34 protein-coding genes and 1 tRNA gene are annotated in these 50,079 nt (G+C 69.8%); 25 read left to right on the forward strand and 10 right to left on the reverse strand.

Annotation, left to right across the window (positions count from 1 at the left end; translation table 11 throughout):
* A partial coding sequence (locus QZX79_RS04060; protein ID WP_294565042.1) for a hypothetical protein occupies window positions 1-272 on the reverse strand: 272 nt, incomplete at its 3' end.
* Window positions 273-321: 49 nt separating this feature from the next.
* Between QZX79_RS04060 and QZX79_RS04065 the strand changes: the two genes are divergently transcribed.
* The 4 genes from QZX79_RS04065 to QZX79_RS04080 all read left to right on the forward strand — a co-directional run bounded on the left by QZX79_RS04065 (window position 322) and on the right by QZX79_RS04080 (window position 8,185).
* The gene (locus QZX79_RS04065; RefSeq protein ID WP_294565045.1) at window positions 322-2,931 is read left to right on the forward strand and encodes a LuxR C-terminal-related transcriptional regulator; all 2,610 of its coding nucleotides are present in this window, start codon (window positions 322-324) and stop codon (window positions 2,929-2,931) included.
* 449 nt (window positions 2,932-3,380) lie between these two features.
* Window positions 3,381-4,766: an IniB N-terminal domain-containing protein gene (locus QZX79_RS04070; RefSeq protein ID WP_294565048.1), complete on the forward strand. Its 1,386-nt coding sequence runs from the start codon at window positions 3,381-3,383 to the stop codon at window positions 4,764-4,766.
* Between the two features lie 111 nt (window positions 4,767-4,877).
* A complete protein-coding gene (locus tag QZX79_RS04075; protein WP_294565051.1) occupies window positions 4,878-6,704 on the forward strand; it encodes a dynamin family protein in 1,827 nt (608 codons plus the stop codon).
* Window positions 6,701-8,185, forward strand: a complete 1,485-nt coding sequence (locus QZX79_RS04080; RefSeq protein ID WP_294565054.1) for a dynamin family protein — start codon at window positions 6,701-6,703, stop codon at window positions 8,183-8,185. The genes QZX79_RS04075 and QZX79_RS04080 overlap by 4 nt, the downstream gene beginning before the upstream one ends.
* Window positions 8,186-8,238: 53 nt before the next feature.
* Here QZX79_RS04080 and QZX79_RS04085 read toward each other — a convergent pair whose 3' ends face one another.
* Window positions 8,239-8,835 carry a hypothetical protein gene (locus QZX79_RS04085; protein WP_294565057.1) on the reverse strand — a complete coding sequence of 199 codons (597 nt, stop codon included), beginning with the start codon at window positions 8,833-8,835 and terminating at the stop codon, window positions 8,239-8,241.
* A 121-nt stretch (window positions 8,836-8,956) separates the two neighbouring features.
* Here QZX79_RS04085 and QZX79_RS04090 point away from each other — a divergent pair, with 121 nt between their 5' ends.
* Window positions 8,957-9,094: a hypothetical protein gene (locus tag QZX79_RS04090; protein ID WP_294565062.1), complete on the forward strand. Its 138-nt coding sequence runs from the start codon at window positions 8,957-8,959 to the stop codon at window positions 9,092-9,094.
* 137 nt (window positions 9,095-9,231) lie between these two features.
* Here the strand turns inward: QZX79_RS04090 and QZX79_RS04095 are convergent, their stop codons facing one another.
* Window positions 9,232-9,873, reverse strand: coding sequence for a TetR/AcrR family transcriptional regulator (locus tag QZX79_RS04095; protein ID WP_294565065.1), 642 nt, complete (start codon window positions 9,871-9,873; stop codon window positions 9,232-9,234).
* 99 nt (window positions 9,874-9,972) lie between these two features.
* Here QZX79_RS04095 and QZX79_RS04100 point away from each other — a divergent pair.
* The 14 genes from QZX79_RS04100 to QZX79_RS04165 all read left to right on the forward strand — a co-directional run bounded on the left by QZX79_RS04100 (window position 9,973) and on the right by QZX79_RS04165 (window position 31,818).
* Window positions 9,973-10,044: transfer RNA gene (locus tag QZX79_RS04100), tRNA-Gln, on the forward strand.
* Between the two features lie 75 nt (window positions 10,045-10,119).
* The gene (gene glmU, locus QZX79_RS04105) at window positions 10,120-11,688 is read left to right on the forward strand and encodes a bifunctional UDP-N-acetylglucosamine diphosphorylase/glucosamine-1-phosphate N-acetyltransferase GlmU (protein WP_294565068.1); all 1,569 of its coding nucleotides are present in this window, start codon (window positions 10,120-10,122) and stop codon (window positions 11,686-11,688) included.
* The gene (locus QZX79_RS04110) at window positions 11,685-12,665 is read left to right on the forward strand and encodes a ribose-phosphate diphosphokinase (protein WP_294565071.1); all 981 of its coding nucleotides are present in this window, start codon (window positions 11,685-11,687) and stop codon (window positions 12,663-12,665) included. Before glmU ends, QZX79_RS04110 begins: the two co-directional genes overlap by 4 nt.
* Window positions 12,666-12,991: 326 nt before the next feature.
* Window positions 12,992-15,631, forward strand: a complete 2,640-nt coding sequence (locus QZX79_RS04115) for a LuxR family transcriptional regulator (protein WP_294565073.1) — start codon at window positions 12,992-12,994, stop codon at window positions 15,629-15,631.
* Complete coding sequence (locus QZX79_RS04120) at window positions 15,628-18,288, forward strand: LuxR family transcriptional regulator (RefSeq protein WP_294565076.1); 2,661 nt, start codon at window positions 15,628-15,630, stop codon at window positions 18,286-18,288. The genes QZX79_RS04115 and QZX79_RS04120 overlap by 4 nt, the downstream gene beginning before the upstream one ends.
* 405 nt (window positions 18,289-18,693) lie before the next feature.
* Window positions 18,694-19,620: a glycosyltransferase gene (locus tag QZX79_RS04125; protein ID WP_294565078.1), complete on the forward strand. Its 927-nt coding sequence runs from the start codon at window positions 18,694-18,696 to the stop codon at window positions 19,618-19,620.
* A gap of 267 nt (window positions 19,621-19,887) precedes the next feature.
* The gene (locus QZX79_RS04130; protein ID WP_294565081.1) at window positions 19,888-20,496 is read left to right on the forward strand and encodes a 50S ribosomal protein L25/general stress protein Ctc; all 609 of its coding nucleotides are present in this window, start codon (window positions 19,888-19,890) and stop codon (window positions 20,494-20,496) included.
* Between the two features lie 14 nt (window positions 20,497-20,510).
* Complete coding sequence (pth, locus tag QZX79_RS04135; RefSeq protein ID WP_294565084.1) at window positions 20,511-21,098, forward strand: aminoacyl-tRNA hydrolase; 588 nt, start codon at window positions 20,511-20,513, stop codon at window positions 21,096-21,098.
* A gap of 236 nt (window positions 21,099-21,334) precedes the next feature.
* On the forward strand, window positions 21,335-23,959 hold the full coding sequence (locus QZX79_RS04140; RefSeq protein WP_294565086.1) for a LuxR family transcriptional regulator: 2,625 nt from the start codon (window positions 21,335-21,337) through the stop codon (window positions 23,957-23,959).
* 17 nt (window positions 23,960-23,976) lie between these two features.
* Window positions 23,977-26,646 (forward strand): LuxR family transcriptional regulator, encoded by a 2,670-nt coding sequence (locus QZX79_RS04145; protein ID WP_294565088.1) that lies wholly within the window; start codon window positions 23,977-23,979, stop codon window positions 26,644-26,646.
* Window positions 26,647-27,224: 578 nt separating this feature from the next.
* Complete coding sequence (locus tag QZX79_RS04150) at window positions 27,225-28,664, forward strand: sugar transferase (protein WP_294565090.1); 1,440 nt, start codon at window positions 27,225-27,227, stop codon at window positions 28,662-28,664.
* Window positions 28,665-28,784: 120 nt separating this feature from the next.
* Entirely contained in the window at window positions 28,785-29,618 is an 834-nt protein-coding gene (locus QZX79_RS04155; protein ID WP_294565094.1) for a 3'(2'),5'-bisphosphate nucleotidase CysQ, read from the forward strand.
* A 29-nt stretch (window positions 29,619-29,647) separates the two neighbouring features.
* On the forward strand, window positions 29,648-30,568 hold the full coding sequence (cysD, locus tag QZX79_RS04160; RefSeq protein ID WP_294565098.1) for a sulfate adenylyltransferase subunit CysD: 921 nt from the start codon (window positions 29,648-29,650) through the stop codon (window positions 30,566-30,568).
* A complete protein-coding gene (locus QZX79_RS04165; RefSeq protein WP_294565100.1) occupies window positions 30,568-31,818 on the forward strand; it encodes a sulfate adenylyltransferase subunit 1 in 1,251 nt (416 codons plus the stop codon). The genes cysD and QZX79_RS04165 overlap by 1 nt, the downstream gene beginning before the upstream one ends.
* 35 nt (window positions 31,819-31,853) lie before the next feature.
* Here the strand turns inward: QZX79_RS04165 and cysC are convergent, their stop codons facing one another.
* From cysC to QZX79_RS04180, 3 genes are read right to left on the reverse strand one after another with little or no spacing between them, the layout of a single operon-like run.
* Window positions 31,854-33,209, reverse strand: coding sequence for an adenylyl-sulfate kinase (cysC, locus tag QZX79_RS04170; RefSeq protein ID WP_294565102.1), 1,356 nt, complete (start codon window positions 33,207-33,209; stop codon window positions 31,854-31,856).
* Between the two features lie 51 nt (window positions 33,210-33,260).
* Window positions 33,261-34,151, reverse strand: a complete 891-nt coding sequence (locus QZX79_RS04175) for a sulfotransferase domain-containing protein (RefSeq protein WP_294565104.1) — start codon at window positions 34,149-34,151, stop codon at window positions 33,261-33,263.
* On the reverse strand, window positions 34,152-35,702 hold the full coding sequence (locus tag QZX79_RS04180) for a polysaccharide biosynthesis C-terminal domain-containing protein (protein WP_294565107.1): 1,551 nt from the start codon (window positions 35,700-35,702) through the stop codon (window positions 34,152-34,154).
* Window positions 35,703-35,901: 199 nt separating this feature from the next.
* Between QZX79_RS04180 and QZX79_RS04185 the strand changes: the two genes are divergently transcribed.
* Window positions 35,902-36,696, forward strand: a complete 795-nt coding sequence (locus QZX79_RS04185; RefSeq protein WP_294565110.1) for a hypothetical protein — start codon at window positions 35,902-35,904, stop codon at window positions 36,694-36,696.
* A 151-nt stretch (window positions 36,697-36,847) separates the two neighbouring features.
* Here QZX79_RS04185 and QZX79_RS04190 read toward each other — a convergent pair whose 3' ends face one another.
* Both QZX79_RS04190 and QZX79_RS04195 read right to left on the reverse strand, forming a co-directional pair.
* Window positions 36,848-39,988: a PKD domain-containing protein gene (locus tag QZX79_RS04190; RefSeq protein ID WP_294565114.1), complete on the reverse strand. Its 3,141-nt coding sequence runs from the start codon at window positions 39,986-39,988 to the stop codon at window positions 36,848-36,850.
* A gap of 174 nt (window positions 39,989-40,162) precedes the next feature.
* The gene (locus QZX79_RS04195; protein WP_294565118.1) at window positions 40,163-41,491 is read right to left on the reverse strand and encodes an O-antigen ligase; all 1,329 of its coding nucleotides are present in this window, start codon (window positions 41,489-41,491) and stop codon (window positions 40,163-40,165) included.
* 217 nt (window positions 41,492-41,708) lie between these two features.
* Here QZX79_RS04195 and QZX79_RS04200 point away from each other — a divergent pair, with 217 nt between their 5' ends.
* Both QZX79_RS04200 and QZX79_RS04205 read left to right on the forward strand, forming a co-directional pair.
* Window positions 41,709-42,665 carry a glycosyltransferase family A protein gene (locus QZX79_RS04200; protein WP_294565121.1) on the forward strand — a complete coding sequence of 319 codons (957 nt, stop codon included), beginning with the start codon at window positions 41,709-41,711 and terminating at the stop codon, window positions 42,663-42,665.
* 39 nt (window positions 42,666-42,704) lie between these two features.
* Entirely contained in the window at window positions 42,705-44,168 is a 1,464-nt protein-coding gene (locus QZX79_RS04205) for a hypothetical protein (protein ID WP_294565124.1), read from the forward strand.
* A 164-nt stretch (window positions 44,169-44,332) separates the two neighbouring features.
* Here QZX79_RS04205 and QZX79_RS04210 read toward each other — a convergent pair whose 3' ends face one another.
* Entirely contained in the window at window positions 44,333-45,619 is a 1,287-nt protein-coding gene (locus QZX79_RS04210) for a hypothetical protein (RefSeq protein ID WP_294565126.1), read from the reverse strand.
* A gap of 289 nt (window positions 45,620-45,908) precedes the next feature.
* Here QZX79_RS04210 and QZX79_RS04215 point away from each other — a divergent pair, with 289 nt between their 5' ends.
* From QZX79_RS04215 to sufU, 3 genes are all read left to right on the forward strand, one after another.
* On the forward strand, window positions 45,909-46,658 hold the full coding sequence (locus QZX79_RS04215) for a hypothetical protein (protein WP_294565128.1): 750 nt from the start codon (window positions 45,909-45,911) through the stop codon (window positions 46,656-46,658).
* A 108-nt stretch (window positions 46,659-46,766) separates the two neighbouring features.
* Window positions 46,767-48,083, forward strand: a complete 1,317-nt coding sequence (locus tag QZX79_RS04220; protein WP_294565130.1) for a SufS family cysteine desulfurase — start codon at window positions 46,767-46,769, stop codon at window positions 48,081-48,083.
* A gap of 1 nt (window position 48,084) precedes the next feature.
* Window positions 48,085-48,537, forward strand: coding sequence for a Fe-S cluster assembly sulfur transfer protein SufU (gene sufU, locus QZX79_RS04225; protein ID WP_294565132.1), 453 nt, complete (start codon window positions 48,085-48,087; stop codon window positions 48,535-48,537).
* Between the two features lie 30 nt (window positions 48,538-48,567).
* Here sufU and QZX79_RS04230 read toward each other — a convergent pair.
* Window positions 48,568-50,079: cell wall metabolism sensor histidine kinase WalK (locus QZX79_RS04230; RefSeq protein ID WP_294565134.1), on the reverse strand; the 1,512-nt coding region annotated here is incomplete at its 5' end.

Below are 50,079 nucleotides of genomic sequence, written 5' to 3' on the forward strand. Positions count from 1 at the left end.
CCTGAGCCGCCGCCGGTGACCCAGCCGCCGCCCCCGACGACTGAGCCGGCGCCGCCGCCGGTGACCCAGCCGCCGCCCCCGACGACTGAGCCGGCGCCGCCGCCGGTGACCCAGCCGCCGGTGACCCAGCCGCCTCCGACGACCGAGCCGACGCCGCCGCCGGTGACCCAGCCGCCTCCGGCCCCGACAACCGAGCCGGCGCCGCCGCCGAGCGGTCCGTTGCCCACGCAGTCCGCCCCGGTGGATCCCAGCCCGGAACCCAGCGCGGCCATCGAGACCGCCCCGGCCCCACCGCCGACAGCGCCGGAAGGCTGACCGGAGGTGCAGGGAGGAAGTCTGGGGGTCTCACTGCCGTGTCCGCTGCGGAGAACGGTTGCCGCGTCCCTCCTCGAGGCTGCGGACCGGTCCGCGGCCGATCCGCAGCGGCGTCTCGTTGCGGGGATCTCCGGCGCCGGCGGATCAGGCAAGAGCGCCCTTCTCGACCTTGCCGAGGACCGCTACCGGGAAGCGGGAATCGGCGTCGTGCGCGGCCCTGCCGCCCTCGAGGCTGGAGTCGGTGAAGCCGAATTGGACGGTGCCCGCCGGGCGGTCCTCGTCGACGACGCCCACCTCCTCGACGACGCCGCGCTTGCCCGGATCCACTCGATTCTTGAGGACCGCTCCGACGATGTAATCGTTTCCTACCGGGGCTGGCCCCGGAGCCCGGCACTGGAGCGCCTCGCCGCCGTCCTCGAACAGCGCCATCCGCCGGTGGTGCTGGGTCCGCTGGGCACTGACGATCTCGCCCGCTATCTCGGTGCCGCCCTGGGCGAGCCGGTGCCGGCGGTGACCCTCGAGCTGGTGGCGAACCTCACGGGCGGAATGCCGTGGCTCGTACAGCGGGTCACCGCGGGCCTGCAGCAGGAGCCCGGCGGAACAGGCTCCGCCCCAGAGGTTCCCCTCGGTGTCATGGACCAGCTCGGCTACGAACTCGACGGCGTCGACACCGCGCTGCGCGAGCTGCTGCTGGCGATGGCCGTCGGATTCGTCCCGCCGCGGCAGGTCCCGCCGGGGCTGGCGGCGGCCGGTACCCCGGTCGATGCCCTGCTCGCCCGGGGCCGGGCCGCTGGGATGCTGCTTCCCGACGGACGGCTCGCCCCCCTGATCCGCCGCGCCCTGCTCGCGGCCACTCCCGGCTACCGCATCCGGGAACTGCAGCACTCCCTCGTGGACCTGTTGACGGACGGGGAACTGCGGTCCGGGGAGGTTGCCCGCGGACTGGCCCGCGACGGGCTGCAGCACCCCCGGGTGGCGGCTGCGCTGTTGGCCGCGGCCGACGCGGAGCTGCCCGACGCACCGGAGGCCGCGGCGGCGCTGTACGAGGAGGCGGGCGCCGCCGGCGCCGACGGGCTCTCCACCGCGGCCCGCCGGGCCCAGGCTGCCGCAGCCATGGGGGACCTCGACGGCGCGTGCAGGATCCTTGACCATCTGCTCGCCCAGAAGGAGGCGCCGGACATCGCCCGTGCCGCCGACGTCGCCGCGTCCGTGTGGGCCCAGCGCGGCATGCTCGCCCGCGGTGCCGATGTGTACCGATGGCTGGGGGAGGAGCGGGCCGGGAGTTCCGCCGCCCTGGCCGCCGTCACGATGATCGGCAGCGGCGACCGGGACGCAGCGGAAACGATGCTCGGGGGAACCGCGCAGGACGGCTCTCCGACGGTGCGTGCCGTCTCGGTCGCCCTGATGGGGAGGGGCGTTCACACCTCGCTGGGGCCCGCTCCGGCGCAGGCCCTGCCCGGACTCATCCGCGCCTCCGACATGATGACCGCCTCGGGCCAGGCGCTTCCCCTGCCCGACCTGCCGGCCGCACTCGCCGCCCTGGCGGCACTCAGCAGCGGTGAGCTCAAGCTCGCCGAATCGGTCCTCGACGCGGCGCTCGCCGGCGGGCAGGGCGGACCGGCGGCCCGCCCACGGCTGCTGCTGCTGCGGGCATGGACCGCACTGCAGCGGGACCTGCCCGGCGAGGCCCGGTCCTTCGCCGCCGAGGCGGTTCCCGGCCCCGGCACGCTCGTCCCCCGGGACGAGTTCTTCCTCACCGCACTCGAGGTGGCCCTGGCACGGCGGACCGGCGATGTCCCGGCCCTGGTGCACGCCTGGCAGCGGGCCCGCGAGGGCATCCTGCGCGTCTCGATCGACCTCTACCTCCTCCTGCCCCTCGGCGAACTCCTTGTCGCCGGCGCCCGCCTGCGCGACGCGGGCCGGCTTGAAATCCCGCTCGCCGAGGCCTGGGCGCTGCTGGAGCGGCTGGGCAACCCGCCGCTGTGGTCGGTGCCGCTGCACTGGGCAGCGGTCCAGGCGGCGCTCCTTTCGGACCGGCCGCAGGACCTTGCCCCGCACGCGGCGGCCCTGGTGCGCAGCGCCGGCCGCTACCCCCTGGCCGCGGTGCTCGCCACCGGGGGCCGGGTATGGATCTCAGTGCTCGCCGGCCGCTTCGAGGTTCCCGCCGTTGAGAACGCAGCGCGCGGGCTGGCAGCCGCCGGCTACACCTGGGACGGGTCGCGGCTGGCGGGCCAGGCCGCGTCCCGGGCCGACGACCGGAAAGACATGGCCCGCCTGATGGCCTGTGCCCGGGACCTGCACCCGGCCCCCGACACCGCGGCCACGCCGTCAGCCCGGCCCGCGGCCGGTACCACCGGTCCGGCGGCGCCGCGGCCGGGTGCGGCCGCGGGATCGGATGGGTCGGGGCTGAGCGCCCGCGAGCGCGAGGTCGCCCGGCTCGTGCTTGAGGGCAGGACCTACCGGGAGATCGGCCAGGCGATCTTCATCTCTCCGCGCACCGCCGAGCACCACATCGCACGCATCCGGCGCCGCCTCGGTGTCACCACCCGCGCCGACCTGCTCGACCAGCTGCGCGTCGCCCTGGCCAAGGCCGAGAAGGGACCGGGCGGGGCCTAGGGGCCCCGGCGGGCGCAGGGGCAAAAACGCGCCCGATTGCGACACCGGCGCCGGATCTAGCGGGCGCGGGAGCGGCTGCGGCGGGCGTAGGGGCGAAAACGCGCCCGATTGCGACGCCGGGGCCGGATATAGCGGGCGCGCCGGTCGTTTTCTGGTGCGCCGGTCGTTTCCTGGTGAGGTCGTCGTTTCCTGGTCGCCGGCCGCGCCGAGGTACGGCCTCCCGGCCCGTGCCCGCCCCGTGGTCGCCCGACCCCCGCTTCCGGTGCGCGGGATGTCCGATTACCCCGTACCCCTACCGTCGGGCGGTGCTCAAACCCCTATTGGAGGAGTCCCCGGAAGGGGAGGAATCCCCGATGGCGGCGGACTGCGCCGGTCCTAGATTGAACTCAGGCGATCCAAGCATCGGCGCTCTCAGAACAACCGATCATCACCAAGCAGGGGAACCCAAAATGCCAACTCTCGCAACGACTCTTCTCGAATTCCTGATGAACCTGTTCAAGGACCCCGAGGCCGCGGCGGCCTTCAAGGCTGACCCCGAGGGGGCCCTCGCCGACGCCGGGCTCGGAGGTGTCTGCATGGAAGATGTCGATGCGGTCCTGCCGGTCATCCTCGACTACGCCCCCGTCGCGGTGAACTCGTCCTTCGACCGCGAGTACAACACCGGCGGCAATGACTCCACCATCGAGGCGCCGATGAGCGGCAACGCCGGCTCGGTCAGCGTCGGCCCGATCACCGGTGCCGGCCACAGCCACGGCGATGACGACGATCACGGCCATGACCACGGCCATGACCACGGCCACGGCGGCGGCCGGGGCCACGATCACGATGACAACGACGATGACGACCATGGTCACGACGACTACAACGATCACGGCCACGCGGTCCAGACCCTGACCCACGTGATGAACAACTACTCCTACACGTCGACCATCGACGACCGGGACACCATCACCGACCAGTCGGTCAACCAGAACATCTGGGCCGACGGCGATGTCACCCAGTTCTTCGACAACGACGCCATTGTCGCCTCGGGCGATGACGCCATCGCGGCCGAAGGCGACGTCGAGGTCGACAACTCCGTCGACGAATCCACCGACAACTCCACCACGGTCCACGCCGGCGATGATTCGCACATCGGTATCGGCAACACGGACGTCGACGTCGAGATCGAAGACTCCTTCAATGAGGACAACGACGTCACCGAGGATTCCCACAACACCGAGGATTCCTACAACAAGGACAACTCGATCAACGACTCCTACAACAAGGACGAGTCGATCAACGACTCCTACAACGAGGACGAGTCGATCAACGACTCCTACAACGAGGACAACGACGAGGACAACGACATCAACGCCTCGTACAACACGGACGTCGACGTCGAGTTCGAGGACTCGTTCAACGAGACCACGGACCAGTCGACGACCACGGTACGGGATTCGAACAACGACAATTCGACGACCGTCGAGATCGACGACTCCTTCAACGAGGTCGACAAGTCCGTCCCCGACCACTCGATCAACACGGACCTGGACGTCGAGATCGAGGACTCCTTCAACGAGGTCGACGTCACGGATTCCTACAACGAGACCACGACGACCACCGAGACGACGACGACCACGGAGACCGAGGTCGTCATCGACGAATCCTTCAACACCGACAACTCCGTCGCCGTCGAGGCGGAGTTCGACGAGTCCTTCAACGACACCTCCACCGAGGTTGTCGTGGACGACATCACCACCGAGTTCACCTCGATCGACGAGTCGGTCGTCCTGACCGACACCGAGGTCACCGCCGACGAGGGCGGCGAGGTGGACCTGGAGGCCGATTCCTAGCAGCCTCCCGCAAGTTTGTCTCAAGAAGAACGGCCCGGCCCGGCAGGAAGCGTGCTTCCCGCCGGGCCGCTCTGTAGTCTCGAGTCATCGTCTTTCCCGGGAGGTGCACCTGTGGCCGAGCTGGTTCAACTTGTGGAGCGCGGCATCGACCTGGTGCAGGCCGGAGACCGGGCGGACCTGCGCCGCCGCCTCGACGCGACCCGCGGCCGCCTCCTCGACGCGAACATCCGGGTAATCGTCGTTGGAGAGTTTAAGCAGGGCAAGAGCCAGCTCATCAACGCCCTGGTCAACGCGCCCGTGTGCCCGGTGGATGACGACATCGCCACCTCGGTGCCCACCGTGGTGCGCTACGGCGAGCAGCCTTCGGCCGTCCTCGTGGTGCCCCGGGACGCCGACCCGGCGGCCGACGGCGGGCCCGCGCTGGAGCGGCAGCCGGTCGACCTGGCCGATATCGCCTCCTACGTCTCGGAAAAGGGCAACCCCGGCAACGAGCGCCGGCTCGTGGCGGCCGAGGTGGCCCTTCCCCGCAAGGTCCTGACCGGCGGGCTCTCCCTCGTCGATTCGCCCGGGGTCGGCGGCCTCGATTCGGCCCACTCTCTGACGACGCTCACCGCGCTGCCGACGGCCGATGCGATGCTGCTGGTCTCCGACGCCTCCCAGGAATACACCGAACCGGAAATCCGCTTCCTGCGCCAGGCCCTGCGGGTCTCCCCGAATATCGGCTGCGTCCTGACCAAGACCGACCTCTACCCGCAGTGGCGGCGGGTCGCCGAACTCGACCGCGCCCACCTGGACCGGGTGCGCCCCGGGATCCCGCTGATTCCGGTGTCCTCCGACCTGCGCCTGCACGCGGCCCGCCTCAAGGACAACGAATTGAATACGGAGTCGGGCTTCCCGGCGCTGGTGGCCTACCTGCGCTCGGACATCCTCGGCTCCGCCGAAAGGCTCCAACGCCGCTCCGTCGCCCAGGACCTGCTCTCGATCACCGAGCACCTGCGCCTGTCGCTGACGTCGGAACTCGGCGCGCTTGAGGACCCCGAACGGACCCCGCTGATGATCGCCGGGCTTGAGGCCGCCAAAGAGCGCGCCGATGAGCAGCGCCGCAGGTCGGCCCGCTGGCAGGTCACCCTCAACGACGGCATCAGCGACCTCATCGCCGATATGGAGTACGACCTGCGCGACCGGCTGCGCAGGATCCAGCGCGAAGCGGAGCAGGCGATCGACGAAGGGGACCCGGGGCCGACCTGGGACCAGTTCGCCCAGTGGCTCGAGCAGCGGGTCGCCTCGGCGGTCTCCGATACCTTCGTCTGGACCAGCGAACGCTCCGCCTGGCTGGCCGAGCAGGTCGCCGAGCATTTCCAGCAGGACGAGGTGCGGCTGCCGGTGCTTTCGGTCTCCGACACCCAGGACGTCCTGAGCCCCGTCGAGAAGGTGCCGACGCTCGACCCGGGCAGGGTGGGCCCCCTGCAGAAGGTCCTGATCGGCATGCGCGGATCCTACGGCGGCGTGCTGATGTTCGGGCTGCTCACGGGCATCGTCGGCATGTCCCTGATCAACCCCTTTTCGGTGGGAGCGGGGCTCCTGCTGGGACGCAAGGCCTACCGGGAAGACAAGGAGGCGCGGCTCAAGCGCCGGCAGGGCGAGGCGAAGGCGCTCGTGCGGCGGCAGATCGACGACGTCGTCTTCCAGGTCGGGAAGGAACTCAAGGACCGGCTGCGCCTGATCCAGCGCGCCACCCGCGACCACTTCTCCGAGATCGCCGAAGAGCACCACCGCTCGCTGGGTGATTCGGTGGCGGCGGCGCAGAAGGCCGCAGCTACCTACGCCCTCGAGCGGGAGCAGCGGATGCAGCAGATCCGAGCCGAGCTGAAGCGCGTCGACGCCCTGCACGCCGAGGCCCGCGCACTGGAAGGTGACCCCGCGGCGGCCCGGCCGTGACCGACGTGGGCGCCGCGGTGGCAGTGCTCGTCCGGGACGCCCAGGAGGTGTACGGGGCGGACCCTGCGGCGCTGGCCGTGCTCTCGGGCTATGACCGGCGGCTGCGCGAACCGCTCCGCGTCGCCGTCGCCGGGATGGTGAAGGCGGGCAAATCCACGCTTCTCAATGCGGTGATCGGCGAAGAGATCGCCCCCACGGACACCGGGGAATGCACCCGGGTCATCACCTGGTACCGCCATGGGGACACCCCCCGGGTGACCCTGCACCCGCTTGACGGTGCCCCGAGGGCGCTGCCCGTGCGCCGGGTGGAGGGCCGGCTGCAGCTCGACCTCGGCGGCACCCCCGCCGACGAGGTGGACCGGCTCGTGGTGGAATGGCCGGCCCGGGCCCTGCGCGACCTCACGCTGATCGACACCCCCGGGATCGCGTCGCTGTCGCGTGAAGTTTCCGCGCGCTCGGTGGGGTTCCTCACCCCGGGCGACGCGCCGTCGGAGGCCGACGCCCTGATCTACCTGATGCGCCACCTGCACGCGAGTGACCTCGGCTTCCTCGAGTCCTTCCAGGACACCGCGGCGGGCCAGTCAGGTACGGTCAACGCACTGGCGGTCCTCTCGCGGGCCGACGAGGTCGGAGCGGGGCGGATCGATGCGCTGCTGGCCGCCCGCGAGGTGGCCGCCCGCTACCGGAACGACGCCGGCCTGCGCCGCCTCGCCCTGGGCGTCGTCCCGGTCGCCGGCCTCCTCGCCCAGAGCGCGCGGACCCTGCGCCAGAACGAGTTCGCCGCCCTGGCGGCGCTGGCACGGCTGGAGCGCGGGGACCGCGAGCGCCTCCTCCTCTCGGCCGACCGGTTCGTTCGGGAGGACGCGCCCGGGGGCGTTCCCGCGGGGGAGCGCGCCGTTCTGCTTGAACGGTTCGGCCTGTTCGGGGTCCGGCTCGCGTGCGTACTGCTCGGCGGGGGCATCGGCGAGCCGACGGCCCTGGCCCGCGAACTGGCCCGGCGCAGCGGCCTGGACGACATCCTCCGTGCGCTCTCGGGCCAGTTCCAGGCCCGGGCGGCCCAGCTCAAGGCCCGAAACGTCCTGATCGGCGTCGACGCCCTCGTGCGTGCCCGGCCCCGGCCCGGCACCGCCGCCCTTGCCGCGTCGATCGAGCGGATCCTTGCCGGTGCCCATGAGTACCGGGAGCTTCGGCTCCTTGGGGTGCTCCACACCAGCGGAGTTGCCCTCGCGCCGGACCTTGCGGCGGACGCGGAACGGCTCATCGGCGGCAGCGGGGTGGCACCCGCGCGCCGGCTGGGACTGCGGCGGGACGCACCTGCGGATCAGGTGCGGACAGAGGCGGTGCTTCAGCTGCGCCGCTGGCGCGCCGTGGCCGAAAACCCGCTGACCGACAGGAGCGCCCTGGATCTGTGCCAGACGGTGATCCGCAGCTGCGAGGCGTTGCTTGCCGATACCGCCCAGGAGCCGGCAGCCCCCCTCTGAACCCCTGTGTCCCGGTCCGATGAGCAGGGCTCGCAGTCCGTCAATTACCGGTTTCAGCCGTGGCGGAACCACGCGTTGGCGCGGGGGAGCAGGCTTGCGGCCAGCGCCGCAGCGCCGAGCAGGGCCTGCGCCACCAGGAGCAGCACGAAGTAGGTCTCCGCGCCCGGAGGGGCAAGTATCGAGCCGCCTGCGGCCAGCACCGCGAGGTGCACGGGCAGGAGCGCCAGCAGTACCCACCGCGGCCAGCCGCGCCGGCGCAGCAGGACGGCGAGCAGGAGCGCTTCGATGCCGATGAGGACCAGGAGGGCGCCCAGCCCGCCCCACCACGCAACCGAGGCAACGGTGTCAAGGGTCATCGGGTCCCGTTCGGCCCCGATGCCGGCCGCCGCCTCGCGCAGCCGGTCAAGCTGGGACCGGCGGTTGAGGAACGCAAGCAGGGCCGCCACGATCCCGGCCGCGAAGCTCGCGAGCCAGAGGGACCGGGCGGCTCCCACCGGGCCCGGCGGCGGCACCGCGGCAACGATGGGTGCGGGGGCGCTCCCGGCAAGTTCCGGCCGCGGCGGAGCGGGGTGGAGCGCCGGCTCCCGCCGCCGTTCGTCCGGGTTCCCCGCCCTGCGCCCGGGGCCCTCCCCGGCAGGTTCGTTCGACATGGGGGTAACTTAGCACCGGTCCCCGGCGGCCGCAGGAGAAGCCTTCTCCGAGTACTCCACGAAGGGGAACGAGTAGTTACTACTGTGGTTGGTGGGAGAAGCCGGTCCTACCCTTGGTGCCATGAGCAGCAACAGTGGAAACGCAGTCCATGGCCGGCGCAGGAAGCAGGATACGCGGCCGGCAGCCGGCCGCCGGGTGGGCATCGGTACGGGCCTTGCCGTCATCGTGGTGATCGTCCTGCTGATCATCCTCTTCTGACACCCGCTCTTCTGATACCCCGCCCCGCGTGCCGGCGCGCAGGGCCGCCACCGGCCCGCGCCGGTCAATTCAGGAGCCCGGCCGGATCAGATAAGGCCGGATCTCCATATCCCGCCGGAGGCGCAGGGGCGGGGGCCTCAGGCGCTGCGCAGCTGCGGGTCGATCGACAGCCCGCTGAGGCCGTTCCACGCGAGGTTCACAAGGTGCGCCGCCACGGTCCGCTTGTCCGGCTGGCGCGCGTCGAGCCACCACTGGCCGGTCATCGCCACCATCCCGACAAGCATCTGGGCATAGATGGCACCGTCCTGGGGCAGATATCCGCGCTTCTCAAACTCGGCCGCCATGATGTGTTCAACGCGTGCGGCGATCCGGGACAGCAATGTGGAAAACGCGCCCTCGGGCTGGGACGGGGCGGCGTCGCGCATAAGGATACGGAAACCGTCGGTGCTGTTCTCGATGTAGTCGAGGAGCGCAAGCGCTGCGCGCTCAAGCAGCTCCCGGGACCCGGCATCGCCGGCGAGGGCGGTCGTGACGCTGCGCAGCAGGATGTGGAACTCGACGTCGACCACCTGGGTGTAGAGGCCTTCCTTGCTGCCGAAGTGCTCGTAGATCACCGGTTTGGACACCCCTGCCGCCGCGGCGATCTCCTCGATCGTGGTCCCGTCGAGACCCCGAAGTGCGAACAGCGCCCGGCCGACGTCGATGAGCTGGGCGCGCCGTTGGGCACCCGTCATGCGGGGTCGGACGGCCCCGTCTCCGGGTGCTGAAGGCTGGCTCATTCCTCCATCCTACGGACCGGGCCGGGTCGCCGATGGATTCCGTTCGTGGCAGACTTGATAACCGTGTGCACGTGCTGCCGTACGGCAGGGCGCGCATGGTCCGCCCTGGTGTAATGGCAGCACCCCAGCCTTTGGAGCTGCGGAGTATAGGTTCGAATCCTATGGGCGGAACGGTGGAAACGGCCCGGTACTATGACCGGGTGGCCACCCGCCGGTCACACCCCCAACAGGTAGGAGCGCTTCTTCGTGAGCCATCAGGACGCCGCTGCTGCGACGGCACCATTGGAATCCTCCCCACCGGCCGCAGTGATCGTCCTCGCTGCCGGAGCAGGCACCCGGATGAAGTCGAGGACCCCGAAGGTCCTGCACCCGCTGGGGGGTCTGTCCCTCGTGGGCCACGCCCTCGCCGCGGCCCGTGCACTCGGACCGGAGGCGCTGGCCGTGGTGGTCCGCCATGAACGCGACCTCGTCGCCGGCCACATCGCCGCCCTCGACCCCGGTGCGCTGCTCGTGGACCAGGACGAGATCCCGGGCACCGGCAGGGCCGTCCAGGTCGCCCTCGAGGCGCTCGACGCCCGCCACGGCGCCCCCCTCGAAGGCACCGTCGTCGTCACCTACGGTGACGTGCCGCTGCTCACTCCCGCGACGCTGGAACACCTCCTGGCCGAGCACCGGGCCGGAGCGAACGCGGTGACCGTCCTGACCGCGGTCCTCGACAACGCCGACGGCTACGGCAGGATCCTGCGGGGAGCCGACGGCACGGTCACGGCCATTGTGGAGCACAAGGACGCCACCGACGCCGAGCGGGAGATCCGCGAGATCAACTCCGGAATCTATGCCTTCGACGCCGGGCTCCTGCGCACCGCGCTGGGGCAGGTCGGTGCCGACAACGCCCAGGGCGAGATGTACCTGACCGACGTCCTCGGCCTCTGCCGCGCCGCGGGCGGCCGGGTCGCCGCCGTCGTCTCCGAGGACCGCTGGCAGGTCGAGGGGGTCAACGACCGCGTGCAGCTGGCCAGCCTCGGCGCCGAGCTGAACCGGCGGATCGTCACCGCGTGGATGCGGGCCGGGGTGAGCATCATCGACCCCGCAACGACCTGGATCGACGCCACGGCCGTGCTCAGCGAGGACACCACCGTCCTCCCGGGCACCCAGCTCCACGGGGCAACCCGGCTCGAACGCGGTGCGGTCGTCGGTCCTGACACCACCCTCACCGACGTTCTCGTCGGCGAGGACGCCTCCGTGGTGCGCACCCATGGAAGCGGCGCGCGGATCGGTGCCGGCGCCTCCGTCGGCCCCTTCACCTACCTGCGCCCGGGCACGGTGCTCGGTGAGGAAGGCAAGATCGGGGCCTTCTACGAGACCAAGAATGTCACCATCGGCCGCGGCTCGAAGCTGTCCCACCTGGGCTACGCCGGCGACGCCGAGATCGGCGAGTACACGAACATCGGCTGCGGAAACATCACGGCCAACTATGACGGCGTGAACAAGCACCGCACCGTCATCGGCTCCCATGTGCGCACCAGTTCGAACACCGTCTTCGTCGCGCCCGTCACCGTCGGTGACGGCGCCTACACGGGAGCCGGCGCGGTGATCCGCAAGGACGTCCCCGCCGGTGCCCTGGGCCTGAGCATCGCCCCGCAGCGCAACGCCGAAGGGTGGGTCGGTGCGAAGCGGCCCGGCACGGCCTCCGCCCGGGCCGCCGCGGCATCAGCCGATGGTCCTGCCTGGGACGCCCCGGCCACCGGTCCTTCCTCCGCCGGCACCACCCCCGGCACAGTGGCGACACCAACAGAAGAGAGCAGCCAGGCATGAGCGAAATCACGGCACACGGCGAGAAGAAGCTGGTCCTGGCCTCCGGGCGCGCCCACCCCGAACTCGCGGAGGAGATCGCCGCGGAGCTTGGCACCGAACTCCTGCCCGTCTCCGCCTACGACTTCGCCAACGGGGAGATCTACGTCCGGTCGGGCGAGAGCGTGCGCGGCACCGACGTCTTCGTGATCCAGGCGCACCCGGCCCCGCTGAACAACTGGCTGATGGAACAGCTGATCATGGTCGATTCGCTGAAGCGGGCCTCCGCCAAGCGCATCACGGTGGTGTCCCCGTTCTATCCCTATGCCCGCCAGGACAAGAAGGGCCGGGGCCGCGAGCCCATCTCGGCCCGCCTGGTCGCCGACCTCTACAAGACGGCCGGAGCCAACCGGCTGATGTCGGTCGACCTCCATACCTCACAGATCCAGGGCTTCTTCGACGGCCCGGTTGACCACCTGATGGCGATTCCGCTGCTCGCCGAATACATCCGCTCACGCGTCGATGCAGACAACGTCACCGTGGTCTCGCCGGACGCCGGGCGGGTGCGGGTGGCCGAGCAGTGGGCCGAACGGCTCGGCGGTGCACCGCTGGCGTTCGTCCACAAGAGCCGGGACCTCACGGTGCCCAACCAGGCCGTATCCAAGCAGGTCGTCGGCCAGATCGAGGGACGCACCTGCGTGCTCATCGACGACATGATCGACACCGGAGGAACGATCTCCGGAGCCGTACAGGTGCTGAAGAATGGCGGTGCGAAGGATGTCATCATCGCCGCCACGCACGCTGTCTTCTCCGAGCCGGCATCTCGCCGGCTCGCGGAGTCGGGCGCGCGGGAAGTGGTCGTCACCAACACCCTGCCGATTCCCGCCGAGAAACGCTTCCCGCAGCTGACGGTGCTTTCCATTGCGCCGCTGATCGCCCGTGCGATCCGGGAGGTGTTCGACGACGGATCCGTCACGAGCCTCTTCGACGGAATCGCCTGAGGCTGCTGCAGGACGGTAGAATCCCTTCAACCTAGGTGGGGCGGACCGGCTCAACCCCAGTAGGGTAAAGGGGCCGAAGGCCCCTATGCTAGGTAGTGAGCGTCGGCCAATTGAGTAGGCATGCACGCATCTGCCGCACGAAAACGGGTAGTTTCACGGGAACTTCCGTAGTCACCACTCGTGTTCGCGGGCCCACTCGTTTCTAGGCTGTGTACCAGGAGAACTCACAGCCCGGGGAAGAAGTTGGTCTCAATGCGGTCTCACAGAGTGATTTATTCGCGTCATGCCACACCGGTCCACGCACCGATCGTCCAGGGCGGCCCGAAATGACCCCGCTGCTGCCCGGCAGCTTCTTCATCGGGCGCACCGAACTGCTCGCCGGGATCCACACGGCCCTCCGCCGGGACGGATCCTCCGGAGCGGTCCTCGTCGGAGGGACGGGCGTCGGCAAGACGGCGCTCCTGCAGCAGGTCCTCCAGGCGGCGTCCGGGGTCCACATCGTCAACGTGCGGGGATCGGCCGCCTCCCGGCGCATTCCCTACCGTGCCCTGAGCTTCCTCCTCTCCGAGGTGGAACGGGAGGTGCTCGGCAACCCGGTGATGGTCCTCCAGGCGCTGAGCGCCGCCCTGCGGCGTCACGCCCGCGGCGAGTCGGTCATCATCGCGGTCGACAACGCCGAGCAGCTTGACGCCGCCTCCTCCGGCGTCATCAGCCAGCTCGTGCAGAACGGCGACGCCCGCATCCTGCTGGCCGTCAAGGATTTCGCCCTCGCAGACGGCGCCTTCATGGCGATGTGGTGCGACGGTTCGCTTCAGCGCTTCGACGTTCCGCCGCTCACCTTCGACGAATCGACCCGGTTCGTCGAGGCCGAACTGGGGGCGCCGGCATCCCAGGAGTGCCTGCAGGCGCTGTGGGAGTTCAGCGCCGGCAACCCGAGGGTCCTCCGCACGGCGCTGCGGGGGATGGCCCGGCGCAACCTCCTCGCCCGGAACAACGGCTCCTGGGTGCTGCTGCCCGGCCGGCTGGTCCTGGGCGAGGAACTTGCGGAAGCCGGATCGGCCCTGCCCGAGCTGAGCCGGGAACAGCGCAGGATCGTACGCCTGACCGCCCTGGCCGGCCACCTGCCCTGGCCGATGGCGCTCCAGCGGTTCAGCCCGGAAGACCTCGACACCGTGCAGGAGGCGCGCGTGATCACCGTCGACCACGGGCCGGCGCCGGCCGCGCGCTGCACCGCACCTGCCCTTGCCGACGCCGTCGCCGAAAGTGTTCCCGCGGAGGAGGCCGGGGCGCTCTACGCCGACTTCGCCTCCCAGCCGGGCTTCGGGGTGGTCCTCGAGGCCGAACCGACCCGGCATGCACAGTGGCTGCTCCGGGCCGGACTCCCGCTGCCTCCCGAGGTCGCCCTGGCCGGCGCCCGCTCGGCCAACCGCGCCGGCGACTTCGCGGCGGCCGCGGAGATCGCGGCAAGCGGCAAGGCCCGCTCGGTACCCGCCGCCCTGGTGCTCGAGTCGGTCATCGCCGACCTCGGACAGGGGGATTTCGAACGCGCAGCCTCGACCGCGGCAGCCCTGGCGGGCCGCCCGGAGCGCCCCGCCGGTGCCGATCTCTTCCGGCTGCGCCTGCTCCAGGCGCGCATCCTCCGTCATTCCGGCCAGCCCGGCAGCGCTGCCCTCCTCGACCGGGCCGCCGCCGAACTCGCCGGGGAGCAGCCCCTGCCGGAGGCCGCCGAACTGGGCAAGGAGGCGCTGCTGGCCCGCGCCGAGCAGGCCTCCTGGGACGGCCGGTTCCTGCGCAACGCGGCAGAGCTTCCGGCGGTCCTTGCTTCCGATGACGGACTCGACGCCGAGTTCCGGGCGCGCGTCGAGGGCTGGCTGTGCGAAGCCTGGGCGATGACCGCGCGGCAGCTCGAGGCAATGGAACTGGCCACAGACCTCGCCCGCCGGGTCGGGGGACCGGGCATCAGCAGGACCACCCGGACCTTCGCCGTCCAGCAGATCGGGGAGGTGTACCGGCTCGCCGGCTCGGGCGCCGAGGGCGAACGGATGCTGGCCGCCGCCGGACTGCCGAGGGGAGGTCCGGAGGCCGGGCGCGGATCATGGGGCGCCGTCGCCGAAGGTGTTGCCGAGGCACTCCAGGGCCGGGTCGGTCCCGCCCTCGAACTGCTCGCTCCCGCGCTCAACCAGCTGCGCGTCCGCGACCCGCAGGGCCTGCTGCCCCTGGCCGCGGCCGGAATCACCTACTGCCACGCCCAGGAGCGCAACCTCGAACAGGCAATCGCCCACCTTCCGGTCACCGAGGCGGGCCCAGCAAGCCCGTGGAAGGTCCGGCGCGCGTCCCGGCACCTTCAGCTGCTGGTGTCCTCGCTCCTTGAGGTCAAGGCCGACGCGGCCCGCGACCTCCACGCCCTCGGGGAGGTTGACCGCCGCGCCGGCGCCGGCGCGTGGGCGCTCCTGTCCCTGTCCCGGGCCGTGCGCCTCGGCGACAGGACGGCGCTCGATCCGTTGACCGCGGTGTCCGCCTCGCTCCAGGGCGCGTTCGCCCGGACCTGCGAGCTCTACGCCAAGGGGCTGGGCAACGGAGATGCGGAACTGCTGGTGCAGGCCGCCGAACTCGCCTCCGCGCAGGGGGACCGCCGCTTCGCCTCCGACGCCGCCCAGGCCGCGCTGCGCAGCGCCGCCGGAACGCGCGAGAAAAACACCCTCCGCCAACTGCAGCGCCGGGTCCGGGAGATCCTTCCCGAGGCCGCGGCCTGGAGCTCGGCAGGGTCGGGCCTCGAACGGCTCACCGCTCGGGAACGCGAGGTCACCCGGCTCGCGGCGGCGGGGGCGAGCAACAAGGCGATCGCCGCGCAGATGTTCGTCTCGGTGCGCACGGTCGAGGGCCACCTCTACCAGGTGTACTCGAAACTGAACGTCTCGACCCGGAGCGAGCTTGGAGAGCTCATCCCCACCGAAACCCGCTCATGAGGACCACCGCTTCGCTGGTGGACGGGGACCTCGTCGGCCGGAACCCGCTGATCGAAGCCCTCGAGCACGCAGTGACGCGCTCGGACCTGCACGGGGCGTTCGTTTTCGGTGAGGCGGGGATGGGCAAGACGGCGCTCGCCCGCCACCTCGTGGAGCGGACCCTGCACTCGGCGGCCTCCTTCCTGATCCACCCGGGCCCGGCGCTGAGCAACGCACCCTACGCGGCGCTCGCCCCGTTCCTGGGACGGGCGACGGCCCGCGATATCGAGTCCTCGCTCTCGGTGCTGCGGATCCTGATCTCGTTCTTCCGTGAGGAGTCGAAGGGCCGCCCGGTGCTCCTTGTCGTCGACGACGCCCACGAGGTCGACGACGACAGCAGCCACGTGCTCTCCCAGCTCGTCTCCTCCCGCACCGTGCGCCTCGTCGCCTTCTCGCGGCCGCAGGAACCGGTCTCCGAGGAACTCGTGTCCCTCTGCAGGGAAGGGCTGCTCGCCCGTTTCGAGGTGGGGCCCCTGGACGCGGCCGAGGTGGCGGAGGTGTGCACGAAAGTACTCGGCGGCGAGCTTGTACGCGGCACCGGGGAGCGACTCTGGGAGGAGTCGGGCGGAAATCCGCTGTTCCTGCGGACCCTGCTCGACCAGTCCCTCGCTGATGGAGCGCTCACCGAAACCGCGGGGGTATGGCAGCTGTCCGGGGAGGAGCTGAGGGTGCCGGCCTCCCTCGCCGATCTCGTGCGGGGCATCTGCCTGCGGCTGCCGCCGCAGGAACGGAAGGCCTTCGAAGCGCTCGCCCTCGCAGAACCCGTTCCCTTCTCGGCGATCTCCGGCATCACCGATGCCACAGCCGTGCCGAACCTGCTCGAGGCCGGGCTCATCATGAGCATGCCCGGCCATCCGGCCTTCGCGGTTCCCACCCACCGGCTCTACGGAAGGATCGTGCGCGGACTCGTCCCGGCAGGTCGGAGCGCCGTGCTCAGGGCCGAACTGGCCGCCGGCTCAACCCCGATCCCCACGGTGGGTCCCGGCAGGATCCGGCACCTCAACTGGGCCCTTGACTGCGGGGAAGCCGTGTCGGACGCGGAACTCATCGAGGGGGCCCGTCTCGCCCACCGTTACTTCGACCTGTCCTCCTCGGTCCGGTTCGCCTCGGCGGTGGCAGGTCCGGAACACGCCACCGCAGCCCGGGTGGAGCGGGCGCGGGTCGAAATCGCCCGGATGCACCTGCCCGAAGCCGAAGACCTGCTGCGCGGAACCCTCGAGGCGTCCGGGCAGCTCGAGGTGCTTGCCGCCGCCGCGGTTCTCACGGTGCGCCTGCGGCTGTTCCAGGGCAGGCCGCTGAAGGACATCCATACCCTGGCCGACCGGTGGAGCGCCGCGCTTCAGTCGAAGCACCACTTCCCGGCGGACCCGCCGGAGGTCATCCTGCTGCGCTGCTTCGCCTACAACCTCGAGGGGCGCTACGCCGATGCCGAGACGCGGCTGCGGGCGATCGGACCGGATGAGGCAGGCGGTGAGCTCAACTTCGCCCTCGCCCAGTCCCTGCTCGGTGAGGCCCTCGGGGCGACCGGCCGGGGAACCGAGGCCAAGGCGCTGACGGCGTCCGGCCTGGCCCTGGTGCGCACGAATCCCGGCCTCTTCAACGACTTCCACGCCTTCACCCTCACCCGCCACCTCCTGGTGCTGATCCACTCCGGGGAGTTCGCAGAGGCCGAGGCCGCCCTCCAGGACTATGCCCGCCGGCCGGCCCGCGACTACGACTTCACCGGAGGTGCGCTCGCCGCCCTCGATGCGCTGCTCGAGGTGCGCCGGGGCAGGTTCCGGCTGGGGATGGAAAAACTGGGCCCCGCGCTCGAAGCGCTCCGCCGGTCCGACAAGGAACTTCTGCTCCCGTACACCCTCGCCGTCGCCGCCCTCGCCTCCAGTGCGCTGGGCCGGGCGGACCGTGCCGAGGCGCTGACGACCGAATTCGCCGCCCAGGCCCACCGGGGCAGCCGCCCCCTCGCGCTGCTGGGACAGGCTTTCACCCACGCGGCCCTCCTGCCCTCCTCAAACCGCGAGCACCACCTCGACCGGCTGAAGGGCCTGGCCGCCACTGCGGCCGGGAAGGGTCTCTCCGCCGTCGAAAAGGACATCCTCGAGATCCTCGTGGCGCTGGGTGACGAGGAGTCCGCCGTCCGGCTGGAGGCGCTCACCGGCGCGATGGAAGGCCGTGAGGCGGCGGTGCTGAACGCGTACGCCGCCGCTGCGGTCTCCGGGGATCCGGAGCGGCTGGCAGCGGCGGGGGACAAGGCGGAGCTCTCCCAGAAGCACCTGGTGGCGGCCGACGCCGCCTACCGCGCCATGCGGCTGCTGTCGGGCGCGGGGGACCGCCGGACCCAGCGCGAACTGCTCCAGGTGGCCCGGCGCCGGCGCCAGCGCCTCGAAGGCTGCTCGCCCGCGCTCCTGGGCGACGCCGAGGAGCCGACGAAGCTGACCGCGCGGGAGCGGGAGATCGCCTCCCTCGCCCTCGACGGCGCGTCGAACCGTGCGATCGCCGCCGCGCTGACGGTCTCTCCGCGGACCGTCGAGGGCCATCTTTACCGCATCTACGCGAAGCTCGGAATCACCCGCCGCGAGGAGCTGACGGCGGAGTACGAATCGATCGTCCGGCCGGACTAGGACCTGCCGAGTAGGAGCCTCGGCGATGAGGTAGTGCCGTGCCCGGGAACAGGTAGCAGAACAGGGGAATTCGGGCGCGATTACTTGTGTTGCCGTCCTCCCGGGGGACATAGAGTTTTGACAAGTCGGAACCCAGAAAAGGAGCCGGCTTCACCGAACCGGGTCGGCGGTGTCGAAGTCTTCTTGAGACCAGGACTTCATCCCCAGCCGCCGCCGACCCTTAACCTCGGCAGGAAGACCTGCAGGTGGCCGGGCCGGAACATTGACGTTCCGGCCCGGCTTTCTTTGTGGCGTGGCGCCCCGTGGGCCGCGCGGCCCGAGCCGGCAGTGCCGCAATGCGGCCTCGAATGGCACAATGGGCTGAAATTGCCGGGCACGAGGCTGGGAGCGCCAATCGAATTCGACATGTTGCCGCGGGGCGCCAAGGTGCTGTGGGTGTCCTCCGCGGGCGGACACCTCTCGGAACTCCTGAAAATCGACGGCACCGTTCAGGCGTCGGAGGATTCGCTCTGGGTGACCTTCGAAACCCAGCAGACCGTCTCGATGCTGAGTGCGCGGCGGAGCCAGTTCGTCGGCTACGTCGCGCCCCGCGATGCGGCGGCCACCCTCAGGGCGGCACGCCGGATCCTGTCGATCCTGCGCCGTGAGTCCTTCGACGCCTGCATCAGCACCGGGGCGGCCGTGGCGGTGTCGGGGCTTCCCCTGGCGGCACTGTTCGGAATTCCCACCTACTACGTCGAGAGCCTCGCCCGGGTCTCCGCTCCATCCTTCACCGGCAGAATCCTCGAGCGTGCACCGCGGGTACGGACCTACGCCCAGTACGAGGGCTGGTCCTCACGCCGCTGGCCCTACGCCGGCACCATCTGGGATTCCTTCTCCTGCTCCTCCGGGACGGAGCCTGTCCGGGTGCGGAAAATCCTCGTCACCCTCGGGACGATCCGGCCCTACGCGTTCGACCGGGCAGTCGATGCGGTGCTGTCGATCCTCCAGCCCGGGGATGAGCTGACCTGGCAACTCGGCTCCACCCGGCGTTCCGGCCTTCCGGGCACCGTGCACCAGGAGATGGGCTTCGGCGAGCTGGGCCGGTGCGCCGCGGCCGCCGACGTCGTCATCACCCACGCCGGGGTGGGAACGATCCTTCAACTGATGAGCCTGGGCAAGATGCCCGTCCTTGCGGTGCGGGACCCGGCCCACCGGGAGCACGTCGACGGCCATCAGGACGAAATCGCGTCGGCCGCAGCGGCACGCGGGGTGGTGCGGGTGCTGGACCTGGCGCGCCCCCACCGCGGCGTCCTCGAAGCCGCTGCGTCCCGGCGGATCATCAGCACGTGAGGCGGCCCCCGGCGGTCCCGGCCTTCGCCCCGGGGAGGGTCAGGGGAGCCGCGGGGGTGCTGTAGGATGGTCTGCGATGCCTAGGCGAGGGAGCGGCCCGAGAAATCGGGCGGACTCCGTGATCGACGGTGGCTAGCGACTTTCAGCAGCTGGTGCTCCCACCAGCAGTGAGCGGTTTCTAGACGCGCTCCTCAATGCCCCGGCAACGTCCACGGGCTGGCCCGCCACCGGCGCACCAGCTAACCAGCGTTCCACGAGGAGAACACCATGTCAGAGCAGAAGCTCCCAGCAGAAGTACGCAACGAATTCGGCAAGGGCGCGGCCCGCCAGGCCCGCCGCGCCAACAAGATCCCCGCAGTCATCTACGGGCACGGTGGGGATCCGCTCCACGTCCTGCTCCCCGCGAAGGCCACCACCCTCGCCGTGCGCACCCCCAACGCCCTGCTGACCCTCGAGGTCGACGGCACCGAGCACCTGGCCCTCGCCAAGGACATCCAGCGCAATCCGCTGAAGCAGATCATTGAGCACATCGACCTGCTGACGGTCCGCCGCGGCGAGAAGGTCGAAGTCGACGTCACCATCCACATCGAGGGCGAGGCGGCCCCCGAGGTCGTCGTCAACCTCGAAAGCAACACGGTGCTCGTCGAGGCCGAGGCCACCCACCTGCCCGAAAGCCTTACCGTCAACATCGAGGGCCGCCAGGTCGGCGAGCACATCCACGCCTCCGACATCCAGCTGCCTGCGGGCACCCGGCTTCTGGTCGACGCCGACACGCTCATCGTCAACCTCGCCGCTCCGACGGTCCAGGACCTCGGTGAGGCCGAGGCCCCCGCTGAGGAAGCCGGTGCAGCCGAGCCCGCTGCCGACAACAGCTAATCCTGCCGGTCTTCATGCCAACTGACGCATGGCTCGTAGCCGGGCTCGGGAATCCCGGGCCCGGCTACAGCGGCAACCGCCACAATGTGGGTTCGATGGTCCTCGACCTCCTGGCAGCACGCCTCAATGGGCGGTTCCGGTCAACCCGGACGCAGGCGATGGCCCTCGAGGGACGGCTCGGCCCCGGCGGTCCGCGCGTGGTCCTGATGAAACCGCTGACCTATATGAACCTCTCCGGCGGACCCGTCTCCGCGCTGGCGAAGTTCTACGGAATCCCCGCCGAGCGCGTTCTTGCGGTGCACGATGAGATCGATATTCCCTTTAACACTGTCCGGCTCAAGGCAGGCGGAGGCGAAGGCGGGCACAACGGCCTCCGGGACATCAGCCGGGCCCTGGGCACGAAGGACTACCTCCGGGTCCGGGTCGGCGTCGGGCGTCCTCCCGGCCGGCAGGACACCGCCGACTTCGTCCTCAAGGACTTCGGTACCGCGGAGAAGAAGGAACTGCCCTTCCTCCTCGAGGATGCGGCCGACGCCGTCGAGGCCGTGATCCGGACCGGACTCGTTGCCGCCCAGCAGAAATTCCACGCTCCTGCCGGTTGAGAACCGTCCCCGCCGTCACGGCTCGGGGCCCCGCGGCGCGGGGCCGGCGGCGCGGGTGCGAACACTACAGCATTAAACCTTGGTCGCGCTTCAGTGGCTTTCCTCACACGGGGAGGTAGTGTGATGCTCCAAGACAATCGTTGTGGGGCGGACTCAATGGTGACTTGTGGTACCAGCCCCGGTTTCGAACCGGGGCTGCCGGTTGGGGCCGGGGGAAGTACGATGGGGCGCTGCATATGACGGGGCTGGACAGCAGTTGGCCCCTCGTGGGGCGTTCCGAGGAGATCGACTATGCCCGGAATGCCCTCCTGCAGGCCTCGGGTGGTGGAGTGGTCCTCGTCGGACAGGCCGGGGTGGGCAAGACACTCATCGCCCGCCGGGTCAGCAGTGACCTTGCCCGGGATTTCGAGGTGCTCTACCTGCGCGGCTCGGCGGCCATCGCGGACACCCCCTACGGAGTGCTCAGCATGGTCCTTGCCCAGCTTGACGAGGAAACCTCGGCCAACCCGCTTCTGCTCCTGAGCTCGCTCCAGAGCCGCTTCCATCCCGGCACCGGGGGCGCCCGCACGCTGATGGTGCTCGACAATATCGAGGACTTCGACGATTTCTCGGCGATGGTCATCGCCCACCTCGTCCGCGTGGGATCCGTCCGGGTCCTGGGCATCTGCGGGGACATGCAGCGCGCACCACTCGAGCTGTTCAACCTGTGGAAGGACGACGTCGTGCGCCGGCTCGACGTCGAACCCCTCGACCTGGAGAAGACAACCGAACTGCTCACGGCCGCGCTGGGCAACCCCGTCTCCCGCTCGGTGGCCCTCGGGCTGTGGCAGGCAAGCGGCGGAAACCCCCGGTACCTTCAGGCGATCACCCTCTCCGACGTCGAATCGGGGCACCTAGCCCTGAGCGACGGGGTCTGGGTTTCCGGCGGCGGGGATGGATCCCGGACGGGAAAGCCGATGACCGAGTGCGTCACCGGTCAGCTCGAGCGGATCTCCCCGGACCGGCGTCCGCTGCTTGAGACCGTCGCCGTCGTCGGCGCGGTTCCCCTGGACCTGCTGCTCAAGGTGTTCCCGCCGGAGCCGGTCAACGCCCTGCAGGAGCAGGGCATCCTCTGGGCGGAACAGGGCGGTCCTCCCCTCGTGCGCGTGTCCGACGAGGGGCTGGCCGAGTCGCTGCGCTCCCAGCTCGTTTCCGTGCCGGGACGCGCCGCGCTCTCAATGCTGAACGGACTGCGCACGGACAGCTCCATGCCGGGGCCGAGCCGTGCGTCCCTGATCCGGTGGAGCCTCGACAACGGGGTCCCGGTTGAGGCCCCGGCGCTGATCGAGGCCGCCCGGGAGGCCAATCTGCGGTCCGAGCCGTCGGCGGCGCTGGGCTTCCTCGCAGCGGTGCCCGACGCCGAGCGCGGCCCGGCGACCGTCCTCGAAGCGGCGCGCGCGCTGGCCCTGGAGCGCCGGGTCGACGACGCCCTGGCCACCATTGACCCCCTGCTCGGCGACGGGGCTGCGCCGGTCGGCCTGCGGCTGGAAGTGCAGCTGATGCTCACAAAGGCGGAGCTGACGATGCGCAGCCACCAGCGGCACGCCGAGACCGCTCCGCTGCTCGACGCGGCCGGCGCGCGGCTGTCCTCCGCCCCTGCCGAGGAGGTGCAGGACCTCCTCGAACAGCTTGAGGACTTCGCGGCGGAACGTGAACTGTTCGAGGGCCGCTCGGTCGGGCTCACAGAGTCCCTCCCTGGACGGATCGAGGCGCGTTCGGCGCACGGTCGGCCCACCTCCCGGCTCCAGGGACTGCTCGCCTCGGCCCTGGCCATGGCGGGCCGCCAGGAGGCCGCCGTGGAAAGCGCCCGTTCCCTTGTCGCGCGGCTCGTGGGGGCAGAGCGGGACCCGCTCGAGATCGAGCGCGGCGGAACGCACCTCTTCACCGCGCTGCTGGCGGCCGGGTACTGGAACGAGGCACTGGCGATGGCCGAGGCCCCGGAACGGGACGCCGATGCAAGCATCTACGACGGCTCGGCCTCGGAGTTCACCGAAGGTCTGCTTCACGCTTTCGCCGGCCGCAGCCAGGACGCGCTGGACCGGCTCGTTCCGGCCATCAGCCAGCTGCGGGCCAGTGATCGGCACGGGCTGCTGCCCCTCGCGGAGGCCGCCGGTGCCTACGCCCTCGCGCTCCGGGGGGACTCGGCCGGGGCCCGGGAGCACCTGAACGCCGTCGACCTGGACTCCGAGCGCCACTCCTGGCATTACCGTGACAGCGCCGAGTACTTCAAAATCCTCGCCGGGGCCGCGCTGGGCGAGCCCGGCGTGGCGCAGGAGTTGCTGCGGTCCCGGGCGGAGGCAAACGCCGCTGCCGGCAACAAGGGGCAGGAGCTCCTCTTGCTCTCCCAGGCGGTGCAGCTTGGCTCCGATGACCTCGTGGAGCGGCTGTGCGCCGCCGCCGCCACCTGCGAGGGGCCCCTCGCCCGGGTCCTGGAACTGTTGGGCAAGGGGATCGCCGCACGGAATTCCGAGGTCCTTCTCGACGCCGCCAGCGCCGCCCTCTATTCGGGGCATGATGGGCTCGCGGCCCACGCGGCGGAGCGCGCCATCGAGTTCCTCGAGGACGGCGACGCGATGATCGGCATCTATGCCGACCAGATCCTCCGCCGGGCCGCCGCACCGGGGCGGAGGCCGGCGCGCAGCAGGACGATCCTCAGCGAGAGGGAAAGGAAGATCGCACGGTTCGTGGCCCGCGGTGCGTCGAATAAGGTCATTGCCGAGGCCGAACACGTCTCGGTGCGGACCGTCGAAGGACACGTTCACCAGATCCTGACGAAGCTCGGTCTCTCGAGCCGCAAGCAGCTTGCCCTGATTTTCAAGTAGACGGACAGCCGATATTCATGATGAGAATCCAGGAGGGCGTCCCCCTCGTCGGACGGACGAAAATCATCGACGGGATTCTCACCGCGCTCCACGACCCGGCCGGCCTCGGCGCGATGGTGGTGGGTGAGCCCGGTGTCGGCAAGACCGCGCTCGCCCGCGCGGTGGTGCAGGAGCTTGGAGGGGCGGCCGAGGTTTTCCCGATCACCGGCGGCTCGTCCCTGCGCCGTATCCCCTTCGGCGCCCTCTCCCCGTACCTCCACGGCCTGTCGGTCGAAGAGGTGGGTTCGCCCGTGGCCATCCTGCGCAGCCTGATGAAACACCTCCCCGCGCCCCGGGGCCGGTCCTCGCAGCTCCCGCTCTTCGTCGTGGACGATGCGCACGAGCTCGACGAGAGCACCTGCGCCCTGCTGGCACAGCTCGTCAGTGCCCGCCGGGCCCGGCTGCTCATCCTGTCGAGGGCCGCACCCCATCCGCCCGCCGAGTTCCTCGCCCTGAGCCGCGACGGCCTCCTGGTACGGTTCGATCTCGAACCGCTTGACGATTCGGCGGTGGACGAACTGTGCCGGCAGGTCCTCGGCGGCAATGTACTGACGGGGACAAGCAACCTGCTCGCTGGTGCCACGGGCGGAAACCCCCTGTTCCTGCTCACGCTGCTGACGCAGGGCCGCGGGCAGGGGTACCTCGTTGAACGCAACGGCGTCTGGCGCATGGTCGGCCAGCCCTCGGTCGACCTGCGCCTCGTGGACCTGATCCAGAGCCAGCTGCGCCAACGCAGTGCTCCCGACCTGGCGGCCCTTGAAGTCGTCGCCCTGGCCGAGCCCATCGCCCTGAAGGCGCTTTCACGCTGCGCCGATCCCGACAGCGTCCGGAACCTCCAGGACGATCAGCTGATCACCGTCGGCCCGGCGCCCGAACGCCTCGTCTCCCTCAGCCACCCGCTCTACAGCGAAGTCCTCCGTACCTCCGTCCCCACCGCTCGCAGCATGGCCATCCGCCGTGCCGTCCTCGAGGTTCTCGATCCCCGGACCGAATCGCTCGAAGGATTCCTGCGCAGTGTGGCCTGGGGCCTCGACTGCGGCGTGCCACCCGACGACCCGAGCCTGCTGCGGGCCGCCGTTGTCGCCAACCGGCTCAACGACCCCGGCTTCGCCCTCAGGGCGGCACGGGCCGTCTCGGCGCCCGGGCTCCGCGGCAGGGCGCTTGTCGAAATCGCCCGCGCCCAGATCTCGCGCGGCAATCTCGGCTATGCCAGGGAGCTCGTCGACGAAGCCCGCCTCCGGTGCACCAACCTCCTCGTCGCGAAGGAAGCAACCCTCCTGTCCTTCGACATCCGGCTCCGCCTGGGAGAGTCATCCGAGGACCTGCGCCGGGACATCGACCAGTGGGACTTCCTGATCCAGGCGATCGAGTCGACGGGCAGGAGCCGGGCACTCACCGACGCCGCCGCAACCTCCCACCTCGGAGCCCGGCTGCTCCGCTGCTACGTCCTGCTGCTCGAGGGGCAGCTCCATGGACTGGAGAGGCCGCTGCGGGAGGCGGTGGAGAGCCCGCATGGCAGTGCCGAAACCCGGACCGGTGCCCTGGCCCTGCTCGGGGAACTGCTCGCCTCCACGGGACGGCCGGTGTCGGGAGCGGCCTGCACCGCCGAGGCGCTGGCCCTGATCGACGCGGAGGATCACCAACTGCTGACCTACCGGGAGTTCGTTGCCTCCCGGCACATTCTGTCCCTCGTGCATGCGGGGGAGTGGAGCTCCGCCCGCGCGGTCTTCGAGAACTACGCACGGCACTCCTCACGGAATCCCTCCTATTTCGCCGGCTGGTCCGACCTCTTCGAGGGCATTGCCGCGCTGAGGAGCGGGCGAACCGGTGCTGCCCGCGACCGGCTGCTGCTCGCCGTGGAGGGGCTCCGGGAATCCGACGTCACCCAGGTGCTCACCATGGCCACCGGGCTCGCCGCCTTCGCCTGCGCCGCGGCATCGGACACCGCGCGGGCCAAGGCGCTCATCGACGAATACACGACGGTTCCCAACCGGGGGAGCAGGGAGATGCGGCTCACCGGACGGGTCTACGCCCTCGCCGCCGGTGCGCTGCTCGGCGAGCCCCACGGGGTGGCGGCTGAGCTGAGGCAGATCGCGGACGGCGCGGCGGCCGACGGCATGCTCGAAGTGGCCGCGACAGCGCTGGAACAGGCAGCGCGGCTCGGAGATGCAGGGGCCTTCGCGCCCCTTGCCGCCCTGACCGGGCACTTTGAGGGCCTGGAGGGAGCGGTCCTTCACGCCTTCGCATCGGCCGCGCGGGATTCGGATCCCGTGCGGCTGGCCGAGGCCGCCACCACGGCAGAGGACGCCGGATACCTCCCCCTCGCCGGAGCCTGCCTCAGGCTCGCGGCCGAGCTGTGGACCTCGCGGGGGGCCGGGCAGAAGGCCCGAAGCGCGCAGACCCGGCTGACGGCTGTCCTCTCCCGCACGGACCAGCCCGCGGCCGGGACGGCCGGCTCCGCCCCCGGCGCCCGCCTGACCCGGCGGGAGCAGGACATCGTCTCCCTCGTCGCCGAAGGCTACTCCAACCGGGACATCGCCGAGCGCCAGAACGTTTCGGTGCGCACCGTCGAGGGGCACCTGTACCGGATCTTCGCGAAACTCGGAATCAACCGGCGCGAGGAACTCCAGCACAGCCAGGACCGGTGAGGGCCCCCGCCCGTCCCCGGCCTCGAAAATCCCCACACTCCGGCCGCAGGTGAGTGGAGCGCGGCACCCTGTGGGTACTCAAGGCAACAGGCCCGCGTAGTCCACCACCGCCACCGAGTACCGGGGCGCCCCGTGCCCGCCGAAGTAGCGTAACCCCTACTCGTGCAGCGGCAGCGGCCTGTTCATAGGCTCGATCCAAGAAGAACAGCAAGCTTGGGGTGAACGTTAGAGGAACAGGGTCTCATGATGGGCGGACGTGGTTGCTGCGGCTTTCACCGCACATCGAAGGCTGTTTTACCAGGAGTTCATCCTTTCGGGCCGACGCTTCGAGGCGGCGCTGCGGCGCCCCCGTCGGTCACCTGCACCACCGGATCCGGGTCCGCCCCGGCGTCGGTGGGGCACCCTTCAGCGGAGCCGGCGGCGTCAGAACCTCCCGAGACCGAGGTTCGTCCCCAGTCGCCGTCGGCTCCCCACTCTGCCGCCCCCTGGGCGGCCCGCCTCCGGGGGGCGGCGGCGTGACGGGGGCGAACCCCGCCCTGTCGCCGGGGAGGATCAGCACGCTTCCCGCACGGACTGCGGTGGGCAGCACGCGCCGGGTCCTTTCGGGAATCGCCTGGCGGCGGCGGTACCAGCAGTCGCTCCGGGTCACCGATACGCTCCTGATCCTCCTGGTCGTCCTCGTCTGTGGTCGCCTCTTCACCGGGACGGCGCTTGAGGATGAAGGCCTGAAGATCACCTTCGGACTGCTCCTCGGCTGTGCCGGCGGCTGGCTGAGCGCCATGTACCTCTTCCGGACGAGGGATCCACGCCTGATCGGCGTCGGCGCCGCCGAGTACAAGAAGGTCCTGCACGCCGGCACGGCCACCTTCGGGGCGCTCGCCGTCTCCGTCGTCGTCCTCGATATCGAACACTTCCGGCGGTTCCTGGTGCTCACCTTCGCGGCAGGGGTGGCACTGCTGGTGGTGAGCCGGTGGCTGTGGCGGCTGTGGCTCAACGAGCAGCGGCGCTATGGCCACTTCCTCTCCAAGGTCGTCGTCGTCGGCCGGCGCCACGACGTGGACTACGTCGCCAGCCAGCTGGCACGCAAGTCGGGCCCCGTGTACGACGTCGTGGGGGCGGTCCTCGAGTGCAAGGGGAACCATTCCTCGATCCGGGTCGGCGACAAGCTCGTGCCGGCCGTGTGCGGGCTCGGCAATGTCGAGGACTTCGTGCTCCACACCGGGGCCGACGCGGTCATCGTCGCCGGACACCTGCGCAAGGGCACGAGGTACATCCGGGAACTCGGGTGGCGCCTTGAACGCACTTCGACCGAACTGGTGCTCGCCTCCTCCCTGACCAACGTCGCCGGCCCGCGGATCCGGATGCGTCCGGTTGAGGGACTTCCCCTCATGCACGTGGAGCTGCCCCAGTTCACCGGCGGCCGCCACGTCATCAAGCGGGCGATGGATATCTTCCTCTCGGCCGCCGCGCTTCTCGCCCTGGCCCCGCTGTTCCTGCTCCTGGCGGTCCTCATCCGGCTTGATTCACCCGGCCCGGTGTTCTTCGCACAGGACCGCGCAGGCCGGGGCTCGGAGCTGTTCCGCATGTACAAGTTCCGCTCGATGGTGACCTCCGCCGAATCCGATCTTGAGAACCTGAGGCAGCACAACGAGGGCAACGGCGTCCTGTTCAAGATGAAGGACGACCCGCGGGTCACGGACGTGGGGCGGTGGATCCGGAAGTACTCACTCGATGAGCTGCCGCAGTTCTACAACGTGCTCAAGGGAGACATGTCGCTGGTCGGCCCGCGGCCTCCGCTTCCCAGCGAGGTGTCGAGCTACCACGGGCACGCCCACCGCCGCCTCTTCATCAAGCCGGGCCTGACCGGGCTGTGGCAGATCAGCGGCCGGTCCGACCTCGACTGGGACGAAAGCATCCGCCTTGACCTCTACTACGTCGAGAACTGGTCCGTCACCGGCGACCTGCTCGTGATGTGGCGCACCTTCAAGGTGGTCTTCCAACCCGTAGGAGCCTATTGATTCCCGGCCCAGCCCAGGGAAGGACAGACGGGAAAAACACACGGGAGAAACACAGGGAAAACAGGAGGCGTTGCACATATTAAAAGGCGTTTTCAGCAGGAGAGGGGCGGAGGGATGACGATGGACCAGGTAAGTGAACCGATGCCGGCACAGATCGATGCGGCACAGATCGATGCGGCACAGAGCGACTCGGCACTCGCGGCAGATCTCGCAGCGGGGGCCGGGCGCCTGCTCGTCGAGCTCCGCGCATCGGAGCGCAGGAAGGGTACGGAGCGCAAACGGCTCGGAACCCTCGGGGACCGGCGCTCCCACGAATACCTGCTGGCCGCGCTCGGGCGCTCCCGCCCTGGGGATGCGGTGCTGTCCGAAGAGTCGGTGGACAACCCCTCCCGGCGCGCAGCCCGCCGCGTCTGGATCCTCGATCCGCTGGACGGCACCCGCGAATACTCCGAGGGGCGGCCAGACTGGGCCGTGCACGTTGCCCTGTGGGAGGCCGGACCCGATGGGGGCAGGCTCACCGCCGGTGCTGTCGCCCTGCCGGCCGAAGACGTGGTGCTGGCCACCGCAGCCCGGCCCGTTCCTCCGCGCTTTGGGCATCCGGTGAGGATCGCAGTGTCCCGGACCCGCGCGCCGTCCTTCGCCGGGGCGCTCGCCCGCGAGGTCGGGGGCGAGTTGGTTCCCCTGGGCTCCGCAGGCTACAAGGCCGCCGCCGTGGTCAGGGGAGAGGCGGACGCGTACGTCCACGCGGGGGGCCAGTACGAGTGGGACTCCGCGGCGCCCGTCGCCGTCGCCACCCGTCTCGGCCTGCACGCGAGCCGGATCGACGGGTCGCCCGTGACCTACAACCGGGCCGACCCCTACCTGCCCGACCTGCTGCTGTGCCGGCCGGAGCTCGCCGGGACGCTGCTCACCGCCCTGAGGCAACTGAGGGTCGAAACAGGAGGACTGCCATGAAGCCGGTGGCAGGAGAGGAGAAGAATCCGATGGCCCGCACAGCACACTCCCCGCGGTACAGCCTGAGCCACCTGAAGACGCTCGAGGCGGAGGCGATCTTCATCATCCGCGAGGTGGCCGCCGAACTTGAGCGGCCCGCCCTGATGTTCTCCGGAGGCAAGGACTCGATCGTGATGCTCGAGCTCGCCCGCAGGGCGTTCGCGCCGGCCCGGATCCCTTTCCCCGTGCTGCACATCGATACCGGTCATAACTTCGACGAGGTGCTCGAGCACCGGGACCGGGAGGTGAAGCGCCTCGGACTGACGCTCGTCGTCGGATCCGTGCAGGAAGCCATCGACCGGGGAGTGGTCCGGGAGGAGCCGAACGGGTCGCGGAACCGGATCCAGACGGCGGTGCTCCTTGAGACCGCCGAGAAGCACGGCTTCACGGCACTGCTCGGCGGGGCACGGCGCGATGAGGAGAAGGCGCGGGCCAAGGAACGCGTCTTTTCCTTCCGGGACGAGTTCGGGCAGTGGGACCCCAAGAGCCAGCGTCCGGAGGTGTGGGGCCTCTACAACACCCGTGTGCACGTCGGGGAGAGCATCCGGGTGTTCCCCATCTCCAACTGGACGGAACTCGATATCTGGAGCTACATCGAGCAGGAAAACATCGAGGTGCCCTCCCTCTACTACTCGCACCGGCGGCCGGTGTTCAGGCGCAACAGCATGCTCTTCGCCGTCCACCGCTTCTGCCAGCCGCGCCCCTCGGAAGAGGTGTTCGAGGCAGAGATCCGGTACCGCACCATGGGCGATGCCACCCTCACTGCCGCCGTCCCCTCGGCTGCTGCGACGCCGGCGCAGGTCCGCGAGGAGGTCGCCGGCACGCGCCTCACCGAACGGGGAGCGACCCGCGGGGATGACCAGGTCAGCGAAGCGGCCATGGAAGACCGAAAGAAAGAGGGGTACTTCTGATGGATCTCCTGCGCCTTGCCACGGCAGGGTCGGTCGACGACGGAAAGAGCACGCTGATCGGGCGCATGCTCTACGACTCCAAGTCCATCTTCACCGACCAGCTTGAAGCGATCGAACGGACCAGCCGGGACCGGGGGGACGACTACACCGACCTCGCCCTGCTCACCGACGGGCTGAGGGCCGAGCGGGAGCAGGGCATCACCATCGACGTCGCGTACCGGTATTTCGCCACGCCGAAGCGCAAGTTCATCGTCGCTGATACCCCCGGACACATCCAGTACACCCGCAATATGGTCACAGGGGCATCGACGGCCGACGTCGGCATCGTGCTCGCCGACGCCCGCAAGGGACTGATCGAGCAGAGCCGGCGGCACGCCTTCCTCGTCTCCCTGCTCCAGGTTCCCCACCTCGTGCTCGCGGTGAACAAGATGGACCTGGTGGACTGGTCCGAGGAGGTGTACGAATCAATCCGTGCCGAGTTCGTCGAGTTCGCGTCAAAGCTGCAGATCAGCGACCTGACGGTCATCCCGATGTCGGCGCTGAAGGGCGACAATGTCGTCGAGCGGTCCGCGAACATGCCCTGGTACCAGGGTGCGCCCCTGCTCCACCATCTCGAGAACGTCCATATCGCCAGCGACCGGAACCTCGTGGACGTCCGGTTCCCGGTGCAGTACGTCATCCGTCCCCACCAGAACCGCAATCAGGACTACCGCGGGTACGCGGGGCAGGTCGCCGGAGGGGTGCTCAAGACGGGGGATGAGGTGGTTGTCCTGCCCAGCGGGCTGGGGACGCGCATCGCCGGGATCGAGACGGCGGACGGCCCCGTCGAGGAGGCCTTCGCCCCGATGTCCGTCGTCCTCCGGCTCGAGGATGACCTCGATGTCTCCCGCGGGGACATGATCTGCAGGCCCAACAACCGTCCCTCGGTGTCCCAGGACATCGATGCGATGGTGTGCTGGATGGGCGACAGCCCCCTGGTTCCCGGCCGGAAACTCGCGATCAAGCACACCACCCGCACCGCCCGCACCCTGGTCAAGGAGCTGCAGTATGAGCTCAACATCAATACACTCCACCGGAACCAGGAGGCAGTCGATCTGCGGCTCAATGAAATCGGCAGGGTCCGCCTCCGGACGACCTCTCCGCTGATGGCCGACGAATACCGCAGGAACCGCGCGACCGGCGGCTTTGTCCTCATCGACGAGGCAACGAACGCAACGGTCGGTGCCGGCATGATCGTCGGAGCAGACTAGGCTCCGCCCGCGTCAGCCCAGCCGCGTTCCTTGCTTCAACCGAGGCGCCGTACCGCGTCGAGGAGCCGGGCGGCACCCTCGGCGACACCCACCTGTGCCAGATCGACGACGACGTCGGCGTCGCCGGGCTCCTCGTAGGGGGACGAGATGCCCGTGAACTCGGGGATCAGTCCGGCGCGGGCCTTGGCGTAGAGGCCCTTCCGGTCACGCTCCTCGCACACCGCAAGCGGCGTCGACACGTGGACGAGCAGGAAGTCGCTTGAGGCCGAGGCCATCGCCCGGACTTCCCGGCGCGAGGACTCGAAGGGTGCGATGGGGGCGCACAGCGCGATGCCGCCCGCCTCGGCAACGCGGGCGGCCACCCACCCGATGCGCCGGACATTCAGCTCCCGGTCCGCACGCGAGAAACCAAGCCCCGAGGAAAGCAGGGTCCGCACGTCGTCGCCATCGAGGAGCTCTGTGTGCCGTCCGTCCGCCCGCTGCAGGCGTTCGGCGACCTCCCGCGCCAGGGTCGACTTGCCGGAGCCTGAAAGGCCGGTGAAGAGGACCACAAGGCCCCTTCGGCGGGTGGCGCCGGCGGGGCTCCCGCGTCCGTCACTGCGTCCGGGCCCCGCCGCCGCCGCGTGGGGCCCTCCCGGCGGCCCGGAGGTGAAGTCGAGGAGGATGTCCGCGCCGAGGCGGGCCAGGAGCCGCGCGGCGTCGCCGGCGGGAGCACTGCCGTCATGACCAGTTGCACCGGCGGGAACAATGCCGGCGGGAGCACTCTCAGCGGGGACGGTGCCGGTGGGAACAATGAGGAGCCGGACGCGGCCGCCGGGCACGTGCGCCGCAACCGCCTCCAGCGATTCAATCAGCCGGGCCGTTCCCTCCTGCCGGGCGGTGTCGCTGTCAGCGACGGCGAGGAGGACCAGGTTCCCCCCGCGGGCGCCGACGAGGGTACGGGTCAGCTGCTCCAGCGATGGGACCCCCGCGAAGGCGGCCACCACGAGCGGTGCCCGGTCCCCGCCGCGGATCTCCGGCGCGGCAAGGGGCACTGTCAGCCGCAGCCTGCGGAAGGGGCCATGCTCGGCCGGCTGGAGCGGCGCGAGCGTCCCGGAGACATAGACGTCCTCCTCCCCGGCGCCAGCGGCCGTCCCGTCGACGGTCAGGCGGGCCAGGGGAGTGCCGTCGGGATCGGCCAGCAGCAGTCCGCCGCGGGCGAGCGCTGCCCGCGCCGTCGTGGCGGGAACCCGCAGCGTCGGTTCCGCCGGCCAGGAAACCGGTTTCAGCCCGGGAAGACAGTACCCGCCGGCAGGGGCGTACAGCCCGCCGAGAAGGAGCTCGAGCAGGTCGAGGCTGTGCCCGCGCAACTGGAGCACGGGGTGGTGGAGCACGTCCTGCCAGGAGGTCATGGACGCCGTCTCCGGCCGGGAGCGGGGCGTCCCGAGGGCACCGAAGACCCCTCAGGTCCAGAGGAGGGGCCGGCCGAGATAGTCGGCGAGGTGCTGATTGGGGCCAGAGTAAAAATCCTCGAGCTCCTTCCGGGCGTTGGGTGGAATGCTCGAGCGGGTGATCGCATTGAACGGCTTGGTCGAGGGAAGGGCGAAGTGCGGAAGGCCGAGGAAATCGCACACGGTGTCGAAGGTTCCCTGGACGTCGGAGTACATGTCCTCGCTGCGCAGGACCAGCAGCTGGCCCTCGGGAAAGGACGCGTGCCAGTTTTGGATCTGGGGAAGGTAGAGGCCGCGGCTGCGGTAGGAGTAGAAGTCGTAGGCCGTGCTGTAGTAGGCGGGGTCCGCCAGCATGGCGTCGAGCTCACCGGCGAGCCGGTCCTCCTCGGCGGCCAGTGCCGCTTCGAAACCGAGCGGTTCCACGCCGTTGGCGGCCCGTTCCTGATGGTGGGACCAGGCGCGGTCGACGGGGTCGCGGAGCAACGCGATGGCACGGACGTCGGGGGCCGTCGCACGGACCCGTTCGGCGATCCGGGGATCCCATTGGTAGTAGGGCGAGGCTTCACCGCTCACCGGCCGGTGACCCGCCGACCGGGCCACAAGCCTGCGGTAGGAGTCCGTGTGGAAATGCGAGCGGTACCAGCCTTCACCCCGGTGGTACTCCTTGAAGAAGTAGTCGGTGCTCTTCCTTCCCCGGACCTGGGGAAAAAGCCCGAGGACGCCGGGATGCATCAGGAGGTAATTGAAGAGGGAGGTGGTTCCGCCGCGTTTGGTGCCGATGATCAAAAAATCGGGAACCGGCCGTGCCGTAGCGGTCCGCCGGCCATAGGACCGCGTGAGGGTATCGCCCACGTCCTTGAGCCATCGGGGGGATGCGTCCTTGATGTCCGTCAGCGTGACCACTCAAATTCCTTTCGACTCAACCGTCCGCGACCCGGCCGCCGCCGGTTTCCGGGCGGCTCGGCGCAGTCCATCCAGTCTGAGCCTGTACCGATCAAACCAGCACCACAGAGCCAGAATTGTCACCGTAATGAGTCCTGCCACCGCCAGGGAGGTCGTTGAGCTGCCCAGCAGCGAGAGCACGAGCAGGCTTCCGGGCACGACGCTCACCGCCGCCACCATCAGCGCGTAGGCCACCCGGCCGGCGTCGAACCGGATGCCGACGAAGATGCGGGTTTCGACCGAGGCGAGCAACGCATCGAGGAACATGCTGAACGCCCAGGCGGAGGCGGCGCCGAGAATGCCCCACCGGGGCACGAGGACGAGGTTCGCCGCGATGTTGACGGCAAGCACCACGGACTTGTTGAAGGCCATCCAGCCGCTTCGGCCGCTCATGGTGAGCACCGAGTCGATGTTCCCGCCGAAGAGGAAACAGATCGCCCCGACGCAGAGGATGACCAGGGCCGTGGCACCTTCGGAGAACCCCGGCCCGAACCAGCTCAGCACCGTGGGCGCGAAGAACATGAACAGCCCGTAGATGGGCGTTCCGAAAAGCACGATCCAGGTCAGGGTCGTTGAGTAGAGGGTCTGGACGGCGTCGACCTTGCGCTCCTCGAGGAGGGCGCTGAACCGGGGCGAGATCACCATCCGCATTGCCGTTGAGACGATCAGCCCGGCCGTGACGAACCTGCTGACTGTTCCGTAGATGCCCGCGGCTCCGGCACCGGCGATGGCGCCGACGAGGATCACGTCGAACCATACGATCGCCTGTTCGACACCGGAGGAATACCAGCGGGGCAGGGCGAACCGCCGTACCCCCGTCGAGACCTTTGGTGAGGGGCGCCAGCGGCCGCTCAACCCCGCACGGCGCTCGTGCTCGCGGACCCGCCCGGCGAGCACCAGCAGCGCAATGGCCATGGCCACCGGCAGCGGCAGGGCCCAGGCCAGGGCTCCCATTGCGGCGGAACCGCCCAGCAGGACGACCGCCAGGACGGCCAGCGGCCGCGCCGCCGGAACGGCCACGGCCCCGATCACCGTGTAGGGGAGGATGCTCCCCAGCCCCCGGGTGGCGGCAAGGGCGACCATCATCACCGCCGCGAACGGCAGGAACAGGGCTATCGTCCGGACCGCTCCAACGACCTCCGGCGGCAGTTGCACGAGGTCCTCGGTCAGCGGCGGAAGGAGAAAGTAAAGCATCAGCGTCAAGGCGATGCTGACGGCGATGGCCGGCAGGAGCAGTGCCAGAACCGCCCCTCGGATCCTCTCCGGCCCGGTGGAGGCAAGCCGGGGGAGGATCCACACGCTCGTTGTGTCCATGCCCGTTCGAGCGATGCCCAGGGCGATGGAGAACACTGCGATGGATTGAAGGACGATGCCGGCCCCATACTCACCGAAGGAGCGGCCGAGCACGAGGATGAGCAGCAGGCCCATGACAGCGCTGGTGCCGGCTCCCAATCCGCTGATCAATCCGCCGCGGGCCGCACGCCGGGCCTCCGACGCATGCTCCGCCTTCATGCCGCCCCCAGTCCCGGCAACTTCGCCACCCCGTCCCCCTTTAGACCGACCGGACAATGCACTACCACATCGTTAGGTGAATCCACCCCAGGCGGCGCCGTTTTGTACGATACTTGAGCATAGATGGATGCCCTAGGACAAGATATTGGGTGAATCCCTCGCACTGTATCGTCTTTTCTCTTCGCCAAGGAGGCTGGCCATGGCGTCATCGCAGAAACCCTCGGGTCGCTTCCGTCCGCTTCGGGTTGTGCTCCCCGTGGCCGGTGTTGCGGTGTGCGCCTTCCTGATCATTTCCCCGCCGGGCGGCGGCCTCGATGCTGCGCGCACCGCACCCGGTGGAACCGAAAGTGAGGCACCCGAAACGGCCCCGGAGGCCACCCGGGGCGCCGGGGAGAAGGCGTCGGAAGAGGCAGCTCCGGTGAAGACAGCGCCGGCCGGGTCGACACCGGCCACCAAAGCGCCGGCCGGGTCGACACAGGCCACCAAGGCGCCGGCCGCCCCGGAAGCCGAGACCGGTGGCGGCGCCCCCGGCGCAGTGCCCGCACCGGCGGCCTCCGCCCGGGTTCCGGTGCCCGCGGCCGAAAAGGAGAAAGCGTCGACTCTCTCGCAGGCCTACGTCGGCAAGACGGCGTCGGTCCTCGCAGCGGCCGAGATTCCGACCGCCGATGAGCTCAAGGCGCTCGCCGTCGGCCCCGCACAGGGAGCGATCCTCGCCCAGGCGGCCGAGTTCGAGAGCAACAACTGGCGCCAGGAGGGCGTGCCGACCATCGCCGGGCTCGAGATTGTGGCCTACGACGGAGCGGCCACCCCGGCGAGGATGACGGTGAATGCCTGCGTCGATTCCTCGAAGGTCCGGGTTGTGACGGACGAAGGGGTGGTCCTGAGGGAGAGTTCGGCCCGCAACCGGTCGCTGAACGTCCTGTCCCTGGTGCGCGGTGACGGCGGCGCCTGGCTGGTCGAGGAGATCAGCTTTCCGGACGACCCCAGCTGCTGATCGGCCCACCTGCCTTGGCCGTCGGGGTGGCCGCCGGGGCGGCCGACGCCGTGCCGGCGGGATCCGGGATTCCGTTCCCCGCCGGGCCGGCTCCGCCACGTGCCGGGACCTCGGCTGCCGGGCAGGGTCGTGGACCACAGGCTTAGGGCGCCTAGTTCGTGGTTGTCGCCTTCGCCGTCAGGTCCATGCTCATGTCCCGCGTGGCCCGGTAGTTGACGTGGGTTTCGACCGCCACTGTGTTCACGCCGTCGACCAGCAGGGCCACCGGGACGTCGATGACGAACGGTGTCGTGTTGGCCGTCGAGGTGCTGACAGAGCTCGATGCGTAGGTGCTGTGGGAGATGGGGCCGGTGGGCATGTTCTTCCGGCCGACCTCGGTCCCGTTGACGTAGACCACCACACCGTCGTCGGCGACAGTCTGCAGGGTAAGTTTCGACACCGAGGCCGCTGACGGAACGGAGAACTGCCGCAGGAAATATGCAGTCAATGGCCTGTCGGTTGTTGTTTCGGGGGTGAAGTCGACGTCGGTCCCCAGCCCCGCCGACCCGAAGCCCAGCACCGCGGGCCCCGACTTCCAGGCGGCGGCGTCGAATCCGTTGGCCTTCCAGGACGTCGGCGGAGCTGTGGCTTCATAGCGCCAGCTCCAGGGCGACTTCGCCGCGATCAGCACCGATTCCTGGACCGCCGCCGCACTGACGGTGACCGGGGCGGACTTGACGCCGGTGGCGCCCTTGTCGTCGGTGACCGTCAGCTTCACCGTGTAGGTTCCGGCCGCCGCGTAGGTGCGCGTGGCGGTGGCTCCGGTGCCCGTGCTTCCGTCGCCGAAGTCCCAGGCATAGGAGGCGATGGTGCCGTCAGAATCGGTGGAGCCGCTGCCGTCGAAGGTGGCGGCCAGCCCCGTGGCCTTGGAGGTGAAGGCCGCAGCCGGGGCCGAGTTCGCTGCGGTAAGCGCGGCCGAGGCCGTCACCACCGGTGTGCTCGCCGAAAGGTTCCCCGCGGTATCCGCCGCGCGGACGAAGAAACGGTTGTTGCCGTCCTTGGGAACCACGGCAGTCGTTCCGGTGGTGGTGGCCACAACGCGGTCATCGCGCAGGATCTGGTACGTCACCCTGCTGCCGGCGTCGGAGGACCCGGCCCAGGTCAGCCGGACGGTCGATGCCGTGTTGTCGGAGATTGTTGGCGTTCCGGGCCGGGTGGGCGCCACCGCATCCCGCTGCGGGAACCGGGCGAATCCGCCGGCCCAGGAGCTGCCGGAGCTGCGGGTGCGGGCAGTGGTCATGTCGCCGCCGGCCCAGAGGGTTCCATTGCTGTCGACGATCTGCGCCCAGATACCCGATCCTGAGCGGAACTTCATGGCGGGCGTGAAGCTCGGGATGTAGTCCCCCGTCGCCGCATTCCACGCTCCTGTCCACTCGTAGGCGTCGGCCTGGGTCCAGCCGGTGCCCATGTCCGGCCAGAAGAACGCGTTCGAATAGTTGAAGTGGTGTCCGTGGGACCCGCCGTAAACAATCCCACGCGGGCTCTCGGCAATGGCCTGGAAGTCGCCGTTCTTTTGGCCGATGTTCCCCGAAAGGCGCGCGAAGGTGCTCGTCGAGAAGCTGAAGAAGCTGTGCTCGGAGCCCCCGACCCAGACCCGGTTTCCGACCTGGCCGATCGTCTGCTGGTAGTTCGAGTTGCTGCTCCAGGTGGGGTTCCAGGCCGGGGTGGCAAGTGGTGCGCCGTCGACCGTCTGCACCGCGGCCGCCTTGCTGGCCGCCGTCGAGCCCTTCGCCGTGAAGTAGCCGGCCGCGTAGAGGCGGGCTCCGTCGTCGCTGGGGTCGATGGAGACCACCGTGCCGTTGAAATCCGGGTTCCAGTTCGTGGCCGGGGTGCCGTCGGTGACCGAGACCCGTGCGGCGTTCCGCGTGTACTTGAACGTGGTGGGATTGCTTCCGCCCGCCACGTGGGTGAACGCTCCACCGAGATAGAGCCAGTTGCCCTTGACGGCAAGGTCGCCGACGCGCATGATGCCCGAGGTGGTCCGGTCTTCAACCTTCACCGTCCAGCCGGGAACCGTCGCACCGGTGGTCGGGTTCAGTGCCACGATCGACGTCGCGGCGGCTCCATTGGCCGTGGTGAAGTAGCCACCGGCGACCAGGTTCCCGTTGGGGAGCACGGCGAGGGACATCACCGGGGCGTTGAGCTTCGGCACGAAGTCGGTGAGCAGTTCGCCCGTCGTGACGTCGAAGGCCGCGAGGAAACTGCGGGCGACCTTGTCGGTGCCGGTCGAGGTGCGCTGGACGGCAGTGAAGTTCCCGCCGACGAACATCCGGTTGCCGCTCTGCGCGAAGGCCTGGACCTCGACGTCGCCCTCGCGCCGGCGCGTGGTGAATCCGGTGACGCCCCAGGGGCTGTCGAGGGCGACGGACTCGGCCACGGGAAGGTTTGTCTTCGCTGCGGTTCCTGCGTCGGGGATCGCGGTGAAGCCCGTGGTCGAGAAAATCCTGGGCCGGATGAAGACCTCGGTGTAGGGCCGGGCTCCGCCCAGCCCCTCAGTGGCCGACCACAGGTAGGTGTCTGCGCTGGTCGTCCCTTTGACCCCGCTGCCGTAGGCGAAGCCCATGGTGTAGTTCTGGCCGGAGTCGAACCGCGCGTCCGACTTGACCTTCCGGTACGCGTCGTCGACGCCAAAACTGGCAGTGACTCCTCCGCTGGGTGCCCGCACGCCGTCGAAGGAGTACCACGCGATGGGGTGCAGGGCACTGAAGGTCCACACCCACCGGTCCCGTTTGGCGAGGGCGATGCGGGTTTCATGCCAGGCCGTGCCGGTGGTGTTCTTCGCCCGCTTGAGCCGGATGCCGTCGGCGAGACTATCGACCCGGCTGCCGTTGAGCAGGGCATCGACCACTGTCGACGAATACTGGGTGGTGGCTCCCGACATGGGGCTGACGCCGGCGGTCTGGAGGGCGGTCGGGTTCCCGGTGCCCTCGTAGCCGGGCATCCACTTCTCCCGGCCCTTGCCAACGAGGACCCAGCCGCCGCCGCCGGTGACCATGTCGCAGTAGAACTGGGCGGGCGCCGCCATCTTCGGCGTCAACAGCCAGTAGGTGCCCGAAGGCACAGCGGCGTTGTTCTGCTTGATCTCCCAGCAGGAGGCGGCAGCCGTCGCTGCGTCGGCTCCCGTGCGGGCGACAGCGCCCGACGCCGGAGCCGACAGCACGGCCAGGCCGGTCAGCACCATGAGCGACGCCACCGCCGAGCCGAGTACCTTGAGTAATGGCCGCTGTTTTCCCACGTTCGCGTGTGTTCTCACGTTCGCCCCTAGCACTTGCGCAAGCACGGATTTCCCCGGTCTCCCGGGGCGGCAATCCCATTGGAATCCCGCAGAGTGCACAAAGAGTAGCTGTGGGGAGCGCGCGGGCAGAACCCAAGCGGGGACGACTTCGGTACCTGTAAAGGCCGGACCGATACCCTACTTTTTAACCGCCTACCTGACTGCCGCAGTCTCCCGCAGGGGGAGCTGCGGGCGTCCCCGCAGTCCGACTGCGGCGATCACCACGAGGATGACCAGTCCCGAACCGAGGATGCCGTAGTAGAAGATCTCCACCAGCCCCACCAGCAGCAGGGTGTTGCAGACCAGGCCGACGAGGTCGGTGCGGCGGAGGGTCGAGAGGAAGGCATGGACCAGCCAGGCCAGGAACAGTCCGAGCCCGACGAACCCATGGGAGAAGAGGACGAGCCACACGTGCCCCTGCGTGCCGGCGGAGGGCTGCCCCGACCGCTCGGACGGCCGGGGCGCACCGTAGCCGAACACCGGGGAATCGAGCGTGCGCCGGAAGGTCTCCTGATAGAGCTCCCCGCGGTCATCGATGCTTGAGACGCGGGCGGTCCGCTGCTCGAGCCGCTCGATGACGGGAAGCTGCACCACGGCCACGCCGGCGACCACGGAGAGTGCCAGGATCGTGCCGATCACCCGGGTGCGGCCCAGCAGCGCCGCCCGGAACCCCAGGTAGAGCAGGGCGATTCCCAGGCCCAGGAACATGCCCCGGTTCAGGGTGAGGAAGGCGGGGATGAAGGAGATGGGAAGCGCCGCCACAAGCCACCAGAACCTCCGCTCGCCGCGCACCATGGAGAGGTAGGCAACCACCGCCGGTGTGAGGAGCGAGTAGCCGTTTCCCCATCCGTTGGCGTAGAGGAACGGGGCACTCGGCCGCGGCGCGGAGATGACGGTGGCGTTCGGGTCCGGATTGTACTGGGTGAGGTCCCGGGTGGTCATCTCGTCGACGTACGAATTGTCGAGCAGGGCCTGCGGGAGGATGTACGCCAACGGCGTCTTGAGCTCGAAGAGGGGAAACGCGAGACCGGCGAACCCGCCGGCGACGACGATCAGCCAGAAGACCGTCAGGACCCCGAAGATGCGGCGGTCCGTGAGCGTCTGCCGGGCGTTGTAGACGTAGACGAAGACGACGGTCGCCGCGGCGTAGAGGAAGAACCGGTAGAAGAAGCCGAGGATGCGCAGCGGTTCGTCGATCTGAATCAGCGAACACAGCACCCAGAGCAGGAAGAGCAGCAGGATGCCAAAGCCCCGGGGCGCCCGGACCTTTCCCGCCCGTGCCAGGATGAGCACCATCACCGCGCCGAAGACCGGCCAGGCCATGTCTCCGAACCCCAGCGCCCACCACAGCGGGAAACCCGCGAAGGCGGCGACAATCGGCCAGGCCGGCAGCCGGCCGACGTCGGCCCCGGGACGGGAGGCCGCCGCGGTGCCGGGGGCAGAGCCCGGCTGTGCCTTCCGGCCTTCCACACTGTTGCTCATAAGCACCGTGCCTCCCATCGTGGGCGTTCCCTCGATGGTAAAGGACCTTGCTCTTTTTGGTAGGGGGAGCCGGAAACTATTTGGGGAGGCGGAATTCCGCCGACGGTTTGCCGATTAAAAGAACCTCTTGCGGGTGGCGCCTTCGCTGGTACAGTGACCCATCAAACGCACTGCAGAGGGACGGCGGAACGTGACAGATAGAGCCACGAGGAGACCGTTGGGGCGGGAACCTCAGTTTCTCGATGCCCCGACCCTGGTGCTGCCCGCCCCGCACGTGGGCGTCGTGCTCGCCACCCACCGCCGGCCGCAGCTCATGCGCCGGGCCCTTGCCTCAATCCTCGAACAGGACTATCCGGGCGCCATCACCGTCCTGGTGGTCCACGACAAGTGCGACCCCGACGAATCCCTGGCGCTGGAGGGGGACCGGCGGCAGGTCCTGCCCGTGGCGAATTCGAGGACGCCGGGGCTGGCGGGAGCCCGGAACACGGGAATCCTGGGCCTGACGACGGACTTCGTCGCCTTCTGCGACGACGATGACACCTGGTTTCCCGAGAAACTGACCCGCCAGATCGCCGCCCTCCAGGACAACCCGGAGGCCGAATTCTGTTCGACGGCGATGAGTGTTGACTACTCCGGCACGGCGTCGGTCCGCCTCGCAGGCAAAGCGGAGGTGACCTATGAGGATCTGCTGCGGTCGCGGATGGCCATGGTGCACTCCTCCTCCTTCGTCATCCGCCGCGACGCGCTTCTCTCCACCATCGGTCTCGTCGATGAGGAGATTCCGAACAGCATGTGCGAGGACTGGGACCTGCTGCTGCGGGCCGCCCGGCGGAAGCCGATCCTTCACATCGATTCACCGCTGGTGCGGGTGTTCTGGGGCGGATCGTCGTACTTCTACGAGCAGTGGGAGGTCAAGAACCGCGCCCACCTGTGGATGCTTGAGCACCACCCCGACATTCTTCGCAGCTCCGTGGGGAAGAGCCGCGTCTTCGGGCAGCTTGCCTTCGGGCATGCTGCCCTCGGGAACCGCAGGGAAGCCTTCCGGTGGGCCGGGCGGTCCCTGCGGTCCAACTGGCGCGAACCCCGGGCGGTCCTGGCGCTGGGGGTTGCCGCGGGGGCCGTCTCCGACCGGCGGGTTGTCGACCGCCTGCAACGACATGGACATGGAATCTAGGACGTAAACCGGCCGATACAGCAACAGAATGAGACGAAAATGGACGAGAAATCATCGCTGGGAATGGGACATTACCTCGCCGTTCTCAGGAGGCACTGGAAAACCGTCGTAGCGGCCATGCTCATCGGGCTTCTGCTGGCCCTCGCCTATCTGCTGACCGGGGGCGCACGCGTGACCGCCAGCGCATTGGTGAATGTCAACGTCATCGTCTCGGATCCATTCAATCCGTCCCGGCCCGCGTCGGGACTGCTTGACACTGCGACCGAGGGGGAGATTGCCAGCTCCTACGTCGTGGCAAGCGAGGCCTCCAAGGAGGTGCCGGGCGGCGACAGCACGGCGGACCTCCGGAACAACGTCGACGTCAAGACCGGGAGCGACGGGACCACGGCCCTGATCTCCTATTCCTCGCGGACGGAGGCCCGTGCCGTCGACGGTGCCGACGCGATGGCCGCCTCCTACCTCGCGTACCGGCAGGATCAGGCCGATGCCCGGCGGACCACGATGCGCAACCAGCTCGAGGAACAGCTGGCGGGGCTGACCACCTCCCTGGCCGCCCCTGGTGCGGACCGGGTCACCCTTACCAACCGGATCTCGAACATCGAGTCCGAGATTAACGAGCTCAACGCCATCGACACAACGGGCGGCACCGTGATCACCCCCGCCGCCGAAAGCCCTGTGTCGACCAACTACACCCGCGTGCTCGGATCGGGGCTCGCCGGCGGGCTGGTGGCGGGCGTCCTGCTGGCGTTCCTCTCCCACGCACTCAGGCGCAGGGTCAACGACGGCTACGACGTCGAGCAGGCGGGAACCGGACCCGTGCTCGCGGAGCTGGTGTCACCGGAACCGACCCTGCCCGCGCGGGGGGCGGAACTCGACGCCTACCGGGCGGTCCGCGAGCGGCTTTTCGCCGGCCGGGGCCCCGTGACCGCTCTGGCGGTCATCGACGCGACGAGCGGCCGCGCCTTCTACCCGGTTGCACCGAATCTTTCGGTGGTCCTGGCGCAGGCGGGCTTCGAAGTCGAGCTTGTCCTCATGGGCACCACGCCGGAGGAGATGGAGCTGATGACCGAAGCCCTCCAGCTCCGTTTCGGCGCGAACGAGGGCGGCGCCGAGGTCCTCGTCTCCGAGTCGGTCCCCGGGCTGAGGGTGGTTGAGGCCGTACGGGGGACCGACCGCGATGCCGACGACTACGTCACCGATGCCGTCCGGCGGCGTTTCCTCGCCCGGAAGGACTCATTGCCCGTGGTGGTCCTGGCCCTTCCCGCGGACGCTCCAAGCGCCAGCAGGATGGCGGCGGCCCGGCTTGCCGGCGCGGCCGTGCTGACGGTCGAAGGCGGCCGGACCCGGAGGGAGGAGGCGGAGGTGACCGCCACGGAACTCGCCGGAGTCCGCGCGGAGCTGCTCGGGACGCTCCTCGTCCGGGGAGGGCGGAGGATGCCGCGCACGCCGCGCTCCGCCGAGCAGAAGGCCCGGCGCCGCGCGCCGGAGCCTGTGGCTTCCTAGCCCGATGCCGGTGCCGGTGCCGGTGCCGGTGCCGGTGGCCGCCGGGCCGCGGGCGCGGAACAGCCGGCGGCAGGCAGCCGGCTGGTTCCGCCGGGGCACTGCGGTGGCGTCCGCCGTGAACCCGCCCGCCGTGAACCCGCCCGCCGTGAACTGAGGGCGGACGCCTAACGCGGCGGCTGGGCCCTCGGCCCGGACAGCAGTCCCGCCGCCTTGGCCAGCAGGTCCAGGCTCTGGCTGCGGCTGGTCCGGGAAGCGGACCAGCCGCCGTTGCGGAGTGCGAGGGCCCAGGCCCTTTCGGCCACAACGAGGGCATAGACAGCGGCGATGTCGGCCCAGCTCGACGGCGGCGCACCTGCCGCCCGCAGGAAGGGCGCGGCTTCGGCCAGGGCCGCGTCAAGGCTGTCGGCCGCAGGGATTCCGGCGGACTCCCTGCGTACGCTGATCGTCCAGTGAAGCGCGTCGAGTCCCGCCGCGGCGTCGGCATCAGAGGACTCCCAGTCCCAGCACCAAAGCTGGCCGTCCGGCTCGCGGGCCGTATTCCACGGCACCAGGTCGCCGTGCCAGCGTGCCGTGACGGGCACGCGCGCGTTCCGCTCGGAGAGCAGGGAGGCCAGCGTGCCCGCGGCGCGGGCGACCTCCCCGTCGCCGGTGGTGCCGAGCACCTCCAGCCGCTTGGTGAGGGCCGAGAACTGGAGGGTCGAGGAGAGCGTGTCGACGCGTTCAACCGGGCAGAGCGCAAACATCTCCTGTGGGGTCGGCATCGGGATGCGGCCCCGGACGCCCCGTACCTTGCCGGGGAGGGGCTCGGTGATGAGGTAGGGACGTCCCTGCCAGGTGCCGGTTCCAAGCAGGCGCGGAGCACGCGTTGGGCCGGTGCCGCCGCCGACCTCGGCAAGGGCGGCGGCCTCGGTGGAGATGGCTGCCTGGCTTGCATCGTCCCAGGCCAGCTTTGCGTACCCCGCGGGTACCCCGGCCGGTGAGAAGAGCTGAAGGGTCGGCTTGCGGTTGTCGCCGAGCCGGATGCCGATGGCGGCATACAGGCGCTCCCGGTTCAGGCACGCCTGAAGTTCCTCGAGGGGGAGCGGGGCGGCTTCGCCGGCGGTGCGCCGTTGGACGACGAGCCGGTTCGGTGCGGGCGGCAGCCCGAACCGGGACGGCACGCCCAGGAGGGTGCGGGCCGCCCGCACGCGGACGGGCCGCAGGCCACGGTAGGAAAGGAGCGCCGCGGCGGTTACGGCGGGGCGTCCGCGGGGAATCAGGATCGTAGGCCGCGCCGCGGAGGGAACCACCCAGTAGTCCTCGGCGTCCTCCCAGGCGGTGTCCGGTTCAGGGTCGAGGACAATCCGGACGGATCCGGTGGCGACAGGCTCCCGCCACAGCTGCTCCACGAGGGAGTCGAGCGGGGAGTCCCCCCGCCCGGTGATGATGCGGCCGCTGGTGCCCTTCCCCATGAGTCCCCTCTGCGTTGGGTTTCCTGCCGATGCCGGCAGCCGGTGCTCCGGTAGTGCCATTGTGCCGGAAGTTGAAGCCGAGCGGGGACATCCGCGGACAAGATGCGGGAGCTTCACTGCGCCCCGTGGGGCCGGTGAACGGTGAGCACCGTCTCCCGGCTGCCGCACCCCGGTCGGAGACCGGACAAATCGGTGGGCTCCAGCTGTGGACAAAGGCTTGGAAGGCAACTACATAATGGAGTCCGATTCCCGGCCGCCGGGAACCCTTTGCCTGGGGAAGGGAAAGTGCATGCTCTCACGACTACGCCCGACGCGGGGGCGCACGGTCCGTCACCTGACTCCTCTCGCGTTGGTCCTCGGCAGCACCGTCCTCGCAGCGGACCTGCTGCTGGTCGCGGCGAGCGTCCTCCGCAACTATGTCGACGCCGGCGGTGCCTTCGGGTTCCTCCACCGTGAGCTCTTCGACGGCAACAAGGACCGGACCCTGGCTGAGCTTTTCGGAAATCTCCAGCTCCTTGTCGCCTCCGTCCTGCTGCTGTGGATAGCCGCGGCACCGGCGCGCAAGGCGGAACGGTTCCGGGACGCGGCCGTGTACGGGGCGTGGGCCCTGGTGCTGCTTGCCATGAGCGCTGATGACTTCTTCCGCATCCATGAGGAGGTGGGCCGCGCCATCGACACCCGGCTCGAGCTTCCCGCGCTGTTCGGGCTGCGCTCGCAGGACCTCGGAGAGCTCCTGGTGTGGGCTGGAGTGGCCGCGGCGCTGGGCGCCCCGCTGCTCGTCGCCCACCTGATCAGCCGCGGACGGCCCCGCCGGGACTCCTATGTCTTTATTGGCCTGGCCGTCCTCCTCGCCCTCTTCGCCGTCGGGATGGACATGCTTCACTTCATCCTGGGCGACCTCCTGCCCGGCCTGGCGCTGAGCGCGATGAACCAGCTGGAGATTGCAGGGGAGCTGGGCGCGATGACGCTGATGATGGTCTGGGCGGTCCACATCTTCACCCGGCCGGCAAACCCTGCCGGGGACGATGGGTGGCTGTAAGGCACTGGGCAGCGCGGACGGCCGCACCGTGCGAGAATTAGGATAGATCCGTGTGATCTAACTGGCCCATGCCGGGCCGGCGCCTGCCGTTCCTAAGGAGCTTCCGCTTTGGCCGTGGTTTCCCCGCCCGTCACCCTGCTGTCCGCCGAGGCGCCGTTCGCCAACGCCGAAGTGCTGCGCATCCGCAATGATTTCCCGATCCTGGGCACCGAGGTCAACGGAGCACCGCTCGTGTACCTCGACTCGGGAGCGACCTCGCAGAACCCCGTCTCCGTCCTTGAGGCGGAACAGGAGTTCTACGAACAGCGCAACGCCGCGGTGCACCGCGGGGCGCATACCCTCGCCGTCGAGGCGACCGACGCCTATGAGGCGGCACGCGCCGCCGTCGCCGGTTTCATCAACGCGCGCCCGGACGAACTGGTCTGGACCTCGAATGCCACCGAGGCGATCAACCTCGTCGCGTACGCTCTGTCCAACGCCGCCGCGGGCCGCGGGGGAGCGGAGGCCGAACGGTTCCGGGTGGGACCGGGGGACACGATCGTCGTCACGGAGATGGAACACCACGCCAACCTCATCCCCTGGCAGGAACTGGCGGCGCGCACCGGCGCTGAACTCCGGTTCATCCCCGTGGACGACGACGGCGCCCTCCGGCTTGAGGACGCAGCCGGGGTGATCACGCCGGCGACAAAGATCCTTGCCTTCACCCACGCCTCGAATGTGCTCGGCACCATCAACCCCGTGGCCGAGCTCGTCCGGCTGGCGAGGGAGGTCGGTGCGCTGACGCTGCTCGATGCGTGCCAGTCGGTACCCCATCTTCCCGTCGACGTGAAGGCGCTGGACGTGGACTTCCTGGTGCTCTCCGGGCACAAGATGCTCGGCCCCACCGGCATTGGAGCACTGTACGGCCGCTCGGAGCTGCTCAACGCGATGCCGCCCTTCCTCACCGGCGGCTCGATGATCACCACCGTGACGATGGAGCGGGCGGAGTACCTCCCGGCCCCGAACCGCTTCGAGGCCGGAACCCAGCGCATCTCCCAGGCCATCGCCCTCGGCGCCGCGGCGAACTACCTCTCCGAGACGGGCATGCACCGCATCGAGGCGTGGGAAAGCGAGCTCGGGGCGCGCCTGGTGGAGGGACTGACGGCCATCGAGGGGATCCGCGTCCTCGGACCGCGGGCCGGCCTGCCGCGGATCGGGCTGGCCGCATTCGACGTCGCCGGCGTCCACGCCCACGACGTCGGACAGTTCCTCGACGAGCAGGGCATCGCCGTCCGGGTGGGCCACCACTGCGCGCAGCCCCTGCACCGGCGCCTGGGGCTGACGGCCACTACCCGCGCCAGCACCTACCTCTACAACACCACGGACGAGGTCGACTTCTTCCTGGAGGCCGTCGCCGGCGTCCGTCCCTTCTTTGGAGCGCGCTGACATGGCAACGAACCTCGAACAGCTTTACCAGCAGATCATCCTCGACCACGCCCGCGAGCGTCACGGTTCGGGGCTGCTTGAGAAGACCGGCCCGGGATCGGTCGGGGAGTCGCACCAGCTCAACCCCGTCTGCGGGGACGAGATCACCCTTCGCACCGTCGTCGACGGCGGCACGGTGGCGTCCCTCAGCTGGGACGGCGCCGGCTGCGCCATCTCCATGGCCTCCGCATCGGTGCTCACCGACCTGATGGAGGGGCTTGAGCGGGATGAGGCGGTCGGGCTCATCGATGCCTTCCGCGAGGTGATGCGCTCGCGCGGAACGATCCCGGCCGATGAGGAGGTACTCGGCGATGCCGCGGCCTTCTCGGGCGTCTCCCGCTATCCGGCCCGGGTGAAGTGCGCGATGCTCGCCTGGGTCGCCCTCGAGGAATCGCTCCTGGCGGCCAACGGCTAGCAGCCCGGCGCCCGGGTACGGGCCCGCCGCTCAGCCGGGCTGCGGAAGGGTCATGGTGAAGGTGCTGCCCTGGCCGGGCTCGCTGACCGCGCTGATCGTGCCGCCGTGTTCGGTGACGATGCTCTTGGTGATCAGCAGGCCGAGGCCCACGCCCTGCACGGTCGAGACGCGCACGGCGGGGGAGCGGAAGAACCGGTCGAACACCTGGCTCAGCTCTTCGGCCTCGATGCCGATGCCGGTGTCCTCTACCCCGAGCCGGAGCAGCCCCCCGGTGAGTTCGGCGCCCACGGTGATGGTGCCGCCCCGGCGGTTGTACTTCACGGCGTTCGACACAAGGTTGTCGAGCGCCTGCCCCAGCCGAACGGGGTCGGCGACGGCGGGCAGGGCGGCAGGGGCGGTGTTGATCAGCCGGACCCCCGCAGCGTCGGCCGCCGGCTGCGCCGAGGCGATGCACGCACCGACCAGTTCGCCGACGTCGCACGGCACCGGCCTCACCCGGAAGGTGCCTGCGTTGATGGCGAGGAGGTCATCCACCAGGGCCTCGAGCTGCAGCGCATTGCGCCGCGCCACCGAAAGGTAGCGCACCACGTCGGGCTCCAGGGAGTCCCTGCGGTCAAGGATCAGGTCGAGGAATCCGAGGACCGAGGTCAGCGGCGTGCGGAACTCGTGGGAGACGTTCGAGAGGAAGTCATCCTTGGCGTGCAGCGCCCTCAGCAGCGAGGTGATGTCCGTGAAGGACACGACCGTTCCGGCGAACGCGCCGTCGTCGTCGGTCATGGCGCGCGCCGACACGGAGACCGCCTGCTGCGCGCGGCCGCTGCCCAGCCAGATCTGGACATCGTCGAAGCTCTCGCCCAGCACCGCGCGCCGCACCGGGCGGTCCTCGGCCGGGATCGGGGTTTCCCGGTCGGGGCCGAAGATCAGCAGCTGCCCTTCGTTGGGGTCGTCATTGCCGGGTGGGGCCGCCAGCCCGTGCGAGACGCGCTGGCGTGCGTTCATCAGGACGTCGTGTCCGTCGCGGTCCACCACCACCAGGCCGACCCCCACGGTGTCGAGGATGGTGGCCAGGAGCCGCTCGCGTTCGACCCCCTCGGCGGCCGCCCTGCGCAGCGCGGCCTGGGACCGGCTGACCGCCTCCTGCTGGGCACGGCGCTCCGTGGTGAGGATCGAAATGAATGCCGCGAGTCCCGTCAGCACCACCGGCAGCAGGAACGGCCCGAGGAATTCGGCCGGACCGGGCCTGCCCTCGCTGAACAGCAGGGGCCCCCAGACGATGCACAGGGATCCGCCGGCGGTCAGTGCCGCCGCCGCGGCCGTCGGGATGCGGGAGGCCGCGATCCAGGCGGCCGGGAAGGCCGCGAGCACCCCCACCCCGGAGAGGTAGTCGCCGGCACCGGCGCGCAGCAGCCCCAGTGCCGCGAAATCCAGCAGCGGAACCGCGAGCGCCGCCCAGGCGGGCAGGCGCTGCCACGGGATGACGAAGCACAGCAGGAGCAGTCCCGCTTCGAGGAGGATCCCCGCCGGGAAGAGGGGATCGGCGAA

Origin of the sequence: uncultured Arthrobacter sp. (assembly GCF_902805515.1) — a bacterium.
GTDB lineage: Bacteria > Actinomycetota > Actinomycetes > Actinomycetales > Micrococcaceae > Arthrobacter_D.

Bases quoted from the DNA above. Each gene is read 5' to 3' on its own strand.
- QZX79_RS04070 (WP_294565048.1), top strand. From the start codon at position 3,381: ATGCCAACTCTCGCAACGACTCTTCTCGAATTCCTGATGAACCTGTTC.
- QZX79_RS04085 (WP_294565057.1), bottom strand. From the start codon at position 8,835: ATGTCGAACGAACCTGCCGGGGAGGGCCCCGGGCGCAGGGCGGGGAAC.
- QZX79_RS04090 (WP_294565062.1), top strand. From the start codon at position 8,957: ATGAGCAGCAACAGTGGAAACGCAGTCCATGGCCGGCGCAGGAAGCAG.
- QZX79_RS04095 (WP_294565065.1), bottom strand. From the start codon at position 9,873: ATGAGCCAGCCTTCAGCACCCGGAGACGGGGCCGTCCGACCCCGCATG.
- QZX79_RS04110 (WP_294565071.1), top strand. From the start codon at position 11,685: ATGAGCGAAATCACGGCACACGGCGAGAAGAAGCTGGTCCTGGCCTCC.
- QZX79_RS04115 (WP_294565073.1), top strand. From the start codon at position 12,992: ATGACCCCGCTGCTGCCCGGCAGCTTCTTCATCGGGCGCACCGAACTG.
- QZX79_RS04120 (WP_294565076.1), top strand. From the start codon at position 15,628: ATGAGGACCACCGCTTCGCTGGTGGACGGGGACCTCGTCGGCCGGAAC.
- QZX79_RS04125 (WP_294565078.1), top strand. From the start codon at position 18,694: ATGTTGCCGCGGGGCGCCAAGGTGCTGTGGGTGTCCTCCGCGGGCGGA.
- QZX79_RS04130 (WP_294565081.1), top strand. From the start codon at position 19,888: ATGTCAGAGCAGAAGCTCCCAGCAGAAGTACGCAACGAATTCGGCAAG.
- pth (WP_294565084.1), top strand. From the start codon at position 20,511: ATGCCAACTGACGCATGGCTCGTAGCCGGGCTCGGGAATCCCGGGCCC.
- QZX79_RS04140 (WP_294565086.1), top strand. From the start codon at position 21,335: ATGACGGGGCTGGACAGCAGTTGGCCCCTCGTGGGGCGTTCCGAGGAG.
- QZX79_RS04145 (WP_294565088.1), top strand. From the start codon at position 23,977: ATGATGAGAATCCAGGAGGGCGTCCCCCTCGTCGGACGGACGAAAATC.
- QZX79_RS04155 (WP_294565094.1), top strand. From the start codon at position 28,785: ATGGACCAGGTAAGTGAACCGATGCCGGCACAGATCGATGCGGCACAG.
- cysD (WP_294565098.1), top strand. From the start codon at position 29,648: ATGGCCCGCACAGCACACTCCCCGCGGTACAGCCTGAGCCACCTGAAG.
- QZX79_RS04165 (WP_294565100.1), top strand. From the start codon at position 30,568: ATGGATCTCCTGCGCCTTGCCACGGCAGGGTCGGTCGACGACGGAAAG.
- cysC (WP_294565102.1), bottom strand. From the start codon at position 33,209: ATGACCTCCTGGCAGGACGTGCTCCACCACCCCGTGCTCCAGTTGCGC.
- QZX79_RS04180 (WP_294565107.1), bottom strand. From the start codon at position 35,702: ATGAAGGCGGAGCATGCGTCGGAGGCCCGGCGTGCGGCCCGCGGCGGA.
- QZX79_RS04185 (WP_294565110.1), top strand. From the start codon at position 35,902: ATGGCGTCATCGCAGAAACCCTCGGGTCGCTTCCGTCCGCTTCGGGTT.
- QZX79_RS04195 (WP_294565118.1), bottom strand. From the start codon at position 41,491: ATGAGCAACAGTGTGGAAGGCCGGAAGGCACAGCCGGGCTCTGCCCCC.
- QZX79_RS04205 (WP_294565124.1), top strand. From the start codon at position 42,705: ATGGACGAGAAATCATCGCTGGGAATGGGACATTACCTCGCCGTTCTC.
- QZX79_RS04210 (WP_294565126.1), bottom strand. From the start codon at position 45,619: ATGGGGAAGGGCACCAGCGGCCGCATCATCACCGGGCGGGGGGACTCC.
- QZX79_RS04215 (WP_294565128.1), top strand. From the start codon at position 45,909: ATGCTCTCACGACTACGCCCGACGCGGGGGCGCACGGTCCGTCACCTG.
- sufU (WP_294565132.1), top strand. From the start codon at position 48,085: ATGGCAACGAACCTCGAACAGCTTTACCAGCAGATCATCCTCGACCAC.